The 57671-nt window shown below is 34.6% G+C and carries 48 protein-coding genes and 1 rRNA gene (1 of these 49 running past the window's edge); 39 read left to right on the top strand and 10 right to left on the bottom strand.

Annotated elements, in window-relative coordinates:
- The 18 genes from ACGH6Q_RS00245 to ACGH6Q_RS00160 all read left to right on the top strand — a co-directional run.
- Positions 1 to 603: the 3' portion of a DUF4311 domain-containing protein gene (locus ACGH6Q_RS00245; protein ID WP_034910435.1), read on the top strand. 150 nt of this gene lie to the left of the window's left edge; the window shows 603 of its 753 coding nt (coding positions 151-753); the start codon falls outside the window, past its left edge; its stop codon occupies positions 601 to 603.
- A gap of 29 nt (positions 604 to 632) precedes the next feature.
- Entirely contained in the window at positions 633 to 1271 is a 639-nt protein-coding gene (locus ACGH6Q_RS00240) for a DUF4310 family protein (RefSeq protein WP_065561395.1), read from the top strand.
- 58 nt (positions 1272 to 1329) lie between these two features.
- The gene (locus ACGH6Q_RS00235; protein ID WP_411591381.1) at positions 1330 to 2484 is read left to right on the top strand and encodes an amidohydrolase/deacetylase family metallohydrolase; all 1155 of its coding nucleotides are present in this window, start codon (positions 1330 to 1332) and stop codon (positions 2482 to 2484) included.
- On the top strand, positions 2462 to 3601 hold the full coding sequence (locus ACGH6Q_RS00230) for a DgaE family pyridoxal phosphate-dependent ammonia lyase (protein ID WP_065589632.1): 1140 nt from the start codon (positions 2462 to 2464) through the stop codon (positions 3599 to 3601). The genes ACGH6Q_RS00235 and ACGH6Q_RS00230 overlap by 23 nt, the downstream gene beginning before the upstream one ends.
- Positions 3601 to 4341 (top strand): 2-dehydro-3-deoxy-phosphogluconate aldolase, encoded by a 741-nt coding sequence (gene dagF / locus ACGH6Q_RS00225; protein ID WP_065589631.1) that lies wholly within the window; start codon positions 3601 to 3603, stop codon positions 4339 to 4341. Before ACGH6Q_RS00230 ends, dagF begins: the two co-directional genes overlap by 1 nt.
- 3 nt (positions 4342 to 4344) lie before the next feature.
- Positions 4345 to 6264, top strand: coding sequence for a BglG family transcription antiterminator (locus ACGH6Q_RS00220; protein ID WP_411591380.1), 1920 nt, complete (start codon positions 4345 to 4347; stop codon positions 6262 to 6264).
- A 242-nt stretch (positions 6265 to 6506) separates the two neighbouring features.
- Complete coding sequence (yceD, locus tag ACGH6Q_RS00215; protein ID WP_065561382.1) at positions 6507 to 7016, top strand: 23S rRNA accumulation protein YceD; 510 nt, start codon at positions 6507 to 6509, stop codon at positions 7014 to 7016.
- Between the two features lie 4 nt (positions 7017 to 7020).
- Entirely contained in the window at positions 7021 to 7188 is a 168-nt protein-coding gene (gene rpmF / locus ACGH6Q_RS00210) for a 50S ribosomal protein L32 (RefSeq protein WP_025316508.1), read from the top strand.
- Positions 7189 to 7221: 33 nt separating this feature from the next.
- Positions 7222 to 8268, top strand: a complete 1047-nt coding sequence (gene plsX / locus ACGH6Q_RS00205) for a phosphate acyltransferase PlsX (protein WP_081298000.1) — start codon at positions 7222 to 7224, stop codon at positions 8266 to 8268.
- 4 nt (positions 8269 to 8272) lie between these two features.
- Positions 8273 to 9226 (top strand): beta-ketoacyl-ACP synthase III, encoded by a 954-nt coding sequence (locus ACGH6Q_RS00200; RefSeq protein ID WP_085163881.1) that lies wholly within the window; start codon positions 8273 to 8275, stop codon positions 9224 to 9226.
- A 35-nt stretch (positions 9227 to 9261) separates the two neighbouring features.
- On the top strand, positions 9262 to 10197 hold the full coding sequence (fabD, locus tag ACGH6Q_RS00195; RefSeq protein WP_411591378.1) for an ACP S-malonyltransferase: 936 nt from the start codon (positions 9262 to 9264) through the stop codon (positions 10195 to 10197).
- Between the two features lie 19 nt (positions 10198 to 10216).
- Positions 10217 to 10951, top strand: a complete 735-nt coding sequence (gene fabG, locus ACGH6Q_RS00190; protein WP_085163883.1) for a 3-oxoacyl-ACP reductase FabG — start codon at positions 10217 to 10219, stop codon at positions 10949 to 10951.
- Between the two features lie 150 nt (positions 10952 to 11101).
- The gene (gene acpP / locus ACGH6Q_RS00185) at positions 11102 to 11335 is read left to right on the top strand and encodes an acyl carrier protein (RefSeq protein WP_034910452.1); all 234 of its coding nucleotides are present in this window, start codon (positions 11102 to 11104) and stop codon (positions 11333 to 11335) included.
- A 161-nt stretch (positions 11336 to 11496) separates the two neighbouring features.
- On the top strand, positions 11497 to 12741 hold the full coding sequence (fabF, locus tag ACGH6Q_RS00180) for a beta-ketoacyl-ACP synthase II (RefSeq protein WP_034910454.1): 1245 nt from the start codon (positions 11497 to 11499) through the stop codon (positions 12739 to 12741).
- A 315-nt stretch (positions 12742 to 13056) separates the two neighbouring features.
- Positions 13057 to 13260: a hypothetical protein gene (locus tag ACGH6Q_RS00175; RefSeq protein WP_174798871.1), complete on the top strand. Its 204-nt coding sequence runs from the start codon at positions 13057 to 13059 to the stop codon at positions 13258 to 13260.
- 180 nt (positions 13261 to 13440) lie between these two features.
- Positions 13441 to 16920, top strand: coding sequence for a DNA polymerase III subunit alpha (gene dnaE / locus ACGH6Q_RS00170; RefSeq protein WP_411591375.1), 3480 nt, complete (start codon positions 13441 to 13443; stop codon positions 16918 to 16920).
- Between the two features lie 243 nt (positions 16921 to 17163).
- Positions 17164 to 18123: an acetyl-CoA carboxylase carboxyl transferase subunit alpha gene (gene accA / locus ACGH6Q_RS00165; RefSeq protein WP_034910462.1), complete on the top strand. Its 960-nt coding sequence runs from the start codon at positions 17164 to 17166 to the stop codon at positions 18121 to 18123.
- A 21-nt stretch (positions 18124 to 18144) separates the two neighbouring features.
- Positions 18145 to 18513 carry a diacylglycerol kinase gene (locus tag ACGH6Q_RS00160; protein ID WP_034910464.1) on the top strand — a complete coding sequence of 123 codons (369 nt, stop codon included), beginning with the start codon at positions 18145 to 18147 and terminating at the stop codon, positions 18511 to 18513.
- Between the two features lie 317 nt (positions 18514 to 18830).
- On the opposite strand, the gene ACGH6Q_RS00155 is transcribed toward ACGH6Q_RS00160, so the two are convergent.
- Positions 18831 to 19085, bottom strand: a complete 255-nt coding sequence (locus ACGH6Q_RS00155) for a hypothetical protein (protein ID WP_051634155.1) — start codon at positions 19083 to 19085, stop codon at positions 18831 to 18833.
- A 236-nt stretch (positions 19086 to 19321) separates the two neighbouring features.
- Positions 19322 to 20401 (bottom strand): 3-dehydroquinate synthase, encoded by a 1080-nt coding sequence (aroB, locus tag ACGH6Q_RS00150; RefSeq protein WP_034910466.1) that lies wholly within the window; start codon positions 20399 to 20401, stop codon positions 19322 to 19324.
- 120 nt (positions 20402 to 20521) lie between these two features.
- Between aroB and ACGH6Q_RS00145 the strand changes: the two genes are divergently transcribed.
- Complete coding sequence (locus ACGH6Q_RS00145; RefSeq protein ID WP_174798875.1) at positions 20522 to 22126, top strand: NAD+ synthase; 1605 nt, start codon at positions 20522 to 20524, stop codon at positions 22124 to 22126.
- A 24-nt stretch (positions 22127 to 22150) separates the two neighbouring features.
- Positions 22151 to 22489 (top strand): nitrogen regulatory protein P-II, encoded by a 339-nt coding sequence (gene glnB / locus ACGH6Q_RS00140; RefSeq protein WP_034910467.1) that lies wholly within the window; start codon positions 22151 to 22153, stop codon positions 22487 to 22489.
- A gap of 6 nt (positions 22490 to 22495) precedes the next feature.
- Here glnB and ACGH6Q_RS00135 read toward each other — a convergent pair whose 3' ends face one another.
- On the bottom strand, positions 22496 to 23119 hold the full coding sequence (locus ACGH6Q_RS00135; protein ID WP_051634156.1) for a hypothetical protein: 624 nt from the start codon (positions 23117 to 23119) through the stop codon (positions 22496 to 22498).
- Positions 23120 to 23445: 326 nt separating this feature from the next.
- Between ACGH6Q_RS00135 and ACGH6Q_RS00130 the strand changes: the two genes are divergently transcribed.
- Positions 23446 to 24072: a TfoX/Sxy family DNA transformation protein gene (locus ACGH6Q_RS00130; RefSeq protein ID WP_411591373.1), complete on the top strand. Its 627-nt coding sequence runs from the start codon at positions 23446 to 23448 to the stop codon at positions 24070 to 24072.
- 153 nt (positions 24073 to 24225) lie between these two features.
- Here the strand turns inward: ACGH6Q_RS00130 and rhlB are convergent, their stop codons facing one another.
- Positions 24226 to 25455 carry an ATP-dependent RNA helicase RhlB gene (gene rhlB, locus ACGH6Q_RS00125; protein WP_411591371.1) on the bottom strand — a complete coding sequence of 410 codons (1230 nt, stop codon included), beginning with the start codon at positions 25453 to 25455 and terminating at the stop codon, positions 24226 to 24228.
- 150 nt (positions 25456 to 25605) lie between these two features.
- Between rhlB and trxA the strand changes: the two genes are divergently transcribed.
- The 5 genes from trxA (at position 25606) to nrdG (ending at position 32104) form a co-directional block, all read left to right on the top strand.
- Positions 25606 to 25932 carry a thioredoxin TrxA gene (gene trxA, locus ACGH6Q_RS00120; protein ID WP_085163891.1) on the top strand — a complete coding sequence of 109 codons (327 nt, stop codon included), beginning with the start codon at positions 25606 to 25608 and terminating at the stop codon, positions 25930 to 25932.
- Between the two features lie 362 nt (positions 25933 to 26294).
- Positions 26295 to 27557, top strand: coding sequence for a transcription termination factor Rho (rho, locus tag ACGH6Q_RS00115; RefSeq protein WP_034910472.1), 1263 nt, complete (start codon positions 26295 to 26297; stop codon positions 27555 to 27557).
- A 172-nt stretch (positions 27558 to 27729) separates the two neighbouring features.
- Positions 27730 to 29145, top strand: coding sequence for an NADP-dependent phosphogluconate dehydrogenase (gndA, locus tag ACGH6Q_RS00110; RefSeq protein WP_411591369.1), 1416 nt, complete (start codon positions 27730 to 27732; stop codon positions 29143 to 29145).
- A 342-nt stretch (positions 29146 to 29487) separates the two neighbouring features.
- A complete protein-coding gene (gene nrdD, locus ACGH6Q_RS00105) occupies positions 29488 to 31623 on the top strand; it encodes an anaerobic ribonucleoside-triphosphate reductase (protein WP_085163892.1) in 2136 nt (711 codons plus the stop codon).
- A gap of 16 nt (positions 31624 to 31639) precedes the next feature.
- The gene (nrdG, locus tag ACGH6Q_RS00100) at positions 31640 to 32104 is read left to right on the top strand and encodes an anaerobic ribonucleoside-triphosphate reductase-activating protein (RefSeq protein ID WP_065609418.1); all 465 of its coding nucleotides are present in this window, start codon (positions 31640 to 31642) and stop codon (positions 32102 to 32104) included.
- Between the two features lie 13 nt (positions 32105 to 32117).
- Here the strand turns inward: nrdG and can are convergent, their stop codons facing one another.
- Together can and ACGH6Q_RS00090 are read right to left on the bottom strand one after the other, a co-directional pair.
- Positions 32118 to 32777 (bottom strand): carbonate dehydratase, encoded by a 660-nt coding sequence (can, locus tag ACGH6Q_RS00095; RefSeq protein ID WP_065575142.1) that lies wholly within the window; start codon positions 32775 to 32777, stop codon positions 32118 to 32120.
- Positions 32778 to 32823: 46 nt separating this feature from the next.
- Positions 32824 to 33915 (bottom strand): FAD-binding protein, encoded by a 1092-nt coding sequence (locus tag ACGH6Q_RS00090; protein WP_411591366.1) that lies wholly within the window; start codon positions 33913 to 33915, stop codon positions 32824 to 32826.
- A gap of 483 nt (positions 33916 to 34398) precedes the next feature.
- Between ACGH6Q_RS00090 and murA the strand changes: the two genes are divergently transcribed.
- The 9 genes from murA (at position 34399) to ACGH6Q_RS00045 (ending at position 46782) form a co-directional block, all read left to right on the top strand.
- On the top strand, positions 34399 to 35652 hold the full coding sequence (gene murA / locus ACGH6Q_RS00085; protein ID WP_174798879.1) for a UDP-N-acetylglucosamine 1-carboxyvinyltransferase: 1254 nt from the start codon (positions 34399 to 34401) through the stop codon (positions 35650 to 35652).
- 52 nt (positions 35653 to 35704) lie between these two features.
- Complete coding sequence (locus tag ACGH6Q_RS00080) at positions 35705 to 36280, top strand: DJ-1 family glyoxalase III (RefSeq protein WP_085163895.1); 576 nt, start codon at positions 35705 to 35707, stop codon at positions 36278 to 36280.
- Positions 36281 to 36291: 11 nt separating this feature from the next.
- Entirely contained in the window at positions 36292 to 37188 is an 897-nt protein-coding gene (locus ACGH6Q_RS00075) for a cation diffusion facilitator family transporter (RefSeq protein WP_065589615.1), read from the top strand.
- Positions 37189 to 37281: 93 nt separating this feature from the next.
- Positions 37282 to 38244: a 6-phosphofructokinase gene (gene pfkA / locus ACGH6Q_RS00070; protein WP_065589614.1), complete on the top strand. Its 963-nt coding sequence runs from the start codon at positions 37282 to 37284 to the stop codon at positions 38242 to 38244.
- A gap of 235 nt (positions 38245 to 38479) precedes the next feature.
- On the top strand, positions 38480 to 38740 hold the full coding sequence (locus tag ACGH6Q_RS00065) for a GNAT family N-acetyltransferase (protein ID WP_085163896.1): 261 nt from the start codon (positions 38480 to 38482) through the stop codon (positions 38738 to 38740).
- A 696-nt stretch (positions 38741 to 39436) separates the two neighbouring features.
- Positions 39437 to 41725 carry a class 1a ribonucleoside-diphosphate reductase subunit alpha gene (gene nrdA / locus ACGH6Q_RS00060; RefSeq protein WP_411591364.1) on the top strand — a complete coding sequence of 763 codons (2289 nt, stop codon included), beginning with the start codon at positions 39437 to 39439 and terminating at the stop codon, positions 41723 to 41725.
- A 144-nt stretch (positions 41726 to 41869) separates the two neighbouring features.
- Positions 41870 to 43000 (top strand): class Ia ribonucleoside-diphosphate reductase subunit beta, encoded by a 1131-nt coding sequence (gene nrdB / locus ACGH6Q_RS00055; protein ID WP_065589665.1) that lies wholly within the window; start codon positions 41870 to 41872, stop codon positions 42998 to 43000.
- A 178-nt stretch (positions 43001 to 43178) separates the two neighbouring features.
- Entirely contained in the window at positions 43179 to 45833 is a 2655-nt protein-coding gene (gene glnD, locus ACGH6Q_RS00050) for a bifunctional uridylyltransferase/uridylyl-removing protein GlnD (RefSeq protein WP_411587903.1), read from the top strand.
- 25 nt (positions 45834 to 45858) lie between these two features.
- Complete coding sequence (locus tag ACGH6Q_RS00045; protein WP_411591361.1) at positions 45859 to 46782, top strand: AEC family transporter; 924 nt, start codon at positions 45859 to 45861, stop codon at positions 46780 to 46782.
- A gap of 90 nt (positions 46783 to 46872) precedes the next feature.
- On the opposite strand, the gene ACGH6Q_RS00040 is transcribed toward ACGH6Q_RS00045, so the two are convergent.
- Positions 46873 to 47550: an HD domain-containing protein gene (locus ACGH6Q_RS00040; protein ID WP_411591359.1), complete on the bottom strand. Its 678-nt coding sequence runs from the start codon at positions 47548 to 47550 to the stop codon at positions 46873 to 46875.
- 17 nt (positions 47551 to 47567) lie between these two features.
- Entirely contained in the window at positions 47568 to 49073 is a 1506-nt protein-coding gene (locus ACGH6Q_RS00035) for a hypothetical protein (RefSeq protein WP_411591358.1), read from the bottom strand.
- Positions 49074 to 49537: 464 nt separating this feature from the next.
- On the opposite strand from ACGH6Q_RS00035, the gene mprF reads away from it, so the two are divergent.
- Together mprF and ACGH6Q_RS00025 are read left to right on the top strand one after the other, a co-directional pair.
- The gene (gene mprF / locus ACGH6Q_RS00030) at positions 49538 to 52141 is read left to right on the top strand and encodes a bifunctional lysylphosphatidylglycerol flippase/synthetase MprF (protein ID WP_411591357.1); all 2604 of its coding nucleotides are present in this window, start codon (positions 49538 to 49540) and stop codon (positions 52139 to 52141) included.
- Between the two features lies 1 nt (position 52142).
- Positions 52143 to 53423 carry a virulence factor family protein gene (locus ACGH6Q_RS00025; RefSeq protein WP_411591356.1) on the top strand — a complete coding sequence of 427 codons (1281 nt, stop codon included), beginning with the start codon at positions 52143 to 52145 and terminating at the stop codon, positions 53421 to 53423.
- 86 nt (positions 53424 to 53509) lie between these two features.
- Here ACGH6Q_RS00025 and ACGH6Q_RS00020 read toward each other — a convergent pair whose 3' ends face one another.
- Complete coding sequence (locus ACGH6Q_RS00020) at positions 53510 to 54406, bottom strand: DMT family transporter (protein WP_085163903.1); 897 nt, start codon at positions 54404 to 54406, stop codon at positions 53510 to 53512.
- Positions 54407 to 55242: 836 nt separating this feature from the next.
- On the bottom strand, positions 55243 to 55365 hold the full coding sequence (locus ACGH6Q_RS00015; protein ID WP_296300761.1) for a hypothetical protein: 123 nt from the start codon (positions 55363 to 55365) through the stop codon (positions 55243 to 55245).
- A 307-nt stretch (positions 55366 to 55672) separates the two neighbouring features.
- On the opposite strand from ACGH6Q_RS00015, the gene ACGH6Q_RS00010 reads away from it, so the two are divergent.
- Positions 55673 to 56743 carry an acyltransferase family protein gene (locus ACGH6Q_RS00010; protein WP_085163904.1) on the top strand — a complete coding sequence of 357 codons (1071 nt, stop codon included), beginning with the start codon at positions 55673 to 55675 and terminating at the stop codon, positions 56741 to 56743.
- A gap of 586 nt (positions 56744 to 57329) precedes the next feature.
- Positions 57330 to 57671: ribosomal RNA gene (locus ACGH6Q_RS00005) — 16S ribosomal RNA — on the top strand; the annotation flags it as partial.

Genomic DNA, 57671 nt, shown 5'->3' with positions numbered 1-57671 from the left:
GGTGATCCTGCAGCGCACTTTTCATTTGGTTTAGGGTTTTTTTTTAATGCGTGGGCTTCATCGGTTGCTGCTGGTTCTTTTACTCAAGACGTTGATCATCGCATCATCCCTAACTGGGGTGGAGCTTTATTGATGATAAAAAATCGTAATCTTGCAGAAACCTTACATGATCCTAAAAAAATGGCATTTGCTTGTGCATTTATTGGGATGATTGTGGTGTTATTTTTAAATACAACCACTTCAGTTATTCCTGATTCGCTAAAAATTACTGCAACGAAGGTTCTTGTTCCTGCCGCTAACTTGTTAGTTGCAACGGTTATGCCTGTTATTTTCTGGTTAGCCGCTCTAGATGCAGGGCGTCGTAGTGGATTTTGGGGAACGTTATTTGGTGGGCTTGCACAGTTAATTATGGGCAATGCAGTACCAGGGTTGGTGTTGGGTATATTGATTGGCAAAGGTGTAGATGATAGTGGCTGGAACCGTGTGATGAAAATCATGTTAGTTGCTGTCATTATTTTATTTGTTATGAGTGGATATTTCCGTGGTTTTGATTTGAAGATGATTAACTCGTTTAGAGATGGTTTATCTTATTGGTTTAAATAATATAGGGATACATTATGAATACACAAACAATGATCAATAAAAGTTTTTGGTATGCCGATTGGTCTTTCCCTATCATTTGTGGGCTATTATCTGCCGGTATTTTTGCTGGAACGCATACATTCTATGTGTACGGTATTGGTGCATTTAATGAAATTGCATTTGTTGCTATGCTTAAATCAGGAATGACCACTGGCGATTATGGCGCTGTCGCGGCTTTTGGTGCTAGTTTTTTATTTGCTCGTGTTATTGAAGGTTCATTGGTCGGCATTTTAGATATCGGAGGTGCATTGCAAACAGGTATTGGGCTTGGTGTACCAGCGTTACTGCTAGCTGGCGGCTATACTTTACCTGTTGAAAATTTTTTTGTAGCGTTAGCAACCGGATTGATATTAGGTGCGCTTATAGGCTTAATTATTATTCTTATCCGTAAATTCACCGTCAATAGTAGTGGTGGTTCAACTTTTGGTGCTGATGTCATGATGGGGGCAGGTAATGCATCAGGACGATTTCTTGGTCCTATGATTATTTTATCTGCGATGGTTGCTTCAATTCCTATTGGTACCGGTTCATTGTTGGGGGCGCTACTTTTTTATGTATGGAAAAAACCAATCACAGGTGGAGCTATTTTAGGTGCTATGATTTTTGGTGGTATATTCCCAATTTTATAATATTAGTTATTCCCCTCTGTAATTTATTAAATTGCAAAGAGGGGATTCGGAATAGAATATGTATGATTTAATTATAAAAAATGCCAAACAAATTGATGAATCAGTAACAGATATTGCTATTCATCATGGAAAGATCGTTGCGATTGCTAGTTCTATTATAGACCAATCTGAGCGTGTCTTAGATCTACAAAATAAGCACTATGTCAGTGCTGGATGGATTGATTCACACACCCATTGTTTTGCTCGTTCACCTATTTATCATGATGATCCTGATTTGATCGGCGTTAAAGCTGGTGTCACCGCTGTTGTTGATGCTGGTAGCATTGGAGCTATCGATGTAGATGAGTTTTATCAATTAGCTCAGCAAGCAAGTACACATGTTTACTCTTTTTTAAATATTTCTAAAATCGGGTTATTAAGGCAAAGTGAACTCGCCGATATACAAGATATTGATGTACCCTTATTTGATGAGGCATTAGCTAAGTATCCCGATTTTATTATTGGGATCAAAGTGCGAATGAGCCGTAGTGTAGTAGGTGAAAATGGCATTTTACCCTTAATTAAAGCTAAAGAAATGCAAAGAAAGAGTGGTTTACCTTTAATGATCCATGTTGGCAATAATCCTCCAGAGCTTGATGAAATTGCTGATTTGTTAACAAAAGGTGACATTATTACACATTGTTTTAATGGTAAACCCAATCAAATCTTTGATAAACAAAATAAACTGCGTGGTTCAATTAAACGAGCAATTGAACGTGGTGTGATATTGGATGTCGGTCATGGTGGTGAAAGTTTTAGTTTTTCAGTAGCAGAACGAGCTAAATGCTTAGATATTTATCCTAATACTATTAGCTCTGATATTTATTCTAAAAATCGTTTACAGGGACCAGTTTTTAGCCTGGCTAATGTGATGACAAAGTTTATCTGTCTTGGTTATAGTCGAAAAAGAATCATTGATAGTGTGACGAAAAATGTGGCACAAGTTTTGCAACTTAAAAATAAAGGTGTTTTATCGGTTGGTTATGATGCAGATTTGACTATTTTTGATATTAGACAGCAAACAGTTTCATTATTAGATTCAGAAGGTGAAGTTAGACAAAGTGATGAGCAATTTGTTCCTCTAGCCTCTATTGTTGCTGATGAGAAAAACCATTTGATACGAATTGAAATAACAGAAGAAGGTAGTAAAAATGAGCTCAGAATCTCAAACTGAAAAAGATGTTTACAGTAAATATAACCTAAAAAAGGTAATTAATGCATCAGGACGAATGACAATTTTAGGTGTTTCAACGCCAAGGCCTGAAGTGGTCGATACTGTATCCCATGGGCTAAATGAATATTTTGAAATTAAAGATTTGGTTGATAAAACAGGCCAATATATTGCTAAATTGCTTAATGTTGAAAATGCGGTGGTAGTATCATGTGCTTCTGCTGGTATTGCCCAAGCTGTTGCTGGATTAATTATTAAGGATGATCGCGATTTATTATTTAATTTACATTCATCTGACAAATATGTCCCCCGTGAAATCATTGTTCCTAAAGGTCATAATGTTAATTTTGGTGCACCAATTGGCACAATGGTTTCTTTAGGTGGAGGGATTATTGTTGAAGCTGGTTATGCCAACGAGTGTAAGCCTGAGCATATTGAATCACTAATTAATCCAGATACTGCCGCAATTTTATATATTAAGTCACATCATTGTGTACAAAAAAGTATGTTGTCGGTTGCACAAACAGCAGCAATTGCAAAAAAACATAATGTCCCATTAATTGTTGATGCAGCGGCAGAAGAAGATTTACAAACTTATTATCAGCAAGGCGCAGATTTGGTTGTTTATAGTGGTGCTAAAGCAATCGAAGGGCCAACTAGTGGTTTGGTTATTGGTCGTCATCAGGCGGTGGAATGGTTAAAACTACAATCACAAGGTATTGGCCGACCAATGAAAGTAGGAAAAGAAGGTATTTTAGGATTAACAAAAGCTATTGAACTTTATATTACTGATAAAAAGACTGAAACAGGACAGCAAATGGTGACTAAAATGACGCCATTTATTGAAAGCCTAAATACACTTGATGGAGTATCAGCCAGAGTCGTTTGGGATGGCGCAGGACGTGATATTGCGCGTGCAGAAATAACGTTTGATGCAAGTGTAATAGGTAAATCTGCAATTGAGATAGTTGACCTGATGAAAAAAGGCGAAATAGCAGTGTATTTCAGAGAATATAAAGCCAATGAAGGTAAAGTTGATGCCGATGTGCGTAGTGTAACATCAGCCCAACTCGATATTATTTACAACAAAATCAAAAATATTATTCAAGGAGCAAAATAATGCAACTGACTCCAAATTATTATAATGATCGTGTTTGTTTAAATGTTTTAGCAAATTCAATCGATAATGCAAAAGAGATTTATGAAGCGGCACAAAGTCATGTAGTTGTTGGTATCTTATCTAAAAACTATTCAGATAATGAATCGGCGATTGAGGATATGCAAAAATACGCTGCAGCTATCGATAATGCTATTTCTGTGGGGCTTGGTGCAGGTGATCCAAATCAGTCAACTATGGTGTCTGAAATTTCAGCGGTACTTCAACCACAGCATATTAACCAAGTTTTCACGGGTGTTGCGACTAGCCGAGCATTGTTAGGACAAAAACAAACAATCATTAATGGTTTAGTTTCGCCGACAGGTAAAGTTGGTTTAGTTAATATTGCAACTGGACCTTTAAGCTCAAATTCGCCAGCAGGAGTTATTCCAGTGGAAACAGCTATCGCTTTACTGAAAGATATGGGCGGCAGTTCAATAAAATATTTTCCTATGGGAGGTCTAAAACATAAAGATGAATTTGAGTATGTGGCTAAGTGTTGTGCTGAGTACGATTTCTATCTTGAGCCGACAGGTGGAATTGATTTAGATAATTATGAAGCAATTTTAAAAATTGCCTTAGATGCAGGTGTAAAAAAAATTATTCCACACATCTATAGTTCTATTATTGACAAAGCGACTGGTGCAACGCGAACCAATGATGTCAAACAACTTTTAGCTATCACACAAAAACTAGTAGGATAAATGATGTCATCTAAAGTGCTTTTCTCTTATCAGCGATTAGCGTATTTATTTGATACTATAAAAAAAGAGACACTACCTCAGCAAGAGTTAGCTAATCGCTTTTCAGTATCTACTCGCACAATTCGTACTGATGTTTCAGCACTTAACGATGTTTTACGTAGTTATGGTGCTCAAGTTGATTATACTAAAAATGTAGGATATCAACTTGTAGTAACCGATCCAGTCAGTTATTCTCAATTGCCTATTACTCAAGCAATTGAGCAAGTACCAAGAACTAGTAAAGAAAGGATTTCGGCTTTATTGATTGCTTTTTTAACACAGTCCAATTCTGTGAAATTGGATGATATCGCTGATGAGTGGTTTTTAAGTCGCAGTACTTTACAAAATGATGTTATCGAGGTTAAACAATATTTAGATAAGTACAATTTATCTCTTGAAAATCGTCCTTATTATGGGATGTACTTAGTTGGAGAGGAGTCATCAATTCGAGCATGTTTAACTGATATATTGTGGCAACGTCATATGGCAGAAGATACTATAAACGTAAACAGGCTTCGTCAGACAATATTAAATGATATTGATTTAGATTATCTTGAAAAGATTTTACAAAACCAACTTGAACGTTTTGAACTAAAGTTAAATGCTGAAGGACAGGGATATTTGCTTTACAGTTGCGCTGTATCTATTACTCGTATTACTCAAGGTTATGAGCTGCTTGAATATCAAGTTGATCAAATTAATACAACAGTTATTAGTGCTGCACGTGAAATTTCAGAAGAGTTTTCATATTTTTTAGGCAGTGTACTTTGTGATGCGGAATTTAATTATCTGTGTGTACAAATTATTTCTCGAATAATAACAGAATCCCCAAATCAAGCAAAAAGTTTGGCGTTAGTTGAGCATATATTATCTTATATTAATGATACATATCACTATAATTTATGGGATGATACTAAATTACGCCAAGATATGCTGATTCATACGTCATCAATGTTATCTAGGATAAAATATCAAATAAGAACAACCAATCCTTTATTGCATGAAATTAAACAATATTATCCATTTGCTTATGATATTACGCTTTCTGCGTTAACTAATACAGAAAAGTACACCGAATCAAAAATGACAGAGGATGAAATAAGTTATTTAGCCTTACATATTGGTGTAGCATTGGAGCGAAATTATAGTGCAGGGCATGAAAGATTTGCACAAATTCTATTAGTTAGTGAGCTCAGTAACTCAACTTTGCGTATGGTTGAATCAAAAATTAAGAGAGATTTTCCGCATATCCAAATTAATCGTACACTTTCCTATCGAGAGTATGAGCAATTAACACAAATAGAAGAGGATTTTGTTGTATCAACTGTTCGCTTAACCGAAAAAGACAAACAAATTGTCAAAATAGCACCATTTCCGACAGCTTATCAGCTTGAACAATTAGGGCGATTGGCAATGGTTGATCGAAAAATGCCTTATATTATTGAACGTTTTTTTGATGAAAAGTTTTTTATTATTATTGATAAGCCAATGACACAAAAAGAAATTTTTAAAAGTATTTGTGTAAGGCTTGAACAATCAGGATATGTTGGTGGTGATTTTTATCCATCAGTTGTTGAGCGGGAAGAAATAGTCTCTACATTATTAGGTGAAAATATTGCTATTCCTCATTCAGTTGGATTGTTGGCAAAAAAAACTGTAGTTACGACTATTTTAGCGCCACAAGGTATTGTTTGGGATAAAAATGAAGTTGCGCATGTTATTTTTTTATTAGCAATTAGCAAAGATGAATATGAAGATGCTATGCGAATATATAATTTGTTTGTAAACTTTGTCAAAGAAAAGTCTACCAAACGTTTATTAGATAGCAGAACTTTTGATGATTTTCGAGCGATTATGAAAGATAGTTTGTGTCGATTATCATAATAAATGAAAAGACCAAAATGACAACTTTTATACTGAAATATGGGTGTTTTCTGAAAAAACTTTACAAGAAAAAAATAATCATTAACAAAATGAATATTAAAGTAATAATCAACAACTAAAACAAATTATATTGTGTGATCCCATTGACGAAACCTTGATTTAAAGGTAATATGCGCGCCTTATGGCATTGTGTAGTTTTTAACTACACTAAAAAAATTTTTTTAAGGTAGTATGCATATCTTATGCAAAATAAATTACCATTTACTATTGATCCGATTAAATCGGCACAAAAACGACTTGATTATATTGGATATTATCCACTTCAAGCGGTAAATAGGGTTGATAGCCCAAAAAGTGATATTGAGTGTAGTTTGTCTTTTTATTATGATGAACAAAAACTCTGCATTATCAATATTGATGCAAAATTAACGTTAGAACAAACTTGTCAACGTTGTTTTAAACCTTTTGTCACTGAAGTTCATGTGACGAATAAATTTAGTCCTGTTAAGAGCGATGCTCAAGCAGAGACGCTACCGGAACATTATGAACCCGTTTTGATGAACGAGTTTGGTGAAGTAGATATATTAGCGTTACTTGAGGACGAAATTATTCTCTCGTTACCAATTGCGCCGGTACATGATAGTAAACACTGCGAAGTGTCAGAGGCAGATATGGTATTTGGTGAAATTCCTACTGAGAATGAAAAAACAAATCCATTTGCAATTTTAGTTAGTTTAAAGAATAAGGGGTAAATCCATGGCTGTTCAACAGAATCGTAAAACTCGTGCAAAACGTGGTATGCGTCGTTCTCATGATGCATTAACTGTTGCTAATATCTCAGTTGATGAATCAGGTAAAACACATTTGCGTCATCACGTAACCGCTGATGGTTATTATCGTGGTCGTAAAGTGATTTCTAAATAATTATTTAGTAATTAGAAATCCTCAGGTGACATTTTGGATAATCTAACCATTGCGTTAGATGCTATGAGCGGGGACTTCGGTCCTCGTATTGTTGTTCCTGCTGCAATACAAGCACTAAATAATTATCCAACTCTTTCAATTTTTCTGGTAGGGTGTCTAACAGAAATCAATCTTTTTTTGCCTAAAGAAAAAGCAAAGTTAATTACTCAATACCAACAAGAAGGTCGATTAATGTTGATAGAATCGACATCAGTAATAGCTAATGATATGAAACCTTCTTATGCAATTCGTCATAGTCAAGGATCTTCTATGAGAATTGCGCTTGAACTAGTTAAAGATAATAAAGCTCAAGCATGTGTAAGTGCCGGTAATACTGGTGCGTTAATGGGGCTGTCAAAACTACTTTTGCATTCATTGACGGGTATAGATCGTCCTGCACTCGTTGCTATAGTTCCAGCATTAAACAATCAAAATACAGTAGTATTGGATTTAGGAGCTAATGCTGAGTGTGATAGTGATATGTTAGTTCAGTTTGCGATAATGGGTGAAATTTTAGCTAAAACAGTGCTTAATATTGAATATCCTCGTGTTGCATTACTTAATATTGGTGAAGAAGACATTAAAGGTTTGGATAAAATTCGTGCGGCTTCTGCTATTTTGAAATCAAATAACAAAATTAATTATATCGGTTATTTAGAAGGTAACGAACTTTTAACGGGTAAAACCGATGTACTTGTTTGTGATGGTTTTGTGGGTAATGTAACGTTAAAAACAGTAGAAGGTTTAATAAAAATTTTTATGTCTTCTTTTAAATTATCGTTAGGTCATCATTCACTATTATTGAAATTATTGAGTAAATGGCTACAAAGGAAAATTGCAAAAAATTTTGGTTATTTAGATCCCGGACGATATAATGGCGCTTGCTTGCTTGGACTTCGAAGTATTGTGATTAAAAGTCACGGTAGTGCCAATCAAAAATCATTTTATGCAGCAATAGAACAAGCTATTTTGGCTATACAAACAAATATACCTGAGAAGATTGCAACGAGCCTTTCTTCCGCACTACCCAAGAGCGAATAATTAGATGTATACAAAGATATTAGGAACTGGGAGTTATCTTCCAAAACAGATAAGAACTAATGCAGATCTTGAAAAAATGGTTGATACCAGTGATGAATGGATCACAACGCGTACTGGTATTAAAGAAAGACGTATCGCAGCGCCAGATGAAACAGTAACGAGCATGGCTTATGAAGCTGCTATAAATGCAATTGAAATGGCCAATATCGATAAAGAAGAAATAGGTATGATTATTGTTGCAACAGCAACTTCGGGCAATGCATTTCCAAGTTCTGCAACAGAATTACAAGCTAAATTAGGTATTGGTGATGTCGTTGCTTTTGACGTGTCAGCTGCTTGTTCTGGGTTTATTTATGCGCTTGATATTGCTGACAAATATGTTAAAAGTGGTGCAATTAAAAATGCTTTAGTTGTTGGTTCTGACATGTTAACCCGTGGTGTTGATCCAAATGATCGAGGCACCATTATCATTTTTGGGGATGGTGCAGGAGCGGTTGTTGTCGGCGCATCAGAAGAACCTGGTATTATTGCTTCGCATCTTCATGCTGATGGTCGTTATGGTGATTTATTAAAATATCCATATGTTGATCGCCGTAATATGAATGATCCCGTTTATATGACAATGCATGGCAATGAAGTGTTTAAAGTGGCAGTTAAAGAGCTATCAAATTTGGTTGACGAGCTTTTAACTGAAAACACGCTCAATAAAGCAGATTTAGATTGGTTAGTTCCGCATCAAGCTAATTTAAGAATTATTTCTGCAACCGCAAAACGCTTAGATATGGATATGAATAAAGTTATTGTCACATTAGATAAGCAGGGCAATACTTCTGCTGCTTCTGTGCCTTGTGCTTTAGATACTGGTGTAAGAGATGGACGAATTCAACGAGGTCATCTAATTTTATTAGAAGCCTTTGGTGGCGGATTTGTTTGGGGATCTGCACTAGTTAGATTTTAGTTTATGAAGTATTTTTAATGATCAAGGATTTAAGAATGACCAAATTTGCAATGGTATTTCCAGGACAAGGCTCTCAAGCTGTCGGTATGTTAAAAGATCTTGCTGATAATTTTCCGATTGTCAAATCAACATTTGATGAAGCTTCTGATGTGTTAGGTTATGATTTGTGGGATTTAGTACAAAAAGGCCCAGTTGAAGAACTAAATAAAACATGGCAGACACAACCAGCACTACTTGCTTCATCTGTTGCAATATTTAGAGTCTGGCAAAGTGTTAATGGTACTCAACCTGATTTTATGGCTGGTCATAGTTTAGGCGAATATTCTGCTTTAGTTTGTGCAGGCGTGATTGAGTTTAAAGATGCGATTAAATTAGTCGAATTACGCGGAAAATTAATGCAAGAAGCCGTGCCAAGCGGCACAGGTGCAATGTACGCTATTATTGGATTAGATAACGAATCAATTAGCAAAGCATGTGAACAAGCGGCTCAAGGGCAGATTGTTGCGCCAGTGAATTTTAATTCACCTGGTCAAGTAGTTATTGCTGGTAATAAGGAAGCTGTTGAACGTGCAGGCTCACTATGTAAAGATGCGGGTGCTAAGCGTGCATTACCGCTTTCTGTTAGCGTACCATCACATTGTGAGTTAATGAAGCCAGCAGCTGACAAATTAGCGACTACATTAAACGATATTGAATTTAACACACCAAAGTTTGCTGTTATCAATAATGTTGATGTTAAAGTTGAAACGTCTGCAGAAAAAATTAAAACTGCATTAATTGCTCAGCTTTACAGCCCTGTACGTTGGACTGAAACTGTTGAGTATATGGCAAAACAAGATGTAAAACTTTTAGTTGAAATGGGGCCAGGGAAAGTATTAACTGGATTAACCAAACGTATTGTTGATACACTTTCTGGTCTTGTGGTTAATGATAAAGTATCATTAGAAACGGCATTAGAAAACACAAAGTAAAATGGTAAAAGGGGTAGTTATGAACCTATCAGGAAAAATTGCTTTAGTTACGGGCGCAAGTCGTGGAATTGGTAAAGCAATTGCAGAAAAATTAGTTGCTTGTGGCGCAACTGTTATTGGTACGGCAACAACAGAAAAAGGTGCTGAAGCTATTAGCCATTACTTAGGAGCAAATGGTAAAGGTCTTGCTTTAAATGTGACAGATGAAACATCAATTGAGTCGGTTATTGGTGCAATTAAGGCTGAATTTGGTGATATTGATATTTTGGTTAATAACGCAGGTATTACTCGTGATAATTTATTAATGCGAATGAAAGAAGACGAATGGCAAGATATTTTGAATACAAATTTAACATCTGTTTTTCGCTTATCTAAAGCATTATTGCGCACAATGATGAAAAAACGCTATGGAAGAATTGTAACCATTGGCTCAGTAGTAGGCACAATGGGAAATGCCGGCCAAGCTAACTATGCTGCAGCTAAAGCTGGATTAATTGGTTTTAGTAAATCATTAGCACGTGAAGTTGCATCACGAGGTATTACTGTTAACGTGGTTGCACCTGGTTTTATCGCAACTGATATGACCAATGCATTAACCGATGAACAAAAATCTTTAACATTAGCACAAGTTCCTGCAGGACGATTAGGTGAACCAACAGAAATAGCTAATGCAGTAGCATTTTTAGTATCAGATGAAGCATCTTATATTACTGGTGAAACTTTACATGTCAATGGTGGCATGTATATGGTGTAATTGGTTAGAATAGTGTAAAATGAGCCATTATTTTAACGTTTTGAACAAAAACTAAGCAATTGGGTTGGAAAATGATTGGCATCTTTTTCAACATTTTATAAACTTACATTCACCGCCACTTTCGGCGATTTTTATAGGAAAAAAAAGAGTATGAGCACTATTGAAGAGCGAGTTAAGAAAATTATTGTTGAGCAACTTGGTGTAAAAGAGGAAGAAGTTAAAAACGAATCTTCTTTCATTGAAGATCTTGGCGCTGACTCTCTTGATACAGTTGAATTAGTTATGGCTTTAGAGGAAGAATTTGATACTGAAATTCCCGACGAAGAAGCTGAAAAAATTACAACTGTTCAATCTGCAATTGATTATATTACTGCAAATCAATAAGGTTAGTAGAGTTTTTATGATAGGCGGTCAAATGATCGCCTAGTTTGTATTTATATCTTTAATTATTAAATTAAAAATAAGTCGGTATAAATCTTTAGAAAACTCAAAATAAAATTTTTCAATGATTCAAATTTCATTTCAATCCTTTCCTGGAGGGCAATGTGTCTAAACGCAGAGTTGTTGTTACTGGAATGGGCATGATATCTCCTGTAGGTAATACAGTTGAATCCACTTGGCAAGCTTTATTAGCTGGGCAAAGTGGTGTTGAACTCATAGAGCACTTTGATACAGCCCCTTTCGCAACGCGCTTCGCAGCGATGGTTAAAAACTTTAATGGCGAAGATTATAATATTTCACGCAAAGATGCACGTAAAATGGATTATTTTATCCAATATGGCATTGCTGCAGGTATGCAGGCAATGCAAGATGCAGGCATTGAAATCACGAATGAAAACGCAGAACGAATCGGTTGTGCTATAGGTTCTGGTATTGGTGGGCTTGGGTTGATTGAAGAAAACCACAGTGCATTAGTAAATGGTGGACCACGCAAAATTAGCCCGTTTTTTGTACCATCAACAATTGTTAATATGATTGCAGGTCACTTATCTATTATTTATGGATTAAAAGGACCGAGTATTACTATTGCAACAGCTTGTTCTTCAGGTGTTCATAATATTGGTCATGCTGCACGCATGATTGCTTATGGTGATGCAGATGCGATGTTAGCGGGTGGTGGCGAAAAAGCGAGTACCCCATTGGGTATCGGTGGTTTTGGTGCGGCTCGTGCTTTATCAACTAATAACGACAATCCTAAAGCAGCAAGCCGTCCTTGGGATAAAGACCGTGATGGTTTTGTGTTGGGTGATGGTGCAGGAATCATGTTCTTAGAAGAATATGAACATGCCAAAAAACGCGGAGCTAAGATTTACGCTGAACTAGTTGGATTTGGTATGAGTGGTGATGCTTATCATATGACTTCACCTCCAGCCGATGGTAGTGGTGCGGCCTTAGCAATGAAATGTGCACTTCGTGATGCAGGTATTGCTCCAGATCAGGTTGGTTATATTAATGCTCATGGTACATCGACCCCCGCTGGTGATAAGGCTGAAACCCAAGCGGTAAAAAGTATTTTTAAAGAAAATGCTAGCAAAGTGATGGTGAGTTCAACTAAATCTATGATAGGGCATTTATTGGGTGCAGCTGGTGCAGTTGAGTCAATTTTCACTGTCCTAGCATTACGTGATCAAGCTGTTCCGCCGACAATTAATCTTGATAATCCTGATGAGGGATGTGATCTTGATTATGTTCCTCATACAGCGCGTCAGGTTAAAAATTTAGAATATGCACTTTGTAACTCTTTTGGTTTTGGCGGAACCAATGGTTCGGTCCTATTTAAAAAAATATAATTTTAATTATTTTCCCATCACTAAAAATGGTGGGAATTTATTCATCTCTTGTTAATGTGTTGTCAATAATAGTCCATTTTTATTAAGTAAAAATGTAGCGTATTCCTCATTTTTCTAACATTCTATTTGGTAAATTGAATGTTAAAGCTTGTTTTATATTTATATCAACAAATATATTTTCTCCTTGATTGAAGACGATATGTTTAGTGTATGTTCAAATTTTATTCTTATATTTTAGAAGCTTTAAATGTGGCGGATGCCTGTTGCTCATGCCATTCATAATGGCTTTACTGTATCAGAAACAACGCATGATTATTGGCTGGAGAAACAGTAGCGATAGGTACATTGGTAATGTTAATCGATAGTAATTCAGATATGATTGAAACTGTATATAATTTCTGCGAATCTGTCGGTTTATCAACCATGCTGGCTGAATTTGGCTTAGCTAATACCAGTGATGAAGAGTTGATGAAAATCGTTATAAAAGTAGCAACTACAGAGGGACTACGTCGTAAATAGTTTTGCACTTTTTTAGATTAATTGTGCTAACTTTAAATGTACTCTGGTTGGTTTTTTACATCAAGAATTTTTATTTCTTTTACATTTTGTTGTAAGTTCATGTAGGTAAAGAGAATAAGAATATTCTTCTTGCTTGTGTTATAATTCAAAGCTAATTTTATCGCTTCATTTCTGGTAATTATGGCAGAACCAAAATTTATTCATCTTCATTTGCATAGTGATTTCTCTATGATTGATGGAATTGCTAAGGTAGGAGCATTAGTAAATGAAATGAGCAAGTTGCAGATGCCTGCATTTGCAATCACTGATTTTACTAATCTTTGTGGACTGGTTAAGTTTTACGGCTCAGCAATGTCAAAAGGTATTAAACCTATCATTGGTGCAGATCTCGCTATTAGAAGTTCTCAATTGCCTGATGATATTTATCATCTAACTCTGTTAGCAGCTAATAATCAGGGATATCAAAATCTTACTTTATTGATTTCTAAAGCTTATCAGCGAGGATACATTGGAGATTTGCCTGTTGTTGATAATGAGTGGTTAATTGAGCATCGAGAAGGGTTAATTGTATTAGCTGGACGAGAAAGTGATATTGGTATCGGTATCGTTCGCAATAATCAAACTATTATTGAGCATGCTATTAATTTTTACCTTGAAAATTTTAATGAGCATTTTTATTTTGAGCTAGTACGGACTAAACGAATCAATGAAGAGCTATTTATTCATAGTGCAGTAAGATTGGCTGAACAGTATCAATTACCCGTGGTTGCTTCTAATGATGTTCGTTTTTTAAAAGCTTCAGATTTTGAGGCTCATGAAATTCGTGTTGCTATTCATGATGGGAATACACTTGAAGATCCTTCCCGACCTAAAAATTACTCAGCAGAGCAATATTTACGATCTGAACAGGAAATGTGTGAACTATTCTCTGATATACCAGAAGCGCTTGAAAATAGTGTTGAAATAGCAAAGCGCTGTAATGTAACCATCCGGTTAGGTGAATATTTTTTACCTAAATTTCCTACTGGTGATATGTCGACCGAAGATTTTTTGGTGCATAAATCGCGTGAAGGTTTAGAAGAAAGACTTGAGTTTTTATTTCCCGATCCAGAAGTTAGAAAACAAAGAAGACCTGAATATGATGAGCGTTTAGAAACAGAATTAACGGTTATTAATCAGATGGGTTTTCCTGGATACTTTCTAATTGTTATGGAATTTATTCAATGGTCGAAAGATAATGATATTCCCGTGGGACCTGGGCGTGGTTCAGGTGCGGGTTCACTAGTTGCGTATGCTTTAAAAATTACCGATTTAGACCCATTGGCGTTTGACTTACTTTTTGAACGATTTTTGAATCCTGAACGTGTTTCAATGCCTGATTTTGATGTCGACTTTTGTATGGAAAAGCGAGATCTAGTAATTGATCATGTTGCTGATATGTATGGTCGTGATGCAGTCTCTCAGATTATTACTTTTGGAACTATGGCGGCTAAAGCAGTAATCAGGGATGTTGGCCGAGTACTTGGACATCCTTATGGCTTTGTTGATCGGATTTCCAAATTAATTCCCTTAGATCCGGGAATGACATTGGTTAAAGCTTTTGAAGTTGAGCCTCAACTTCAGGAGTTATACGATAATAATGAAGAAATTAAATCATTAATTGATATCGCACGTCAATTAGAAGGTGTAACTAGAAATGCAGGTAAGCATGCTGGGGGCGTTGTAATTTCACCAACTAAGATTACAGATTTTTCGCCAATTTATTGTGATTCAGAAGGAAATCACCCAGTAACCCAGTTTGATAAAAATGATGTTGAATATGCAGGCCTTGTTAAATTTGACTTTTTAGGACTAAGGACATTAACCATTATTGATTGGGCAATCAAAATGATTAATGAACGTCAGTTAAGAGAAGGAAATAAACCTATCGATATTACTCGAATTCCTCTCGATGATCAGGCGTCATTTGATTTGTTATTGAAAGCCGAAACAACAGCTGTGTTCCAACTTGAATCTCGAGGTATGAAAGACTTAATAAGGCGATTAAAACCTGACTGTTTTGAGGATATGATCGCTTTAGTTGCTTTATTTAGACCCGGTCCGTTACAATCAGGCATGGTAGACAACTTTATTGACCGTAAACATGGCAGAGAAGAAGTATCCTATCCTGATATTAAATATCAACATGAATCATTAAAACCTATCTTAGAACCAACATACGGTATTATTTTGTACCAAGAACAAGTTATGCAAATTGCTCAGACTTTGTCGGGTTATACATTAGGTGGTGCGGATTTATTACGTCGAGCTATGGGGAAGAAAAAACCTGAGGAAATGGCAAAGCAACGCTCTGTTTTTAAAGAAGGTGCCGAAAAGCAAGGTATCGATGGTGAGCTTTCCATGCGCATTTTTGATTTAGTGGAAAAATTTGCTGGTTATGGTTTTAATAAATCTCATTCAGCAGCTTATGCGCTTGTTTCTTATCAAACATTATGGTTAAAAACTCACTATCCAGCAGAATTTATGGCTGCAGTTATGACTGCCGATATGGATAATACTGATAAAATTGTCGGTTTGGTTGATGAATGCTTACGGATGGGATTAAAGGTTAATCCACCAGATATTAATAGTGGTCTTTATCACTTTCATGTGAATGATAAAGGTGAGATTGTTTATGGGATTGGGGCTATAAAGGGTGTCGGTGAAGGTCCTATTGAGGCAATTGTTGAAGCACGTAATAGTGGTGGATATTTTAAAAATATATTCGAACTTTGTGCTCGAACAGATATGAAAAAGATCAACCGTCGTGTACTTGAAAAACTTACTATGGCAGGGGCATTTGATAAATTAGGCCCTCACAGAGCAGCTATTTTGCATAGTATTAATGATGCAATGCAGGCAGCGGATCAATATGCAAAAGCTCAAGATATTGGTCAAGAAGATATGTTTGGAGTCTTAGCGGAAGAACCTGAACAAGTTGAGCATGCTTATGCTGCGGTACCTGAATTACCCGATCAAGTTTTGCTTGATGGAGAACGTGAAGCTTTAGGGCTTTATTTAACAGGGCATCCTGTAACGCAATATTTAAAAGAATTAAATCGTTATACTGGTGGATTGCGAATTAGTGAAGCATCTCCGACAGGCTGGGGAAAAACAGTTACTTTTGCTGGTATTGTTACTGATGCTAGGACTCGAATTACTAAAAAAGGTAAAAAAATTGGCTTGTTTACTTTAGATGATCGTTCAGGTCGTATTGATGGTATGCTTTTTGCAGAATCTTTGGAAAATTTTGGACATTTACTCGTAAAAGATAAGATCTTAATTGTTACAGGCCAAGTTAGTAATGATGATTTTAATGGTGGTTTTAAAATGTCAGTGCGAGATATTGTTGATCTAAAAGATGCCCGTACTAAATATGTAAAAGGACTGTCCATTACATTAACAGAAAGCGAAGCAAATCAAGCAATATTGCAACGTTTACAACAACTTTTAGAACCTTATCGTCATGGTAGTGTGCCTGTTAGCTTATATTATCACCGGGGTGATTCGGTTGTTAGGATTCAATTCGGTACGACATGGAGGGTTATTCCAGAGGACGCTATGATTATTGAATTAAAGACACTTATTGGTATTGATCGTATTGAATTTGAGTTTGAATAAGAAAATAAACTTATTAATAGTAGTCTGGTTGATTAATTAAATTTATTAAATAATGTTACTTTAATTAAATGTAAGTGGTATAACATTTTGAATAGTTGAAGTCTAATAATATAAATTTAGGTGACTTCAATGAGTATTACATAGTAGAATTGGATTAATTTTATTTTAAGAATTAGCCAGTATACTGTATTAGATGTGTATTTTTTAAAATACCAAATAAATTAAGAGGCAATTACAAGCGTTATGAACAATTTTTTGGAATTTGAAAAGCCGATAGCGGAATTAGAAGCAAAAATTAATTCCTTAAAGAATATTGATTCGCAACAAGTTGAATTAGATATTAATTTAGATAAAGAGATTAAGCAATTACATAAAAAAAGTCGTGAATTAACAAAAAAAATATTTGCTAATTTAACTCCTTGGGAAATTGCGCAACTAGCTAGACATCCAAATCGTCCTTATACATTGGATTATCTGAAAGAAATTTTTACTGATTTTGATGAATTAGCTGGTGATAGGGCTTATGCCGATGACAAAGCAATTGTTGGTGGAATAGCTCGTATTGATGGAAGATCTGTGGTCGTTATTGGGCATCAAAAAGGTCGAGAAACAAAACAGAAAATTTATCGGAACTTTGGTATGCCCGCTCCAGAAGGGTATCGTAAAGCTTTACGATTAATGCAATTAGCGGAGCGTTTTAAATTACCAATTATTACTTTTATTGATACTCCAGGTGCTTATCCTGGTATTGGTGCCGAAGAGCGAGGTCAAGCAGAAGCTATTGCTCGTAATTTAAGAGAAATGTCACGTCTTAAAGTACCTACTATTTGTACAGTAATTGGAGAGGGAGGCTCTGGGGGGGCTCTTGCTATTGGGGTTGCCGATAAAGTTAATATGCTTCAATATAGTACTTACTCTGTTATATCGCCAGAAGGTTGTGCTTCGATTTTATGGAAAAGTGCTGATAAAGCACCAGTTGCAGCTGAAGCTATGAATATGACTGCAGATAAATTACTAAAATTGAATCTTATTGATTCGATTATACCTGAGCCACTGGGCGGTGCCCACCGTGATTATGCTGTTGTATCTAATTCACTCAAAACACAGTTACTTAGTGATCTTGATGAACTTGAAAGTATGGATTTATCTGTATTACTAGAAAGAAGATATCAACGCTTGATGAACTATGGCTACGTAAGGTAATTTTAAATTTGGAATATTGTAATGAAAAAATCGACAGGCTTACTACGTATCCTTAAAGCAACAAAATATTCTTTAAAAGGCTTAAAATCGGCGATCAAACATGAAGCTGCATTTCGCCAAGAGTTAATTCTATTAGTTGTGGCTTATATTGTTGTAATGCTAATTGATTTCTCTATTTATGAGCGTATTTTGCTACTTGGTTCAATTGGAGTGGTGATGATTACTGAGTTAATAAATAGTGCAATTGAGTGTGTAGTTGATCGTATTGGCTCTGAAAGGCATGATTTATCTGGCCGAGCAAAGGATTATGGCTCGGCGGCGGTATTTTTGTCGTTATTATTGACTATTATTTTGTGGATTTATCTATTTTCTTGTCATTTTTCATCATGATTTTTGATTTAAACGTAGGCTTTCCTGAAAGTTTTTGACAATAGTTTAATCGCAAAAAACTATTCTTAAACTAGAATAGGATTGGTTTTCCAATAAAAATTTATAAAAATATTATTATAATTACGCTGGAAAATAAAAATAACAACGCTTTTGTAGGAAAATACAGGGTTATTTACACTTTATGGTTAAAATAATCCTCTAAAAACTTATAAGGCGTTTTTTTCGAAATCGCTTTATGGGGTTTAATTGTATTATAATAGTTAATAAATCGTTTAATATTTTGTTTTCTATCTTTTTAATGGCTAAATATTTTCTGATTATTCTACATTTCCATTAAAGTTCGTATCACTCTTTTGAGCTTTCCCATTCGTTTGTGGACAGGCTAGTTTCGTGAATTCTTGATGGATACGATGGTTGTTACACGTTTTAACAAATAGCTCTTCACCAGTGCCTTGATATTCATGTCCATTTTTGGAATAAATACATTCAATGATAAAGGATATTGGGTTAACACATTGTTTATATAAATAGTGCTGAATTAAATCGGGATTTATTGGGGTAAATGCCTGCATAAAAGTTCATGTGAAAAATCATCAATACTGACCGACAAATAAATACTCTCGCCTCTTTTGTTTGGCTTCGTTTTTAAGTAAAGGTAAACGTTTGGTATTGTAGTATTTCCTCCCAGATAGGTTTTGTTATAGCGTTTAGCTTGTTGCCTTAATTTAACTTCAATGGACTTTCCGACTTTAACCAGACGTTTAATTTCTATATGTAAATGATGCAACTATTGGTTATCAATTATAGATTAAGTTAATTGTATAGACTGAATTACCATATCTTTATCAATACCATCTATCACTTCAGCATGACCAATTTTAGTTGGTATAACAAGCCTTAATTGCCCAGATAATACTTTTTTGTCTCGTAACATATGTGGCAGATAAGATTCAATTGACATTTTTTTTGGTCTGTTAACAGGTAGTTTAGCGCGAATTAATAAGTTCTTAATTCGTTCAATATCAGTTTGATCCAATTTACCAAGTAATTTGGCTGTTTGTGCAGCCATTAGCATACCAACACTGACAGCTTCGCCATGTAGCCAATTTCCATAGCCTAGTTCTGCTTCTATGGCATGCCCATAAGTGTGACCAAGATTTAAGATTGCTCGCATGTTTTGTTCTGTTTCGTCAGCAGCAACCACTTGTGCTTTGAGTTCACAGCAATGGTAAATACAGTAGCTTAATGCATTAACATCTAGGTTTAGTAAATCGTTGATGTGTTCTTCAAGCCAATCAAAAAATTTAGCATCTAAAATAATGCCGTATTTTATAACTTCGGCAAGTCCAGCCGAAAGCTCTCTTTGTGGTAATGTTTTTAAACAACTGAGATCAATCACTACCGACTGTGGTTGATAAAATGCGCCAATCATATTTTTACCCAGTGGGTGATTAATCGCTGTTTTACCTCCTACCGAGGAATCAACCTGTGATAGTAGCGTTGTAGGCACTTGAATAAACTTAATTCCACGTTGATAAGCTGAGGCGGCAAATCCTGCAATGTCACCAATCACACCTCCACCTAGTGCTATAAGTATACTACTGCGAGTATGATTGTTTGCCAGTAACGTTGTCAAAATGCTATTCCATGTTTCCATGGTCTTATATTTTTCACCATCAGGAACAACAACTGAATCGGTTTTTACACCATGCTTTTCAAGCATATCAATTAGTGTTTGTAAATAAAGTGGGGCTATGGTTTCATTGGTAGCAATGAGTACGCGTTGCCCTGCTTGGAGTTTAAAATGTTGAAATTCACTTAGTAGATTTTCACCAATTGTGATTGGATAACTGCGTTTAGCTAGCGCTACATTTAATGTTTTTTGCATATTAATTTCCAGACAAGTCAAAGTGGATTTATTGTTGCATGTTAGCGATAAAAAAGTGGCAGTGCAACTTAGAATCATTTAAACTTGTCAATAATTTCTATTTGTGATATTAAATTTTATATGTCTTTATCTATTGTTTTAGCACAAAAAAATTGGCGTGTGGGCGACATTGAAGGAAACGCTCAACAGATTATTGAATTGATAAATAGCCACTCATCCGATGATCTCATTATTTTTCCAGAACTTGCTTTGTGTGGTTATCCACCCGAAGATTTAATTTTTCGTTCTGATTTTAAAGCTCGTTGCCAAAAAGCATTATCGTTGATTCAACAAGCGAGTCGGTACTGTGCAGTTATTGTTGGACATCCGCATTGGCAAGATCAAAATATTTATAATGCCCTTTCATTTTTTTATGATGGCGAATTGTTAGCTCGCTATCATAAACAGCGATTACCTAATTATGATGTATTTGATGAAAAGCGTTACTTTACGGCTGACAATCAAACTTGCGTAGTTGATTTTAAAGGTAAAAGGATTGGTTTACTAATTTGTGAAGATCTTTGGCAATTTGAGCCAGTTGATAATATCCATAAGGCTCAGGCTGATTTTGTTGTGGCTATTAACGCTTCGCCTTATGACTGCGACAAGCAGAAAAATCGTCGAGAGTTAGTTAAACAGCATGTTAAACGAACAGGTTTACCTTTCATTTATGTTAATCAAGTGGGTGGTCAAGACGAGCTGGTGTTTGATGGCGGATCATTTGTTTGTAATGAGCTTGGTGAAATTGTTTGTCAGCTAAAATCATTTGAAGAGCAAGTTTCTTCTTTTGAATATGGTGTAAATCATCAGGCGATAATTGATAATAATGAAAATGATCAATTAGCTTCAGTTTATGATGCATTGGTACTTGCGACTCGCGATTATGTTACTAAAAATGGCTTTCAAGGTGCAGTATTAGGGCTTTCTGGAGGGATTGATTCAGCTTTAACCCTTGCTATTGCAGTTGATGCGCTAGGAAAAGATAAAGTGCAGGCAGTGATGATGCCATTTCGTTATACAGCCGATATTAGTATTGCTGATGCCAAAGAAGAAGCTGAAATATTAGGGGTTGAATTTGATATTATTTCGATTGAGCCAATGTTTGATGCGTTTATGGCATCGTTAAGTCCAATGTTTGTTGGTACGCCAAAAGATACTACTGAAGAAAATCTTCAAGCACGTTGTCGTGGTGTTGTTTTAATGGCACTATCAAATAAACGGCGCAGGCTGGTGCTGACAACGGGTAATAAAAGTGAAATGTCGGTAGGTTATGCAACTCTTTATGGCGATATGGCTGGTGGGTTTGATGTTCTGAAAGATGTGCCTAAAACCATGGTTTTTGCATTGTCAAAATATCGGAATACTCGTTCTTATGTTATTCCTGAAAGAGTGATCACTCGCCCTCCATCAGCAGAGTTGGCTCCAGATCAAAAAGATGAAGACAGTTTACCGCCTTATGATATTTTAGATGGAATTTTGAAAGGTTATGTCGAACTTGATCTTTCCGTTGAACAACTTATTGCGCAAGGTTATGATGAAGCAACTGTAAGGCGTGTTATTAAATTGGTTGATATAAATGAGTATAAACGTCGCCAATCAGCGGTCGGTCCGAAAATAACAGCTCGTAACTTTGGCAAAGGTCGCCGTTATCCTATTACTTCTGCTTTCGGATTTAAAAATTGGTGATCTTGAATTAAAGGTAAATTAAATATGAAAAAGATTGAAGCTATTATTAAACCATTTAAATTAGATGATATTCGAGAGGCACTTGCTGATCAAGGTATTACAGGTATGACAGTTACTGAAGTTAAAGGTTTTGGTCGTCAAAAGGGGCATACTGAACTTTATCGCGGTGCGGAATATATGGTTGATTTTCTGCCGAAGGTGAAAATTGAACTTATTGTGTCTGATGATATTTTAGAAATGTGTATTGAGACTATTATGAAGACAGCACAAACTGGTAAAATTGGTGATGGCAAAATTTTTGTTTATAACGTTGAACAAGTCATTCGTATTCGAACTGGCGAAATGGATGAATCTGCGATTTAGTTTAAATTACTGAATGTCAGGTCGTTCTTGTTTGAGTAGCTCAGAAGTCACAATACCTTGGATCGAACAAATAAGAAGGTTCATATTTGGGCTTTTTTCGAGTAATAGCAGTTTTTCGGTGGTATCTGGAGCTGGAATGGTTTTAACACCGACAACAGTTCCAGTATTTTTATGCCAAGTTTGGAGATCGTCATTAATATTACGAATCTTTGGATTTGCGATATACAGTAGGTTATCTTCCATATTTTTCCAATCTACAAAATTCAAAGCATCTTTGATTTGATTAATATCATTATCGATTATAAATCCCCAGAAATAATATTTTCCCATTTTGCCAAGATCCATGGCACTATCATAATAGCCAATGATTGTTAGGTTTTTATAAGTCATAGGAGTTTTGAAATAAACGTAGTTTTTAGTTATATCAGAGCGATTTTCAATAACAATATTGGCTTGATTTTTATTAAAAACTTTTATATTAGTATATTTTTCTAGTTCATTTTTATTGCTATAAACTTCTTTAAAAAAATCAGAGTTGCAAAGCATTAACGAATCAATCAATGGCACTTTATCGGCTGATGCGATAAAAGAATAAAATATAAAAAATAGAGTAATGATGTTTTTTATCATATTGATTCGATTAGGCAAAATTTAGGTACCAAAATTAATGACCCCGTGATTGTATAATTATTACGACAGAATAACAATGTTAAAGCTATTTTCTTTTTTTCTAACTATTTAGCTTTGTCTTTCTTTGCTAAAACTCTTTACAAAAATTAATTTAATTTCACAAAAATATAATTTATCAAGTAATAATGTATTTTATGTTTATATATGGAATGCAGATCGCATATTTATGTATTAATTTAGAAATAGTTTGAATATAAAATAACTATAATTTAGATTAACTAGTAAGTTACTTCAGTTACTCAATAAAGTTTAGATGGAAATTAATTATGTGCTCAACATTTGCAAATCGAATTTTAACAGAGCTTTCTGACGTTGAAGATATTTCAATTAAAACGTTTTTTGGAGGATTTAGTGTTAATAGTAAAGATATAATGTTTGGTTGGGTTACCCAAAAAAGCTTTTATTTAAGAGGGCATCCAAATTATCGTTCACTTTTTATTGATTTGGGTATGCAGCCATTAAGTATAACGACAGGCATGTCTACTAAATTGCTTGATTATTATAAGGTAGGTAATGAACTTTTTAAGGATCATGAAAAACTGTTTTCTATGGTACAGATGGTGATAAAGTATACTAAAAAAGAGCAATATGAAAAAAACGAAATCAAAGCAAAACGGATAAAAGAGTTGCCAAATATGACTTTGTCGTTAGAAAGGTTATTGTGTAGTGTTGGAATTAAAGATGTTGATACCTTTCAAAAGGTAGGTTATTTGAATGCATATTATAAAATAAAACAAAAAAAAGAAACCATTTCCATTAATATATTGTTTGTTTTATATAGTTCTTTACATCGTTTTCATGTTGCAACTTTGTCCAAGGAGACTAAAAAAGAAATTGAACTTGAATATCAATGTTTTTTAAACCAGATGGATAATGACTCATATAAAGAATAATTTTGACTGGCTATGTTGATCAAAGTACTTATAATAATATCACCATAATAATAACAGTTATCTAAAAATGCTTTACGATGAAGTATAATTACATTTTTAGATAATTTTTTATGGTTGATATTATTTATGTTTTCTATCTACTATTTAGTTTAGTCAATTTGATGGTTTTCTACGTGGTGGACGTCTAAATGGTTTGGGATGAGGCAAATCAACCAGTAGCGCAGAAGGATCATATTGACTAACAGGAATAGCATGATCAATTGCTTTTTCAATAGCAGGTAAATTTTGTGAATAACGTTCACAGGCTAATGAAATTGAGTAACCTCTAGCTCCTGCACGCCCTGTTCTTCCAATTCGATGACGATAATCATCACAATCATCAGGCAGATCATAATTAAAAACGTGAGTAACATTAGGTATATGTAATCCTCTGGCTGCGACATCGGTAGCAACTAAAATATCAAGATGACCTTGGGTAAATTGTTCTAAAATTGATAAACGTTTTTTCTGAGCAATATCACCAGTTAATAATCCAACACGATGACCATCAGCGATAAGGTGCCGCCAAATCTTTTCGCAAGTTACTTTGGTATTAGCAAACACAATGCAACGATCAGGCCATTCTTCCTCAATTAGTGTTTGTAAAAGTGCTAATTTATCTTCGTTAGATGGGAAAAATAGTTCTTCTTTAATGCGATGCCCAATTTTTTGTTCTGGTTCAACTTCAATATACTGAGGATTATTCATATGCTCAAAGGCTAATTCACGCACGTTGTGTGTTAATGTTGCAGAAAACAACATGGTTAATCTTTTTTGTGGTGGTGTCATATGTTTGAAAACCCAACGTATGTCACGGATAAATCCTAAATCAAACATGCGATCGGCTTCGTCTAATACGACAACTTGAATTGCGTCTAAATTAATATAATTTTGCTTTGCATAATCAATCAATCGTCCTGTTGTGGCAATTAAAATATCGACCCCTGTGGAAAGCATTTTTAATTGTTTATCATAGCCATCACCACCAAAAGCTAATCCTAATTTTAATCCTGTTTCTTCAGATAGCCGTTCAGCGTCATGGTATATTTGTACAACTAATTCGCGTGTAGGGGCAATAATTATTGCCCTTGGTTGATTTATTTTGTGATCAGGTAAAGGCTCATGATTCAACAAGTGATTAAATGTTGATGCTAAAAACGCCATGGTTTTGCCTGTTCCTGTTTGTCCTTGCCCTGCAATATCCATTCCGTTAGTGGTTAGCGGTAATGTCTTTTCTTGAATTGGTGTGCAATAAACAAATCCTTTTTTTTCAAGTGCTTTTAACACTGAAGGATGAAGAGGAAATTGGCTAAAAGTTGTTTTGGTAAGATATGATTGAATCATTATTGTTGTGAATATAATTATCAGAATTGTCAGATTATAACACACTAAATATAGTGACATCACTAATAATTATATCCTATTATACTAATTGCTAGTAGAGAAATTCAAAGTATTCTATTATTGTAAAAAGTAAAAATGTAGGAGACAAAAATGAGTGATAATATCGTTCAGTTATCAGAAGCAACTTTTGATAAAGTAGTTAATGAATCATCGAAACCAGTACTCGTTGATTTTTGGGCTTCATGGTGTAAGCCTTGTAAAATGGTTGCTCCGATTTTGGAAGAAATAGCTCAAGAATATAGCGATAAGATAGTTATTGCCAAATTGAATATTGAAGAAAATCCCAATATAGCACCTAAATTTGGTATTCGAGGTATTCCTACTTTATTGATTTTCAAAAACGGACAAGTAGCTGCCACTCAAGTAGGAGCTTTATCTAAAGCTCAACTTAGAGATTTTATTAATCCTCAATTGTAATAGTTACTTTATGTTTTTATAATATGGTTAATAGAGTAATGAATTTTGCATTACTCTTTTTTGTGTCTTTAATTTTACTAGATTTATTAATTTATAATAGTTATATTCAATTAATTGTAGACAAATTAATGATTTTAGTGTAATCTGTGCTTCTCTTACATGTATCCCTTTCTGTAATTCATTGTTTTTATTGGTAAAGTGGTGAAATTCTATATTCAAATGTTCAATTATCATCAAAAGCTTAGCAATCGATTGAATTTAAGTGTTGTAAGAGAGCTTTTTTATAAGCGAATTAAACAAATATACAAAAATAATATTAAATTGCAAACATATCAATTTTATCCTCAAGAATTTTTAACATTATGAATTTAACTGAATTAAAAAACACTTCTGTTTCCGAGCTTGTAGCGCTTGGAGAAAAAAAGATGGGGCTTGAAAATCTTGCCCGACTTAGAAAACAAGACATTATTTTTGCAATCTTAAAACAACATGCCAAAAGTGGTGAAGATATTTTTGGTGATGGCGTACTGGAAATTTTGCAAGATGGATTTGGCTTTTTGCGTTCAGCTGATAGCTCTTATTTAGCTGGTCCTGATGATATTTATGTATCACCAAGTCAGATTCGACGATTTAATTTAAGGACTGGTGATACCATTGCAGGTAAAATCCGTCCGCCAAAAGAAGGTGAACGATATTTTGCTTTGTTAAAAGTAAATGAAGTAAATCACGATAAACCAGAAGATGCCCGCAATAAAATTCTTTTCGAAAACTTAACTCCACTTCATCCAAATTCTCGTTTACGAATGGAACGAGGTAACGGTTCTACCGAAGATATCACCGCAAGAGTTCTTGATTTAGCATCACCAATTGGTAAAGGTCAACGTGGCTTGATTGTTGCACCACCAAAAGCAGGTAAAACAATGCTTTTACAAAATATTGCACAAAGCTTAGCGGTTAATCATCCTGAATGCGAGTTAGTTGTATTAATGATTGATGAGCGTCCCGAAGAAGTGACCGAAATGCAGCGTCTAGTTAAAGGTGAAGTTGTTGCATCGACATTCGATGAACCAGCAGCAAGACATGTTCAAGTTGCTGAAATGGTTATTGAACGCGCAAAACGTTTGGTTGAACATAAAAAAGATGTGATTATTTTATTAGATTCGATCACCCGTTTGGCTCGTGCATACAATACAGTTGTTCCTTCATCAGGTAAAGTGTTGACTGGTGGTGTGGATGCGAATGCATTACATCGTCCGAAACGTTTTTTTGGTGCAGCACGTAATGTGGAAGAAGGTGGTAGTTTAACAATTATTGCAACAGCATTGATTGATACTGGCTCTAAAATGGATGAAGTTATCTATGAAGAGTTTAAAGGTACAGGTAATATGGAAGTCCATTTATCGCGTAAAATTGCTGAACGTCGTGTGTTTCCTGCTATTGACTTTAATCGTTCAGGTACACGTAAAGAAGATCTAATGACTTCGCCTGATGAACTACAAAAAATGTGGATTTTACGCAAAATTCTTAACCCAATGGGTGAGACTGATGCAATGGAGTTCTTGATCGATAAACTTGCCATGACTAAAACTAATGATGAGTTTTTCGAAATGATGAAACGTTCATGATTTATTCAGTTGATAGTAAATATCATTAAAGTCACGAAAAAGAGCCGTATTGTATTCTGATACGGCTTTTTTTATGGCAAAATATAGCGTAATTTATAAAACTTAATTAAGTTTTAGGTGTTGTTAAAACCTTATGGTTAAGGTTATAGAGGTTTAATAAAGGAGCCAAATCATGTCAAAACAACAAATCGGTGTTATTGGAATGGCAGTTATGGGGCGAAATCTTGCGCTCAATATTGAAAGTCGAGGATTTTCTGTTGCTATTTATAATCGCTCTAAAGATAAAACAGAACAAGTCATGGCTGAACATTCTGATAAGAAATTGGTTCCTTATTATACAATTGAAGATTTTGTCAATTCTTTAGAAAAACCACGCCGTATCCTGATTATGGTGCAAGCAGGTAAAGGTACCGATGCGGTAATTGATGAGTTGCGTCCACTTTTAGATAAAGGTGATATTATTATCGATGGCGGGAATGCCTATTTTGAAGATACAATTCGTCGAAACAAAACATTGTTAGCAGAAGGATTTAACTTTATTGGTACTGGTGTTTCAGGTGGCGAAGAGGGAGCGCTAAAAGGTCCATCAATTATGCCTGGTGGGCAAAAAGAGGCTTATGAATTAGTTGCACCAATATTAGAGAAGATTGCAGCTAAGGCTAATGGTGAGCCTTGTGTTGCTTATATAGGTCCAAATGGCGCTGGTCATTATGTAAAAATGGCTCATAACGGCATTGAGTATGGCGATATGCAACTGATAGCTGAAAGCTATTCGGTATTAAAACATGCTGTTGGTTTAACTAATGATGAACTTGCTGAGGTGTTTACAGATTGGAATAAAGGCGAGTTAGACAGTTATTTAATCGAAATTACCGCTGATATCTTTAAGCATAAAGACGAAGATGGTAATTATTTAATTGATGTGATTTTAGATGCGGCAGGCAATAAAGGTACAGGTAAATGGACCAGCCAAAGTGCTTTAGATTTGGGTGAGCCTTTATCTTTAATCACTGAGTCTGTATTTGCTCGTTATCTATCAGCAATTAAAGATCAGCGAGTTGCGGCGGCAAAAGTGTTAAAAGGTCCTCAAAAAGCGCCTTATAGTGGTGATAAGCAGGAGTTCATAGAAAAAGTCCGTAAAGCACTGTATATGGGTAAAATTATTTCTTATGCACAAGGTTTTGCACAGCTAAAAGCTGCTTCTCATAAATATCAATGGAATTTAAATTATGGTGAAATAGCTAAGATTTTTAGAGCAGGGTGTATTATTCGTGCACAGTTTCTTCAAAAAATTACTGATGCTTATGCCGATAATAATGAGATTGATAATTTATTGTTAGCGCCTTATTTTAATCAAACAGTTGAGGCTTACCAACAATCATTACGTGATGTGGTATCTTTAGCGGTACAACAAGGTATTGCTGTTCCAACACTTTCAGCAGCGATTGCTTATTATGATAGTTATCGATCAGCGGTATTACCAGCTAATTTGATTCAAGCTCAGAGAGATTATTTTGGTGCTCATACCTATGAGCGTATTGATAAAGAAGGTGTGTTCCATACCGATTGGTTAAATATTGAATCTTAATATTTTCAATTTATAATCTTATTTTGCTATACAAGAGTGCAAGTAAGTTTGCACTTTTGTATAGCTTTTTCCCTTTTGTATCTCAATATTTCATAACTCCTTGTCATTATTGATTTTAAATTTGTCAAGTGATTTCATTTATTAAAAAGCCTAGAAAAACACTATATATTGTGTATAATTGAATATTATTTACTATATATAGTGTTATTTAAGCGGTAGAAAACCTCGGGATTATATCAAAAAACTAATGATTTGATAAAAAATGAATAATAACAACGAATATTAATGTTGGTATAACACCTGTGACTAACGCGAGTTATTGATGGATATTGAGGAGTATATATGCCTGTAGTAATAAAACGAGATGGTTGTCAAACTGCATTTAATGAGACTCGAATTAAAGATGCAATTGTCAAAGCAGCTGTGGCGACGAATGTTCATGATCCTGATTATTGCGAAACGGTTGCTCGTGTTGTTACTAATCAAATGAGCGAACGTGAAAGTGTTGATATCAACGAAATTCAAAATGCAGTTGAAAATCAGTTAATGTCAGGCCCTTATAAAAAATTAGCGAGAACTTATATTGAGTATCGCCATGATCGTGATCGTGCTCGAGAAGAACGTAGCCGTCTAAATCAGGATATTCGAGGACTAATTGAGCAAAGTAATGTCGCCATTTTAAATGAAAATGCTAACAAAGATAGCAAGGTGATTCCAACTCAACGTGATTTACTTGCGGGTATTGTAGCAAGGCATTATGCAAAGCAGTATTTATTACCTAAAGATATTTCTCGTGCTCATGATTGTGGTGAAATTCATTATCATGATTTAGATTATGCGCCATTTTTCCCTATGTTTAACTGTATGTTAATTGACTTAGATGGTATGTTAACAAATGGTTTTAAAATGGGTAATGCTGAGATTGAGCCTCCAAAATCAATTGCTACAGCAACTGCGGTAACTGCACAAATTATAGCGCAAGTGGCTAGCCATATTTATGGTGGCACGACCATTAATCGTATCGATGAAGTTTTAGCAAAGTTTGTTACTATTAGTTATAACAAACACAAACAAGTGGCTGAAGAATGGAATATCCCAAATCCAGAAGCTTATGCTGAAAGTCGCACTCAAAAAGAGTGTTATGATGCATTTCAATCTCTTGAATATGAAGTAAACACTTTACACACAGCTAATGGACAAACTCCGTTTGTTACTTTTGGTTTTGGTTTAGGAACTAGTTGGGAATCACGCTTAATTCAAGAGTCTATTTTAAAAGTTCGTATCAAAGGATTAGGTAAAAATCATAAAACAGCAGTTTTTCCAAAACTTGTTTTTGCCATTAAAGATGGTATTAACCATAAACAGGGCGATATTAATTATGATATTAAGAAACTTGCACTTGAGTGTGCAAGTAAACGGATGTACCCAGATATTTTAAATTACGATAAAGTTGTTGAAGTGACGGGTTCATTTAAAACGCCAATGGGTTGTCGAAGTTTCTTGGGCGTTTATGAAGAAAACGGCCAGTTAATTCATGATGGGCGCAATAATTTAGGTGTAATTAGTCTAAATTTGCCTCGTATAGCTATTGAAGCTAAAGGTGATGAAGCTCGATTTTGGGAAATTTTAGATAAACGTTTAGAACTATGTAAAAAAGCATTAATGACGCGTATTGCTAGACTTGATGGCGTAAAAGCAAGAGTGGCACCAATTTTATATATGGAAGGTGCTTGTGGTGTAAGGCTTAACGAAGATGACAATGTTTCTGAAATTTTCAAAAATGGGCGAGCTTCAATTTCTTTAGGTTATATTGGTCTTCATGAAACATTAAATGCACTTTACGGAAATCAAACGCATCCATTTGATAGTGATAAATTACGCGAAAAAGGTGTGGCAATTGTTGAGCGTTTACGTAATGCGGTGGATCAATGGAAGAACGAAACCGGTTATGGGTTTAGTTTATATAGCACACCAAGCGAAAATTTATGTGATCGATTTTGCCGACTTGATACGGCTGAATTTGGTGTAATTCCAGGTGTTACTGATAAAGGTTATTACACTAACAGTTTCCATCTTGATGTTGAGAAAAAGGTTAATCCGTACGAAAAAATCGAATTTGAAAAACCTTATCCTCAAGTTGCTAATGGTGGTTTCATCTGTTATGGCGAATATCCAAATATGATTAACAATATCAAAGCATTAGAAGATGTTTGGGATTATAGTTATTCACGAGTTCCTTATTATGGGACTAATACGCCAATAGATGAATGTTATGAATGTGGTTATACCGGTGAATTTTCTTGTACCAGCAAAGGCTTTGTTTGCCCAAGTTGTGGTAATCATGATTCTTCAAAAGTATCGGTTACTCGTCGTGTTTGTGGATATTTAGGTAGTCCTGATGCCCGCCCATTCAATGCAGGTAAACAAGAAGAAGTAAAACGTCGAGTTAAACATTTAAATAATGGTCAAATTGGTTAATAATCAATAAATATTTATGAATTATCATCGTTATTATCCTGTCGATGTTGTTAATGGGGAAGGAACTCGCTGTGTTCTTTTTGTTGCCGGGTGTGTACATCAGTGCCCAGGTTGCTATAACAAAAGTACATGGGGAGTAAATTCTGGTTTACCATTTACACAAGCACTTGAAGATCAAATCATTAAAGATTTACAAGATACTGAAATAAAACGTCAAGGATTATCGCTTTCTGGCGGTGATCCTTTGCATCCTCAAAACGTTGCAACTATATTAAAACTGGTCCAACGTGTTAAATCTGAGTGCGATAATAAAGATATCTGGCTTTGGACTGGGTATAAGCTTGATGAGTTAACTGCTGAACAACAAGCAGTTATTCCTTATATTGATGTGTTAATTGATGGAAAATTTGTGCAGGAACTTGCTGATCCTCGTCTATTATGGCGAGGAAGCAGCAATCAAGTTATCCATCGTTTTAAATAAAATCATGGGCTAATTAGTGAGATTTATGTAAATTTAGAAGATAAGAAATAGCTTCTCGGTAGTTAATTTCAAGATTTTCGCTACTTGATGAAGTGATATGCAAATCAGTAATTTTGCCATTATGAATTCCATAAACCCAACCATGCAAATTAATCTTTTGACCTCGTTGCCATGCAGATTGAATAATTGTAGAGTGTCCAAGATTGTAGACTTGTTCGATTACATTAAGTTCACATAAAACATCCAAACGGATATCGGGAGGAAATTCCCCTAGAAGTGAGCTGTTTCGAAACCAAAGATCACGAATATGCAGTAACCAGTTATTAATTAGCCCTAAATCAGGATTTTCAACCGCATCACGAATTCCACCACAACCTAAATGACCACAAACAATGATATCTTCAATTTTAAGTACATCCACTGCATATTGAACGACAGATAAACAGTTTAAATCAGTGTGTATTACAAGATTACCGACATTACGATGCACAAATAACTCACCTGGCTTTAACTTAATGAGTTTTTCTGCTGACACACGACTGTCTGAACAGCCGATCCATAAAAATTTAGGATTTTGTTCAACTGCAAGTTGTTTAAAAAATTCAGGATCTTCTTGCTCTATTTTTTCTGACCATTCGTGGTTAAAACGGATCAGATCGTTTACATCAAACATAATTAATATTTCCCAATATATTTCATTATTATTTTTTTATTTTAAGTTATTCAATATGCTGAATCTTACTTTTCATTATTAATTTACGCCACAAAGGAGTTGTTAATAGTTTGGCTTTAACAATTTTACTATAAAGTTTGAAGCGTAATGGTATTGTACGTTGATAATAACATTTATTAGGTTTTGGATGGCCACTATTTAATATTTTACTTAAAATTTCAGCGCTATCTAAAGCATAGCTAATACCTTCTAACGAACTTGCACTAATAAAACCAGCAGCTTCACCAATTAAAAAAATATTTTCATTACCAGTATAAAAATCACGTAGCCGATTTGGATAGACCACTAAACATTTTTCTGTTTTGAGAGGTTTACCAAAAATAAACCCTTGTTTAGTTAAATTTTCTTTTAATTGTTCAAAATTTTGATTCGCTACCTTTTTAGGGAAAGCACCGCCAAAGATAAAATAACCATTTTTTGAAATACTCCACGAGTAGCAATTTGTTAATTCATTGTCGAATATACAAGAATTAAATGGCGTTGGATGTTGCTCTTTAAACCATTGTTGTATCGCTACATATTGTCTTATCGTATGTTGAGGATATCGCATTCGTCTAACCAGAGAATTGGCACCGTCAGCACCGACCACATATTGAGCAGTGGCGTTGTGTTCATTTTTATTTTCATCAAGATAAGTGATCTGATAACCATCAATAATGCGTCTTACTTCTTTACAGAGTGTATTATGAAGGACGGTTACATTTGATGGTATTAGTGATTTTAGCCACAGATCAAATTTGTGCCGATCAAAACTTACATAACTCCGCTGATAATTGCGAACAAGTTTGGTTTGTAAGTCATAAGTTCTGACATTAAAAATTTGAGGATCAGTTAAAATATCAGCGGGTAAGTTTATATTTTGCCTAGCAAAGGCTTTTTGTGCATCATCTGCTAATAGTCCCCCACAAGGTTTATGAAATCCGCCATTTCCCGTTTTATGTTTTGTATCTAATGCAATGACTTTGAATGAAGGACTCAGTAAACGGGCTAGCGTACTGCCAGCAGGCCCTAGTCCTATAATCGCGATATCGTAATCCATGTTATTGTGTAGTTCTTTTTTACCATGTTTAAAATCCATTTATGTTAGCAAATTAAATTATGTGTGACTATTAAAGATGAGCACTTCTCTATGCCAGTTAACTTGTAAAAAAGTTTCAGGTAACTATGTGTTTCAGTATAAAATTAGATATAAACGTTCTTTTTTAATGAATTTATTTTTGTTATTAATCTGACTTGTTTTTGCAAGTGAATCAAATATATTTTTCCCTCGACTGAATATTATCGTATTGAAATAATGGCGCCTTGCGGTCTATATCATATAACCCAAATTGTATGTGAAAATAGTATATTCACTATAAGGCGCTAATTTGTTTGAGTCAATCATTGATTAATCGTAATTATTTACTAGATTCAAAATAAGATAAAATTTTTAACTTATTGATTTTTAGTTGTTTTAATTGATCTCAAAAAAGCGACATTTTCAATTTTTAATGAAATTCATTTAACTATTAGTAAATAGCTTCTATAATAATCGCCAATTTATCACGCATAAGAGTTAACAATGGAAAAGTTTCACGTAACAGGTCCAACATCGCTAAATGGCGAAGTGGTTATTTCTGGCGCAAAAAATGCTGCGCTACCCATTTTATTTTCTGCAATTTTGGCGGAAAAACCAGTAGAACTTCGAAATGTTCCTAAATTAAAAGATATCGATACAACTTTGGAATTGCTAGGCCAGCTAGGTGTAAAATATGAACGAAATGATTCTATTTACCTTGATGCAGGTCATCTGAATAACTACTGTGCACCTTATGAGCTAGTAAAAACTATGCGTGCTTCAATTTGGGCTTTAGGCCCTCTTGTCGCTCGTTTTGGGCAAGGACAAGTTTCATTACCTGGCGGTTGTGCTATTGGTGCAAGGCCTGTTGATCTTCATATTAGTGGTCTTGAACAACTTGGTGCGACAATCGCACTTGATGAAGGCTATGTTAAAGCGTCAGTCAATGGAAAACTAAAAGGTACTCATATTGTCATGGATAAAGTGAGTGTTGGCGCGACCGTTACGATTATGTCAGCCGCAACTTTAGCTGAAGGCAAAACTATCATCGAAAATGCAGCATGTGAACCTGAAATTGTTGATACCGCTAAATTCTTAAATATGCTAGGCGCTAAAATTACTGGTGCTGGTACAATGCGTATTGAGATAGAAGGGGTTGAACGTTTAGGTGGTGGTATACATGAAATAGTTCCTGATCGTATTGAAACAGGGACTTTTTTAGTTGCGGCAGCTATATCTAGAAGTAAAATCACTTGCCGTAAAACTGATCCAACCCTACTTGATGCGGTGCTTTCTAAATTGAAGGAAGCTGGTGCTAAGATTGAGGTAGGTGAAGATTGGATTTGTTTAGATATGCAAGGAAAAAGGGCAAAAGCTGTTAACATTCATACTGCTCCGCATCCAGGTTTTCCTACTGATATGCAAGCACAATTCTCATTGCTAAATATGGTTGCTGAAGGTACAGGAATCATTAAAGAAACCATTTTCGAAAATCGATTTATGCATGTTCCTGAGCTAATTCGCATGGGTGCAAAAGCAGAAATTGAAGGTAATACCTTAATTACCCATGGTGTTGAAACATTGAGCGGTGCACAAGTGATGGCGACGGATTTGCGGGCGTCAGCGAGTTTAGTTTTAGCTGGTTGTATTGCTGAAGGTTTAACCACTGTTGATCGTATTTACCATATAGATCGAGGCTATGACAATATTGAAGCAAAATTAAGAAAATTAGGCGCCAATATTGAAAGGGTGAAATAATTCATTTTCGCTAAAAAAATTAATAAGTTGTTTTTTCAAAAGGAGCGTAATGATGACAAAGCAAGCATTGGTGTTTTTATCGAATGGTTGTGAAGAAACAGAAGCGGTAACCACTATCGATTTATTAACCCGAGCCGATATTAAAGTTACTACTGTAAGTATTTCAAGTTCTCGTGAAATTGAATGTTCTCGAGGAGTTACCATTTTGGCAAAAAAAATACTTTCGGATGTTCAATACATTGATTTTGATGTTGTTGTTTTACCTGGAGGTGTTAAAGGTGCTGAAAATTTTCGAGATTGTCCATTGCTAATCGAAAAATTGAAACAAACGCACCAAAGTGGCGGTATTGTTGCTGCAATCTGCGCTTCTCCAGCTATGGTTTTACAACATCATAACTTATTTCCACACGCATATATGACTGGTTATCCAACCACTAAAGAGGCGTTCAAAAATTGGAAGTCCGATAGAGTTTATTTTGATGAGTTGTATAAAGTTATTACTAGCCAAGGTCCCGCAACGTCTATTGATTTTGCTTTAAAAATTATAGATGCGTTGTTAGGCCGAATAAAAGCAGCTGAAATTGCTCGGCAATTAGTTCTTCCTTTGGGAATTGAATCCTATCAATAAATAGGTACTAAATGTCAAATTCACATTTGTATGAAAAATTAGTTAAAAGAGCGACGCTAGGTGCCGTTTCAATCTCTATTTCCTTAATTTTAATTAAATTTATTACTTGTTGGTTTACTGGTTCAATAAGTTTATTTGCTTCATTATTAGATTCAAGTATCGATTTACTTGCTTCTGGTGTTAACTTTTTTTTAGTTCGTTATGCACTAAAGCCCGCAGATGCTGATCATACTTTTGGTCATGGCAAGGCAGAATCTTTGGCAGGATTATTACAAAGTGCGTTTATTATTGGTTCTGCAATAATTTTATTACTTTCTAGCATTCGCTCTTTTATTTATCCGAATGAACTGCAGGAACCTTTGTTGGGGATTATTGTCTCAACTGTTTCTGCTGTAGTGACATGCATTCTTGTTTTGTATCAAAGATATGTTGTAAAAATCACTAAAAGTAATGCTATTCAAGCCGATATGTTGCATTATTCTTCTGACATGTTGTTGAATATTGCTGTTATAATTGCACTTTGTTTAAGTTGGTATGGCATTACTTATGCTGATGCGGCCTTTGCAATTTTTATTGCTTTGTATATTTGTTATAATGCTTATCACATTGCACATAATGCAATTAAAGACCTATTAGATCATGCTTTACCAGATAGTGATAATTTGCGAATAGCTGAAATTGTTGCTTCATATCCAGATGTAAGAGGTTTTCATGATCTAAAGACCCGCCAAGCAGGCCCTCTCAAATTTATTCAATTGCATCTTGAATTAGACGATGATATGCCTTTAATCACTGCTCATGCCATTGCTGATGCTATTGAAAAACATATTTCTAAAGAATTTTCTCCTGCAACGGTGATTATTCATCAAGACCCAATTTCTGTTGTGCCCATCGAAATGATGAAGTAGAAAACTTAATCAAAAATAGCTTTTATTGTCTATTGTTAGATATCTGTTAAGACTCTATAATAACTAAAAGTTAATAATTTGGAGTTATTTTATATGATAAGAAAAATAGGTATTTTAACCAGTGGTGGCGATGCTCCAGGAATGAATGCTGCTATTCGAGGTGTAGTGAGAACAGCATTATCAGAAGGGTTGGATGTTTTTGGTGTTTATGATGGTTATATGGGACTTTGTGAAGATCGCATTGTTCAACTAAAGCGTTCAAGTGTATCTGATATTATTACTCGTGGTGGTACATTTCTTGGTTCGGCTAGATTTCCAGAATTTAAAGATAAAGCTGTAAGACAAAAAGCCATTGCTAATCTAAAAAAACATCAAATTGATGCTTTAGTTGTTATTGGTGGTGATGGTTCATATATGGGCGCAATGCGATTAACTGAAGAAGGTTTTCCATGTATTGGTTTACCAGGAACTATTGATAATGATATTCGTGGTACTGATTATACTATAGGTTATTTTACTGCACTTAGTACTGCAGTTGAAGCAATCGATAGATTACGTGATACTTGTTCTTCACATAACCGAATTTCAGTTATTGAAATAATGGGGAGAGATTGTGGTGATTTAACCTTAAATGCAGCAGTTGCTGGCGGTTGTGAATTTATGATTATTCCAGAGGTTTCTTATACGAAGGAAGATCTAATCGAAGAAATTAAACTAGGCTTTGCAAAAGGTAAAAAACATGCAATTGTGACTGTTACAGAACATATGTGTGATGTAAATCAACTTGCAGTAGACATTGAAGCTGCTGTTCATCACGAAACTCGTGCCACAGTATTAGGGCACGTTCAACGTGGTGGTTCTCCTGTCCCTTATGATCGTATTTTGGGGTCTCGTATGGGGGCTTATGCTGTTGAATTACTGCTACAAGGCTATGCAGGTAGAAGCGTTGGCGTACAAAATGGTAAATTAGTACATCACGATATTATAGATGCTATCAATAATATGAAGCGTCCATTTGATATGGATCTATACAATACAGCCAAACGATTATTTTAAATTGTTAATTGTGCCATTTAAGCATAATTAGTAGTAGATAAATATCTGATTGTTTTATTAATAGGTGAACTGGTAAAAATGATATTTTATGACAGTCACCTATTTGTTTATCTACTAACTCCTTTAAAATGAGTCGATATGGAATTAGGCTGCTTTTAATAATAAAAGAGTTTTTATTTATCAAGTATGGATGTGAATCATAGTAAACTAATTACAATGTTATATTGGTAATTTTATGACACTACATTTTTTAGAAGATAATGATCGTTTTTATGCTTGTGATGCTAATAATAAAGAAATAGCTGAAATGACCTTTGCAAGGGTAGGGAAAGATAAAGCTACTATTAATCATACTTATGTTGATTCTGCGTATCGTGGTCAAGGTATTGCAGATAATTTATTAGACCTTGTAGTAGAAAAATTACAGCAAGAAAAGCGTGAGATTATTCCTATTTGCTCGTTTGCTATTAAGAAATTAACTAGAAAATCAGATTGAAAGGCACTACCCTAAATTTTGTGTATTTACCTATTCAAGGTGACGGTTGATTCAGTCACCAAATTTTATAATGAACCGACTTATAGCATTTTTTTAAGTTTTGGATTGATATAGCCAATTTATTACAAGCGTGTGGTATTGTCCAAAAAATGACTTTTTTAACTGATTTATCTGTTTGTAAAACTTTACATTTCTTGATGATATGGCGAATAGGACTGTTTAAAGACTCTATTGCATTGGTAATGTAAATTTGCTTTGCGAATGTCAACGGGTAAGTACAAGGTGCTGAGGTTTTCCCAGTTCCTATACGCTACGGCTGGCTAGTATAGCCCTACTTTTCAACCCAAATTGACCCAAAATGCGTAAATGCTTGTGCTTGCTGTTCTGTTGTAGCCTGATAAATCGCTTTCAAATTTTTTGTTATCGCTTTACACAAATTTTTACTTTGTCGATAATCAATTAAATGATATCGACAGCACGACGGTAACTGGCATAAGTTCTTTTTTTCATTTTTTATGAAAAAATAAATTCTAGCTATTAAAATCAATAACGTTTTATTTTAATTAATAAATCTGCACTATTGATTAATAATACTACATATAGTGATAAATTTAATTAATAGGTACTACATATTGTATATTTTGATAAATATCAATTATCATAATTAAAAATATACTTTAACATTGGAATGAAAGAATGAATAAATCAATACTCGTTACCAAACGAGATGGAAAGAAAGAACCAATAAACCTTGATAAAATCCACCGTGTTATTACATGGGCTGCTGAAGGATTAGAAAATGTTTCTGTTTCTCAGGTTGAATTACGTTCACATATTCAATTTTATGATGGCATTCGTACATCGGATATTCATGAGACAATTATTCGTGCTGCAGCCGATCTGATCTCACAAGAAGCGCCAGACTATCAATATTTAGCTGCACGCTTAGCAATCTTTCATTTACGTAAAAAAGCCTTTAATCAATTTATCCCACCTTCACTTTATGAACACGTTAAAAAATTGGTCGATAACGAGCTTTATGATAAACACTTGCTTGAAGATTATACGCAAGAAGAATTTGAACAAATGGATAAGATTATCGATCACTGGCGAGATATGTCTTTTTCGTATGCCGCAGTTAAACAACTTGAAGGAAAATATCTAGTACAAAATCGTGTCACTGGCGAGATTTATGAAAGCGCGCAGTTTTTATATATTCTAGTTGCAGCTTGCCTTTTCGCTAATTATCCTAAAGATACACGTCTTAGTTATATCAAACGCTTTTATGATGCCGTTTCAACCTTTAAAATTTCGCTACCAACGCCAATTATGGCGGGGGTTCGTACTCCTACTCGACAGTTCAGTTCTTGCGTATTAATTGAATGTGATGATAGTTTAGATTCTATTAACGCCACAGCAAGCGCTATTGTTAAATATGTATCACAACGGGCAGGAATTGGAGTTAATGCAGGGCGAATTCGTGCGTTAGGAAGTTCAATTCGTGGTGGTGAAGCTTTTCATACAGGCTGCATTCCATTTTATAAATATTTCCAAACAGCGGTTAAATCTTGTTCGCAAGGTGGTGTGCGAGGAGGAGCAGCAACTGTTTTCTATCCTCTTTGGCATTTAGAAGTTGAAAGTTTATTAGTATTACGTAACAACCGTGGCGTTGAAGAAAATCGTGTCCGCCATTTAGACTATGGCGTACAAATCAATAAATTAATGTATCAACGTTTAATCAAAAACGAAAATATTACTCTATTTAGCCCATCGGACGTTCCTGGACTTTATGATGCCTTCTTTGCCGATCAAGATAAGTTTGAAACGCTTTATCACCAATACGAACAAGATCCAAATATCCGTAAACGCGAAGTTAAAGCCGTTGAACTCTTTGCATTATTAATGCAAGAGCGCGCATCAACTGGGCGTATTTATATCCAAAATGTCGATCACTGTAATACTCACAGCCCATTTAATGCTCAATTAGCACCTGTTCATCAATCTAATTTATGTATGGAAATTGCACTGCCAACAAAACCGCTTAATAACGTTAATGATGAACATGGCGAAATTGCCCTTTGCACATTATCAGCCTTTAATTTAGGTAAAATAGAATCTCTAGATGACTTTGAAGAGTTAGCCGATTTAGCGGTACGCGCTCTTGATTCACTACTTGATTACCAAAATTATCCTGTACCTGCAGCTCGTCATTCTTCATTAAATCGTCGTACATTAGGTATTGGTGTTATTAACTATGCCTATTATTTAGCAAAACATGGGGTTAAATATTCCGATGGCAGTGCCAACAATTTAACTCACCGTACCTTTGAAGCCATGCAATACTATTTGCTAAAAGCATCGAATAATCTAGCTAAAGAAAAGGGATCCTGCCCATTATTTAGTCAAACCACATATTCGCAAGGTATTTTACCTATTGATACTTATAAAAAAGATTTAGATACCATTACTAAAGAGCCATTACACTATGACTGGGAATCACTACGAGCATCAATTAAAACCTATGGACTTCGTAATTCGACATTATCGGCATTAATGCCATCAGAAACTTCGTCACAAATTTCCAATGCAACAAATGGTATTGAACCACCACGTGGTTTTATTAGTGTAAAAGCATCAAAAGATGGTATTTTAAAACAAGTGGTTCCTGAGTATAACCATCTGAAAAATTTTTACGAATTACTTTGGCAAATTCCAAATAACACTGGTTATTTACAATTAGTAGGCATCATGCAGAAATTTATTGATCAATCAATTTCTGCTAATACTAATTATGATCCGGCTAAGTTCCCAAATAATAAAGTACCCATGAAACAGCTATTATCAGACTTATTGACTGCTTATAAATTTGGCGTAAAAACACTCTATTATCATAATACACGCGATGGCGCTGAAGATATTCAAGGTGATATTGTTCCAACAACCCATTCGGATGATGGCTGTGAAGGTGGCGCTTGCAAAATTTAACCTTGATTAAAACTAAATAGCTACACGCTAAAATTCAATTTTTTATCGGGGAAAACTAGTAATTTCCCCATTCAACTTGCCTTTTACACTGTCAAAAGGAAGCGGTAAAAGCAACAGTAAATGAGTAGGAGTTCTTTTATGAGTATGAATTACAGTACCTTTTCGCAAGTGCATAACGACCAGCTTAAAGAACCAATGTTCCTTGGACAATCAGTGAATGTTGCGCGTTATGATCAACAAAAATATGAGATGTTTGAAAAGCTAATTGAAAAACAACTTTCTTTCTTTTGGCGCCCAGAAGAAGTCGATATTTCACAAGACCGTATTGATTATGCTGCGTTACCAGAGCATGAAAAACATATTTTTATCAGCAACTTAAAATATCAAACTCTGCTTGATTCCATCCAAGGCCGTAGCCCTAATGTTGCTTTACTGCCACTTATTTCAATACCTGAATTGGAAACATGGGTAGAAACTTGGTCGTTTTCTGAAACCATTCATTCTCGTTCATATACTCATATCATTCGTAATATCGTTAACGATCCATCTGTGGTTTTTGATGATATTGTCACAAATAAAGAAATTCAAAAACGTGCTGGGGACATTGCAGGTTATTATGATGATCTTATTAGCTATGCAAGTTACTATAATTTATTTGGTGAGGGTGAACATAACATCAATAATCGCACTGTTTGCATTAATTTACGTGAACTTAAAAAGAAACTTTACTTATGTTTAATGAGTGTCAATGCACTTGAGGCTATTCGCTTCTATGTTAGTTTTGCCTGCTCATTTGCTTTTGCTGAACGAGAACTAATGGAAGGGAATGCCAAAATCATTAAGCTTATTGCCCGCGACGAAGCGCTACATTTAACCGGCACTCAGTTTATGATCAACACACTACGCAGTGGTGAAGACGATCCCGAAATGGCTGAAATTGCCAAAGAATGTGAACAAGATTGTTATAAATTATTTTTACAAGCCGCTAATCAAGAAAAACAATGGGCAGAGTACCTGTTTGAAGGTGGCTCAATGATTGGTTTAAATAAAGATATATTATGCCAATATGTCGAGTATATAACGAACATTCGTATGCAAGCAGTCGGACTAAAATTACCCTTTGAAGCTAAATCCAATCCAATTCCATGGATTAATAACTGGCTTGTTTCTGATAATGTGCAAGTAGCACCACAAGAAGCCGAAATGAGCTCATATTTAGTTGGACAAATTGATTCTGAAATTAATGAAGATGATTTAAGCGATTTTACTTTATAATTTTATACTCAAACACATACTTACCTGAAACTTTTTTACAAAGGGAACAAATTATTGTTCCTTTTGTATAATTAATATCAATCACTAACAATTTGCTTTCTTATAACCGTAGCTTGACAGTCATTTAAAATCGGGTAACGATATAGTTATTGAATTGTCTTAATTTGATAATATAGCTATGACTAAAACCCATTTGTGTTACCCTGTCTCTCCTCTTGATTTCAGTGATGAACAGATAAATATTACATATCTAAAACAACAGATTGAGGAGTTTCAACAGTGGTCCATGGTTCAGTTTGAACAACAAGCTGACATTGATACCTTAGTGCATTTACGCAGTCAATTTATTGACCGTTTACTTGAGCGCTTATGGCGTTTTTATCAAATACCTAAACATGTTTCTTCCTTCTTTAAACGTAATCGTATCGCTTTGATTGCTGTTGGTGGTTATGGTCGAGCGGAATTACACCCACTGTCAGATATTGATATTTTAATTTTAAGTGATTATCCGTTAACTAAAGAGATAGAAAAACAGATCAGTGATTTAGTCCGCTTGTTATGGGATTTGCATTTAGATATAGGGCACAGTGTTAGAACATTAAGAATCTGCCTACAAGAAGCAAAAAATGATATCACAATAATGACTAATTTGATTGAATCAAGGCTTATTTCTGGCAATCAATTACTATTAGATGAACTACACAAGCAAATTTTTAGCGATAAAATCTGGCCGTCTCGTGCTTTTTATAAGGCAAAAATACAAGAACAACATGAACGTCATAAGCAATATCACAGCACCTCTTATAACCTAGAGCCTGATTTGAAAAATAGTCCGGGTGGATTGCGAGATATGCAAATTATTCAATGGATAGCGATTCGTCACTTTGGTGGCGAATTTCTACAAAAAATAGCTGATTTCAACTATTTAACCCCTGAAGATATTGAAGACTTTAAAACTTGTCGTAAATTTTTATGGAGAATACGTTTTGCGCTTCATTGTGTCATAACTCGTTATGATAATCGTTTGTTATTCGATCGTCAGTTAAGCATTGCTAACATGTTAGGTTATCAAGGCGAAGGTAATGCTCCTGTTGAGAAGATGATGCATGATTATTATCGTGTTGCTCACAATATTACTGAACTTAATCAAATGTTATTACAACTGTTTTATGAATCTATACTTGAACATAATCCACACAACAAACCTTACGATATTGATAAATATTTTCAAGTTCGAGACAACCTAATTGATGTAAAAGATAATGACATTTTCAAAAAAGATCCCGTCATGATTATGCAGCTTTTTCACACTATTTTGTTGAATCCTCAAGTTATAGGACTGTATTCTAATACAATTAGACAGTTACGTTCCGCTCGGCGCACACTAACCACTTTACTTTGTGAAGATGCAAAAGCAAGAGCGTTTTTTATGTCGATTATCAAGCACCCAGATGCAATTAATAAAGCCATTTTACCAATGCATAAATACGGTATACTTTCTGTCTATATACCGGGTTGGAAGCATATATCTGGTATGATGCAATTTGATCTGTTCCATGCTTACACTGTTGATGAACATACCATCCGCTTACTGCTTGAACTTGATAGTCTTAAAACCGAAAGTGGCAAACAAAAACATCCTAATAGTGCAAAAGTATTTGCTAAATTACCTAAACTCGAATTATTGGTAATTGCTGGTCTATTTCATGATATTGGCAAAGGTAGGCATGGCGATCACTCGGAAATTGGCGCTCATTTAGTTGAAAAATTTTGTCAACTACACGAACTCGAAACCAAAGATACTGATTTAATTTGCTGGTTAGTACGTTATCACCTACTGATGTCTGTTACCGCCCAAAGCAGAGATTTACAAGATCCTGCGGTAATTGGAGAATTTGTTCAATTGGTCAAAAGTAAGCGTCGCTTACAGTATTTGTTATGCCTAACAGTAGCTGATGTTTGTGCTACAAACGAAACGCTTTGGAATAATTGGAAACAAAGTTTAATGCGCGAACTCTATCTTAGTGCAGCAAGTTCCTTTGACTCTGGTATACACCAAATACCCGAACAGCGAAGTGTTGCACGTAAAAATAAGCAAGAGGCATTAACCATTTTAGTTAAACAAAATTATGATGAACAAATTATTAAAGAGCTTTGGCAAAACTATCGCATTGACTACTTTGTCCGTTATACAACCGAACAAATTGTATGGCATGCAAAAATTTTATTGCAACATGACTTGGGCAAAACATTAGTAGCCATAAATCCAAATCCATCTCATGGTGGTAGTGAGCTTTTTATTTATTCGCCAGATAGACCTTATCTATTTGCAACTGTGTGTAATACGCTAAGTATGCATAATTTAACTATTCATGATGCACTTATCATTACGAATAAAAAAGGATTTGCACTCGATACATTTATCGTATTAGAGCCTAATGGACAGACTGTACAAGAAGATAGAAACCAAGGTCTAGTAAATGCACTTGATAAAGCACTACAACAACCTGTATACAAACCTGTCACCATAAAACCACCGAAACAACGATTGCGATCGTTTTCAGTGCCGACTCAGGTTAACTTTCTTTCAGCCTTTAATGACAGCCAAACCTATATGAAGCTCATAGCACTTGATAGACCGGGATTGCTGGCTTGTGTGGGCGAAATATTTGCTAATTTAGATTTATCATTACGGAGCGCTAAAATAGCAACTATCGGCGAACATATTGAAGATCTGTTTATTCTAACTGATAAAAACAATCAAGCGCTTGATGATGAAACATGTCAAAAACTTCGAGAATCAATCATTATAACTCTTGATTCAATGAATTAATTTAATTAACCAAAAGATATAACTTATGCAATTTTTTATTATTTTATTTCCTATTTTTTGTATCTTTATTGTAGGTTTTATCGCACAAAAAGCCTTAAAATTTGATGTCGCCAACCTATCGAAAATGTCACTTTATGTGCTATCGCCCTTTTTGGCATTTAAAACGTTTTATACTCATATTTTAACCACAGATTATCTATTTTATATTGGTTATGTCTTTGGTTTATGCTTTTCATTAGTTATTATTGTCTCAATTTGGTCGATACTCATGAAGTATTCAGCTAAAGAGCGCTGTGCAATGATTTTGAGTTCCTGTTTTATGAACAATGGTAACTATGGTACTCCTGTACTATTAATCTTTTTTGGAGCAGTCGGCTTTGATCTTGGCGTAATAATGATGGTATTACAACAGTTTGTAATGAGCACTGTAGGCATTTACTATGCGGCTAAAGGTAGCGCTCATAGTGATATTGTAAATCAAAAAGACGTTATTAATAAAGTTATTCGCATGCCTGTAGCGTATGGTGCTTTTTTAGGTATTATTTTCCAATTGTGTCACATCCCTTTATCTAAATCGATTATGACTTCAATCGGAATGATCGGTGACGCATCAATTGTAGTGATCATGATTATTTTGGGCATGCAACTGGCAAAAATAAAACTTACTCAGCTTGATTATCCTAAAATCTCATTTGCCTTGCTTGCACGTATGGTGATTTCACCAATTGTGGCATTTTGTATGGTTTACTTTATGCCAATTGAGCCTGTTTATAAACAAGTTTTAATTGTCCTAGCTGCAATGCCAAGTGCCGCCAATACCACATTAATGTCAGTACAATTTGATACTCATCCAGAACTGGTATCAAGTGCGACCTTGCTCAGTACTTTATTAAGCTTGATCACTCTTCCTATTGTACTTGGATTAGTTGGAACACCAATTCCATTTTAGTAAAACTTGCCTTCTTAAAAGAGGCAGGCGTTATACAAATTTTTCAAAAATTAATTATTCATACTCTAACTATTATCGATAAACTAATTTTCAGTAAGAATAATCCTCTCCTTGCCATTCTTTTTCAAATTGTTTAACAAACTGAACTAAAAAATGATGTCTTGGCTCGGCTAGCTTTTTTGCTATGGGGGTATTCATCATATCTTTAAGTAAAAAAAGTTTTTCATAAAAATGATTAATAACGGTATTAGGATGTTTATAATTATTTTCATCCAATGAAGTTCGTGGTGAAATATTAGGATCGTACATAATATTATGCTTATTACCGCCATAATAAAAGGTGCGAGCAATACCAATTGCACCCAATGCATCTAAACGATCGGCATCTTGTACGATCTGCCCTTCTAGTGATAATTCTTTTTTCTGATTAAGATTTTTTCGATATGACATATTCTCGATGATAGCAAAAATCATCTTAATTTCGGTGTCGGTAAGTTTTAGAGACGTTAAATAATCACGCAATTCCATTATTGCTTGACTCACATCAGCAACCACTTTTTCATCAATCACATCATGCAAATAAGCGCTAACAATCACAATAAAACCGTTCGCTTTTGGTTCATGCTGTAAAATCTTTTTTGCTAACTTTACAACACGTTCAATGTGCGCCATATCATGACCTGAAAAATCATTGGATAGTTTCTGTTTAACAAAAGATTGTATGGCTTGAATAATTCCCTGTTGTTGCTTATCATTTTTATTATTCATAATATTATTTTGCTAATTTAATTTACACAAACCGTATTTCCATACGGTCTAACACCAATGGCTCCATCCTTAGCATATACTGCAAGGTTATAGAGGGATTCGTAATTATATGTATTTTGAGTCCAATAAACAGCATAGTTTTCCATATTGGTACCAGGATATCGGTAATCATACACATCCCCCCACTCAGCTAAAAGCCCACCACCAATACGACGTTGGTAGTTATTACCTTGACCAGCTAAACCTTGATTCCACTCTTGAGAATTAGCATTAGTCAGTTGATCAACTGTAGGTATTTGATAGCCCAATTGATTACAGTATTGTTCAGCCTGAGCATAACTACGATTGCTACCACTATAATCCTTTCTTGCGATAAACCATTTTTTGATGGTAAAACTATATACTTTATTGGTTTTGGCTTTATCGGAATATAAGATAAAGGTCGTCGGCACTGCGGTTGCTGCCTCGGCAGCGCTAGCCCCCTCTTTGGGTCCGACTAATCGAATCTTGGCAATGCTGCCATTGCCCGTTATAGTTAAATCAATACCCGATGTAGCTGGTGACTTGTCAAACGTCATCTCACTGCCTAAGCTATCAACCATATCCATCTCAAAAAATAACCCATTCATTCCAGTTGTAGGGAAGTTTGATGCTGGGTTATTCAGATCTTGACGTTTAAAGCCTTTTGCATCATCCCATTGGCTTGGTGGACCTGAATAATTTGACCCACCCCAATTATTTTTTCGACTATTACTTAAATATAAGTTAGGCTTGGCAGAATAAGTACAAGCGCCTTTAGGCGGATTTAGGTAATAGGTGGCGCGATTAGCTGCTATCTGAGTTGAATTTGGTTTGCCATAAGCCGTTGATAAAATGCTATTATCACTTTGCATTGTTACACTATAGGGCGCATTGCAATCCTGAAAGGTATCATCTAATCCCATTTCGGTACCATTGGCATCTCGACCAATAATAGTTAAATTCCCCGTTGCGGTAATATCACCATCGCCATCTTTATCAGCCCAAAAACCATTATTATTCAGCAAATCGGTCATTGAAATAGCACTTTGACCCAATGGAATAAGCGTTTTAATATCGCTAAGTTTTAAACCATCATGCGGCAATGGTATCGGATTGGTTTTAGATGAGGGATTATTTTTTGGGGTTAGTACCTTACCATCAGGTAGTTCGATATTTAAAAATCTATCTGTATCCCATGATTGGGTTTTGCCGCCATCAAACGTTAAATAAGGTGCTGATCCCTCTATTTCTTTTGCGGTTTTTGCTGACTTAACTTTAGGTAATACCCCAAATACAAATAAAGGATGACTAATTCCTATACAAAAACAAAAAAATAAAATTGATTTTAAAGTGATGAGGTTTTTTTGCAATATCAACAGTAAATTGCTACAGAAGCATAATCGACATATAACAAAACGAAAATAACTTAATGCTAACTGCTTAATTAACCCACTCTTATTCTTCTTATTTTTTATTCTAACATGTTGTACCTTTGACTTCATGATAATGTTCCTTTACATTAATATCCACATCATACAAATGCTATACCATAACGTTGCTAGCACAATTTCTTGTCAACTTATCACATCGCATAGTGATTACTTGGTAATGATCGATTTTTGCAAATACATTTTCAACAAAAAATCTAGTTTCACAAATTAAAAATTAAGTCAATACAATTATAGCGTAAAGGCTATTTTTTTACACAAAAATTTCAATAAAATAATTATCTATCACATGTAAAAAGACATTTTCCATCGTCTAGATACAATATTAGAAGGTAAAACGTTCTTTCTAGAGTAATCTAATCTTAGGTAAACAAATACACATACAATATTAATAGTAAAATTTCAGTAATTAATGTTTTTTTATTGTTTCTTTATTTTTTTACGATTGTTTTCACTAAAATGGAAAGGTAGAATGCGCGAATCAAAATATTATCAAAGCAAATATTGGAGTTGATTAAGTGAAAATATCAACGCGTAAAGTTTTGCCTTGGCAGTTAATAGAATACTTCACTCGTTATCGCCAATTTATAGCTCTACTATTTGGTCTATCTATCTTTTTTATAGCACTGATTGTGTGTTGGCACTTACTTAAGGCAATTAATGTTAATGAGTTAAAAAGAGCTATTCATCACCTTTCAATGTCTACAATTTTATTTTCGTGTTTATCTGCCATTGGTAGTTATTTAATGTTGATCTGCTACGAATGGTCAGCTGCACGTTATGCGGGTGTCAAATTGAAACCCGCAACTATTGTACTGGGCGGAATTTGTGCCTCAGCTATTGGTAATGCAATCGGATTGTCGGCATTATCTGGTGGTGCGGTGCGTTGTCGTCTCTATTTTAAACAAGGATTAACAACTATTGATGTTGCCAGAATGTCAATTTTTGTTACCTTATCATTAGGATTCACGTTACCACTATTAGCAGCGATTACCGCTTTAATTCATCCCAAAAATACGATGTTAGCTTTGCATTTATCAGCAAATAGTGTGTGGATAATTGCATGTAGCGTAATTTGCTTTTATGGTGTGCTATTTATCTTTTTGCAAAATAAGCGATTAGCAGAAAAACCAAATAACAACACCCAATTATATCAATTATTTCGATGGTCTATCCGTCTTCCTAATCTTCGTTTAGCATCTTACCAATTTATTATTACTCTATTTGATGCCATTTTGGCTGGCGCAGTACTTTATTTCCTTTTACCAAAACACCCTGATTTTGCTACCTTTATTATGATCTATATTCTGGCGTTAGTAGCTGGAGTGTTGAGTCATGTTCCTGGTGGTGTTGGTGTATTTGAAGCCATTATGTTAGCGGCATTTTCATCCGAAATTAATATAGCTTCATTAACCGTTGCATTAATCATTTATCGCATTATTTATATTTTAATCCCCCTTATTTTGGCGGCTATTTTGCTTTTAATAAACGAGGGAAAACATTTTTTAACTGCACCTCAAGTTAAAGAGACAGAAACAGGAATTGCAGCGCCTATCATGGCGGCAGCTGTATTTTTTGCCGGTGTGGTGATGATGTTTTCAAGTGTACTTCCTGGGTTTAATCACCATTTAGTCAGCACCTTTATCCCCAGTAAAATAGTCAATATTGCTCATCTAATTGCTAGTTTAATTGGCGTTTTATGCATATTACTTGCAGTAGGAGTAAGACGAAGACTCTATTTTGCATGGGGCATTTCGATTATTTTATTATTTTTAGGTAGTATCTGCTCGCTTTTACGCGGATTACATTGGATTGAAGCCAGTGTATTATTAATTATAGCAATATTATTAATCCATTTTAAACATGCTTTCTATCGTAAAAGTCGATTAAGCATATTACCTTTTTCAATTAAATCCTTTGTCATCTGCTTTTGCATTATTGCGCTTTTTGTATGGCTAATTTTATTTATATATCAAGATATTCCTTATAGTCACGATTTATGGTGGCAATTTGAGTTAGACAGCCGAGTACCGCGTGCTCTTCGTGCCGCTTTAGGCAGTTTTATTTTGTTAAGCTTTATTATGTTGTTTTGGTTATTTCGCCCTGCGCCACCAATTCTAACTCAACCAAAACAAAACGAGCTAAATAAAGCCTATCAAATCATTTTAGATTCAAAACAACCTGAAGGTGGGCTTGCCATGAGTGGCGATAAGTCATTACTTTTTAATGAATCACAAACAGCTTTTATAATGTATGCCAAACGAGGCAGAAGCATGGTTGCCCTTTATGATCCAATTGGAAACAGTACTGATCGTGCTAGTTTAATTTGGACTTTTCGAGATTTGTGTGATCAACATAATCTTCGTCCGGTTTTTTATCAAGTTAAAGCAGCAAATTTACCTTTTTATATGGATATTGGTCTCAGAACTATTAAGCTTGGTGAAGAAGCCTTAGTTAATTTAAAACAATTTGATTTAAGCTCAAAAGATTATAAAGATCTTCGCTACACTTGGAATCGTGGTCAACGAGATGGTCTATCTTTAGTATTTTATTCTCCAGGCACAGCACCACTTGATGAATTAAAAGCAGTTTCAGATGCATGGTTAAAAAGCAAGCACGCTAAAGAAAAGCAATTTTCGTTAGGATCTTTTTCCGAGCAATACTTGAACAATTTCACTATTGCGGCAATAAAATATGAAGGTCGTATTATTGCTTTTGTAAATCTGCTAGAAACAAATCAAAATTATAGTGCAAGCATTGATTTAATGCGTGTTGTCCAAGATATTCCTAAATTAACTATGGAGTTTTTAATGGTTGGGTTGATTTTGCATTATCAACAAAAAGATTTTAAATTCTTCAGTTTAGGGATGGTTCCACTTGCAGGTATGCAAAGACGTCGAGGCGCTCCCATGATACAAAGACTAGGTGCACTAGTTTTTAGACGGGGGGGACGTTTTTATAACTTCCAAGGATTACGTCGCTTTAAAGAGAAGTTTGCAACACACTGGGAGCCACGTTATATGGCCGCTCCAGCAGGGCTTGATCCTTTAGTTGCAATCATTGATACCACCATGCTAATTTCAGGCGGAATAACGGGATTAAAAAAGAATAAGAGATCATAATATGAAAAAAATAACACATTGCATTTTATTTTTAATTGTTATGATACTCATAGTACTATTAGGATTTGTTGGTTGGTATTTGATAAAAAACCAAGATAGTGCGTCAGTAAAAACGATAACAATCGAAAATGACTTTTCTATCATATCGGCAAAACCTAAACAAACAGCCGAAGCTGCGGCTATTATTGTCGCAACTAACAACAATCATTTTACAGAACAACAACTATTAAACTTATCTGAAAAAATGGGCGCCAAACTAGTTCAGTTTGAATTAAAACCGCAAGCAACTTGTGCTGAGCAAAAAAATCGCTTAAACCAAGCTGTAAACATATTAGGAGAATCTAATTTTGCTGTTGCAGGTATGAGAGAAGGTGCCACTTTTGCTTATCGATGGCTAGCAGAACAGCAAAGTGATGATGCTAAAGCATTATCAATAGAATTCATATTAGATCATAAAGATTGTGATGATCCATTGCCAAAACAAGCTAACCACGGAACGTGGCAAGTAATTTGGAATAATCCACCCGAAGAAAATGTTGCCGTATTCCCACGAGAACAGAAAAAGATTGCTGTCACCACAGGAATTGGCGAATACCAAACCTCACCTGTTGAGCTTTTAAGTTTGCATTTATCTTCAATTTTATTTGGTGATCATCAACAGCTACCTGTTATTGAATTACCCGCAACGAGTAAAGAAGTTCATCCTAAAACCGTTACTCTTTATTATTCTGGCGATGGGGGCTGGCGTGACTTAGACAAAGTATCTGCTGAATATATGGCAGCGCATGGTTACCCTGTTGTTGGTGTCGATGCTTTAAAGTTGTTTTGGCAACACCGTTCTGTTGAGCGTAGTGCAAAAGATCTCGCCTATTTGATGCAACAATATCGCGAAAAATGGGGTACAACTCGTTTCGTGCTTACAGGCTATTCATTCGGTGGAGATATTTTACCTGCACTTTATAACCGGTTATCAACTACAGATCAAAATAGTGTTCAAGCGATTGTGATGATCGCATTTTCAAAAAATGCTAATTTTGAAATTGAAATCAGTGGTTGGCTTGGTCAATCTGGTAATGAAATGAAAACAGGTCCAGAAGTCAATAACATACCAGCGAGTAAACTATTTTGTATTTATGGTGAAGAAGAGAAAGACGATACTGGATGCTTACAGCCAGAAATGAAAGGTGAAGCATTCAAATTACCCGGAGGCCATCATTTTGACGAAGATTATCAGCATTTAGGGCAAATTATCATGGATGCAATCGATAAAAGAACGCAATAACTTAATTAACCATCTCAAATATAAAAACCGTTTTCAGACCCAAAGCTCTCATGTGCCTTTGGGCTTTTTATAAGTATTAAAATTAATTAGTTTCTTTTTATGCGAATTTTACCTTCTGACAATAACACACCACAAAGCGTAAATAATGTTCCGATAGCAGCAATCCAGGTGAAAGGTTCGTTCAAAATAATAACAGCCGCAATAATAGTAAGAATTGGAACTAAATATAAATAAATACTAATTTTAACTGCACCAATTAATTTAACAGCATAGTTCCAAGATGAAAAACAAATAGCCGAGGCACCAACACCCAAGAATAAAAAATTAAAAATGTTAACGGGATCGGTAAAACGTGATAAATTCCAATCAAAGTCGAAGAGAGATAACACAGGAAACATTAACATCAAACCATAAAAAAAGAATCGCCTTGTTAACAAAATAGTATTGTAACCATAATTGCTACTTTTTTTAGTTAAAATCGAATAACAAGCCCAAAATAAACAAGCCAACATAGTAAGCAGATCACCAAGTGGATTTAACGAAAGCACAAACTTACCATTAAAGCTAATTAGTCCAACACCAATAATTGCAAATAAACAACCAATATAAAAACGTTTAGGTGGTGTTTCGGTTTTTAAAAAGAAAATAGATAGTATTGCAGTAAATATTGGTGCTAAAGTGGTAATTACTCCAACATTTGAAGCTGTAGTATAAGTTAATGCAATATTCTCACATAAAAAGTAACAAGTGACACCACAAAGCCCTGCGCACAAAAACATAAACTCTCGCTTAACCCCCTGCCAAGCCAAAAAGCGCGGTGATAAGATCCAAAGGGTTAGATAGCCAAGTCCAAATCGAAAAAACAAGATCTCTATTGGTTTAAAATCCGTCAATAAAACTTTAGTTGCAATAAATGTTGTTCCCCAAAGAAACACTGTCATTAATGCGATTAAGTGCCCTTGTGTCCTTTTTGAAAATAACATAATAATCTCTCTGCTCACATAATTATTTCGCAACCAAAGTACAGCTCATTACTCAATCTTTTTATTAAAAATAGTAATATTCAAAAAAATTTAAAACAATTTAAAACAATTTATAAGAAGACTTGATAACGAAAGAAAAGGCGTTATTTAAATAATGGAAATTTTAGTAATACTAGCTTTCTATACGTATTAGTGCAAATTATATCAAACAAAATAAGCAAAAAACTAAAGCAAGTAGTTATTAATAGATAATGGAAGAAGAAAGGATTTTACAAAATATGCAAATGGAAAAAATAGCAGGCAAAAAAAAAATCCACCCGAAAACTCGAATGGAAGGCAAAAAATGAAAAACGTAATCTGTTAATATAGACAAACTAAATGGGGAAAAGTTCAATTTAATTTCATATATTTCTTAATATTTAATGATAAAAAAAGTAACTTAATGATTTTTAATATAAATTATTTTTAAATTTTTATAAAAATCATCATTCTTATCCATTTAGTTTAATCAAATTACTAAATGATAATACTGCAAATTTTCCAATTTATCTGTTATAAGCTGTATTTTTATACTGAAACACATAGTTACCTGAAAGTTTTTAACAAATTTTTAAATCCTCAAATTATGATTGAATTGATATCCTAAAATTAACAGCGATAGTTATACATCTAATTCTAGTTATGTAGTTGTTATAATCACGGAGGGAGTAAAAAATATGTGGGATAAAGGATTGGAAGAAGCAATTAAACAAGTTGGAGTTGTAATCGGTGATTAATTTTTTCAATCAGTGTTTCTCTATCTCGTGAAATGGTGAGTTCTAACTTGCCATCATCACTTATAACGGTTTTTGTGCTATAACCCTTACATGTGTTGCTTCTTCGTTTTTCTGGTGTTTTTCATGACCTAGATGCTTGGTTATTTTTTCATTTAATGCGGTATCAATCACTAGTTTGTTCATAAAACCAGTTAATTTACCTAAATCTTCCTACGCTTTTATGTTTTTAGCTAGCTCGGCTGCCATTTGTCTTACTTTTTATTCATCCATTTTATATTTAACTTATTTTTACTCATTAGAGTGGTTCAAAAATAGGTAAATTCACAAATTCGTTTACAGGGTCAATTCAGAAAGATGTTTATAATTAATTAATTTTAAATGATATTTTATTTTTTATTTGTTTAGATATTTATTTTTGTAAATTGTAGTTTCAGTTATATAGAAATGTGATAATGTACGCTAGTTTATTTCATTATTTACAGTATCTAAAATGGTAACAGATAAACCGCAAAAAATTCATTCTATACATGTATTACGTGGTGTTGCAATTATAATGATTGTTTTTAGTCACTGTTTGGGTGTGTTTAAAAATACTCATTTAATTGCTAATAGTTATTTATTTTCTTTTTTAAATTTATTTGCCTTTAATTTCACTACTTTTTTTGTATTAATTGCTGGTTTTTTATTTCAACATCTAACTTATAAATTTGATACCAAAACTTATTATTTATCAAAGTTTAAAACTGTTGTTTGTCCTTATATTTCAGTATCTATTTTTTGCTTTGTTTTTTTTCATTATCAGTATTTATCTAATTTACCTTGGTTTTCATCGACTGAAACTAGTGTTGTTAGTTCAATAGTTAGGATGATGCTGACGGGAACACAACTGCTACCATTGTGGTTTATCCCGATGATTATCATTATTTATTTAATGGCTCCTTTATTATATTTTTGGTCGAAAAAGAATTTAATTGTAGCTGGTCTGATTGCTATGTTTTGGGTTGTGGTGTTTACTAAACCTGATTTTACTCAACCTATTTTAAATTTGTTGCATTATGGACCAGTTTATTTAATTGGCATGATGATAAAACAAAATTATCAAATTATTATCAAAACAGTTAAAGATAATTTATTCTTAGTGGTGTTTCTTTTTAGTTTATGTTTTTTTGTTCCATTTGCTTATCGCTATATGAGTCATTTAGGTGTAGAAAAACTTTATTATGATACATTACAAAAAATCGTTTTATTTATATTAGCGCTTTATTTTTTAGATGGGCTGAATCATAAAACGAATGAGGGGAAGTTATATAAATTCTTTTCTTATATGGCAAATATTAGTTTTCCTATCTATTTTATTCATGAAATTATTGTTTTAGAACTTGAACAGCTATTGTATATTTCTCCTCTAGGTTATGTAATCAAAACCAACAACGGTTGGTTAGCATCATTGGGAGCTGTAATCTTTTTAGTGTCAACTTTAATCGTAAGTGTCATCATCGCTAAAATAATAACGCTAGTTTTCAAAAATAAAGCAAAATACCTTATTGGTGCAATTCGTTAGATAATATCATCTATTATTTGACTTGGTGCTTTGAAATATCTTTATTAAATTTAAAACTTAGAATGTAAATTAATATTCTAAATTCACGTTAAAAATATGAGGTTCTTTATATTTACCATGTAAATTAACTTAATGAATTGTTTTTTCTATAGCAAATAACGTTTATTTTGTTTATACCAAATATATTAAACATGTAGATTTGAACAAATAAAATGCAAACGAAAAAAAAATTGCAATTAACACTTGCAGGAAATTTTTAAGCCCCTATAATGCGCATCCACTGACATGCAGTCAGCGACAAGCAGACGAAGAGTTGGTGATTAAGTGAGATCAAAAATTTTAAAAAAGATCTTGACGAATAAAAAAGGTTAGCGTAGTATACGCAACCCTTGAGACAGCGAACTAAATCAACGAAGGTTGATGAGGGATATAAGCTGTTAGCTCTTTAAAAAGAAGAAACAGACAATCTGTGTGGGCACTTGCGAGACAAAAGATTAAAGTCTACGGACTAAAAAATTAAGTCTTGATAAGTGACACTGAAGATTCATTTGAATATGTCAGAGACAGTTATTGAGCATCAAACTTTAAATTGAAGAGTTTGATCATGGCTCAGATTGAACGCTGGCGGCAGGCTTAACACATGCAAGTCGAACGGTAACATAAGTGCTTGCACTTGATGACGAGTGGCGGACGGGTGAGTAAGGTATGGGGATCTGCCGAATGGTGGGGGACAACAGTTGGAAACGACTGCTAATACCGCATAAAGTTGAGAGACCAAAGCATGGGACCTACGGGCCATGCGCCATTTGATGAACCCATATGGGATTAGCTAGTTGGTGGGGTAATGGCTCACCAAGGCGACGATCTCTAGCTGGTCTGAGAGGATGACCAGCCACACTGGAACTGAGACACGGTCCAGACTCCTACG

Source organism: Gilliamella sp. BG2 (genome assembly GCF_046635645.1).
GTDB lineage: Bacteria > Pseudomonadota > Gammaproteobacteria > Enterobacterales > Orbaceae > Gilliamella > Gilliamella bombi.
The sequence above is the reverse complement of the archived record's forward strand: the minus strand, read 5'-3'. Positions and strand labels throughout refer to the sequence as shown.

Bases quoted from the DNA above. Each gene is read 5' to 3' on its own strand.
- ACGH6Q_RS00240 (WP_065561395.1), top strand. From the start codon at position 633: ATGATCAATAAAAGTTTTTGGTATGCCGATTGGTCTTTCCCTATCATT.
- ACGH6Q_RS00235 (WP_411591381.1), top strand. From the start codon at position 1,330: ATGTATGATTTAATTATAAAAAATGCCAAACAAATTGATGAATCAGTA.
- ACGH6Q_RS00230 (WP_065589632.1), top strand. From the start codon at position 2,462: ATGAGCTCAGAATCTCAAACTGAAAAAGATGTTTACAGTAAATATAAC.
- dagF (WP_065589631.1), top strand. From the start codon at position 3,601: ATGCAACTGACTCCAAATTATTATAATGATCGTGTTTGTTTAAATGTT.
- ACGH6Q_RS00220 (WP_411591380.1), top strand. From the start codon at position 4,345: ATGTCATCTAAAGTGCTTTTCTCTTATCAGCGATTAGCGTATTTATTT.
- yceD (WP_065561382.1), top strand. From the start codon at position 6,507: ATGCAAAATAAATTACCATTTACTATTGATCCGATTAAATCGGCACAA.
- rpmF (WP_025316508.1), top strand. From the start codon at position 7,021: ATGGCTGTTCAACAGAATCGTAAAACTCGTGCAAAACGTGGTATGCGT.
- ACGH6Q_RS00200 (WP_085163881.1), top strand. From the start codon at position 8,273: ATGTATACAAAGATATTAGGAACTGGGAGTTATCTTCCAAAACAGATA.
- fabD (WP_411591378.1), top strand. From the start codon at position 9,262: ATGACCAAATTTGCAATGGTATTTCCAGGACAAGGCTCTCAAGCTGTC.
- fabG (WP_085163883.1), top strand. From the start codon at position 10,217: ATGAACCTATCAGGAAAAATTGCTTTAGTTACGGGCGCAAGTCGTGGA.
- acpP (WP_034910452.1), top strand. From the start codon at position 11,102: ATGAGCACTATTGAAGAGCGAGTTAAGAAAATTATTGTTGAGCAACTT.
- dnaE (WP_411591375.1), top strand. From the start codon at position 13,441: ATGGCAGAACCAAAATTTATTCATCTTCATTTGCATAGTGATTTCTCT.
- accA (WP_034910462.1), top strand. From the start codon at position 17,164: ATGAACAATTTTTTGGAATTTGAAAAGCCGATAGCGGAATTAGAAGCA.
- ACGH6Q_RS00160 (WP_034910464.1), top strand. From the start codon at position 18,145: ATGAAAAAATCGACAGGCTTACTACGTATCCTTAAAGCAACAAAATAT.
- ACGH6Q_RS00155 (WP_051634155.1), bottom strand. From the start codon at position 19,085: ATGCAGGCATTTACCCCAATAAATCCCGATTTAATTCAGCACTATTTA.
- aroB (WP_034910466.1), bottom strand. From the start codon at position 20,401: ATGCAAAAAACATTAAATGTAGCGCTAGCTAAACGCAGTTATCCAATC.
- ACGH6Q_RS00145 (WP_174798875.1), top strand. From the start codon at position 20,522: ATGTCTTTATCTATTGTTTTAGCACAAAAAAATTGGCGTGTGGGCGAC.
- glnB (WP_034910467.1), top strand. From the start codon at position 22,151: ATGAAAAAGATTGAAGCTATTATTAAACCATTTAAATTAGATGATATT.
- ACGH6Q_RS00135 (WP_051634156.1), bottom strand. From the start codon at position 23,119: ATGATAAAAAACATCATTACTCTATTTTTTATATTTTATTCTTTTATC.
- ACGH6Q_RS00130 (WP_411591373.1), top strand. From the start codon at position 23,446: ATGTGCTCAACATTTGCAAATCGAATTTTAACAGAGCTTTCTGACGTT.
- rhlB (WP_411591371.1), bottom strand. From the start codon at position 25,455: ATGATTCAATCATATCTTACCAAAACAACTTTTAGCCAATTTCCTCTT.
- trxA (WP_085163891.1), top strand. From the start codon at position 25,606: ATGAGTGATAATATCGTTCAGTTATCAGAAGCAACTTTTGATAAAGTA.
- rho (WP_034910472.1), top strand. From the start codon at position 26,295: ATGAATTTAACTGAATTAAAAAACACTTCTGTTTCCGAGCTTGTAGCG.
- gndA (WP_411591369.1), top strand. From the start codon at position 27,730: ATGTCAAAACAACAAATCGGTGTTATTGGAATGGCAGTTATGGGGCGA.
- nrdD (WP_085163892.1), top strand. From the start codon at position 29,488: ATGCCTGTAGTAATAAAACGAGATGGTTGTCAAACTGCATTTAATGAG.
- nrdG (WP_065609418.1), top strand. From the start codon at position 31,640: ATGAATTATCATCGTTATTATCCTGTCGATGTTGTTAATGGGGAAGGA.
- can (WP_065575142.1), bottom strand. From the start codon at position 32,777: ATGTTTGATGTAAACGATCTGATCCGTTTTAACCACGAATGGTCAGAA.
- ACGH6Q_RS00090 (WP_411591366.1), bottom strand. From the start codon at position 33,915: ATGGATTTTAAACATGGTAAAAAAGAACTACACAATAACATGGATTAC.
- murA (WP_174798879.1), top strand. From the start codon at position 34,399: ATGGAAAAGTTTCACGTAACAGGTCCAACATCGCTAAATGGCGAAGTG.
- ACGH6Q_RS00080 (WP_085163895.1), top strand. From the start codon at position 35,705: ATGACAAAGCAAGCATTGGTGTTTTTATCGAATGGTTGTGAAGAAACA.
- ACGH6Q_RS00075 (WP_065589615.1), top strand. From the start codon at position 36,292: ATGTCAAATTCACATTTGTATGAAAAATTAGTTAAAAGAGCGACGCTA.
- pfkA (WP_065589614.1), top strand. From the start codon at position 37,282: ATGATAAGAAAAATAGGTATTTTAACCAGTGGTGGCGATGCTCCAGGA.
- ACGH6Q_RS00065 (WP_085163896.1), top strand. From the start codon at position 38,480: ATGACACTACATTTTTTAGAAGATAATGATCGTTTTTATGCTTGTGAT.
- nrdA (WP_411591364.1), top strand. From the start codon at position 39,437: ATGAATAAATCAATACTCGTTACCAAACGAGATGGAAAGAAAGAACCA.
- nrdB (WP_065589665.1), top strand. From the start codon at position 41,870: ATGAATTACAGTACCTTTTCGCAAGTGCATAACGACCAGCTTAAAGAA.
- glnD (WP_411587903.1), top strand. From the start codon at position 43,179: ATGACTAAAACCCATTTGTGTTACCCTGTCTCTCCTCTTGATTTCAGT.
- ACGH6Q_RS00045 (WP_411591361.1), top strand. From the start codon at position 45,859: ATGCAATTTTTTATTATTTTATTTCCTATTTTTTGTATCTTTATTGTA.
- ACGH6Q_RS00040 (WP_411591359.1), bottom strand. From the start codon at position 47,550: ATGAATAATAAAAATGATAAGCAACAACAGGGAATTATTCAAGCCATA.
- ACGH6Q_RS00035 (WP_411591358.1), bottom strand. From the start codon at position 49,073: ATGAAGTCAAAGGTACAACATGTTAGAATAAAAAATAAGAAGAATAAG.
- ACGH6Q_RS00025 (WP_411591356.1), top strand. From the start codon at position 52,143: ATGAAAAAAATAACACATTGCATTTTATTTTTAATTGTTATGATACTC.
- ACGH6Q_RS00020 (WP_085163903.1), bottom strand. From the start codon at position 54,406: ATGTTATTTTCAAAAAGGACACAAGGGCACTTAATCGCATTAATGACA.
- ACGH6Q_RS00015 (WP_296300761.1), bottom strand. From the start codon at position 55,365: ATGAACAAACTAGTGATTGATACCGCATTAAATGAAAAAATAACCAAG.
- ACGH6Q_RS00010 (WP_085163904.1), top strand. From the start codon at position 55,673: ATGGTAACAGATAAACCGCAAAAAATTCATTCTATACATGTATTACGT.